At 62.3% G+C, this 54,368-nt stretch carries 59 protein-coding genes (1 of these 59 running past the window's edge); 24 read left to right on the forward strand and 35 right to left on the reverse strand.

Annotation, left to right across the window (positions count from 1 at the left end):
• Positions 1-273: 273 nt before the first annotated feature.
• The 3 genes from C4N04_RS24605 to C4N04_RS24615 form a co-directional block, all read right to left on the reverse strand.
• Positions 274-1,053, reverse strand: a complete 780-nt coding sequence (locus tag C4N04_RS24605; RefSeq protein WP_077994759.1) for a VOC family protein — start codon at positions 1,051-1,053, stop codon at positions 274-276.
• A 50-nt stretch (positions 1,054-1,103) separates the two neighbouring features.
• On the reverse strand, positions 1,104-1,571 hold the full coding sequence (locus C4N04_RS24610; protein WP_009985829.1) for a DUF1579 domain-containing protein: 468 nt from the start codon (positions 1,569-1,571) through the stop codon (positions 1,104-1,106).
• Between the two features lie 91 nt (positions 1,572-1,662).
• Positions 1,663-2,391 (reverse strand): thioredoxin family protein, encoded by a 729-nt coding sequence (locus tag C4N04_RS24615; protein ID WP_077994758.1) that lies wholly within the window; start codon positions 2,389-2,391, stop codon positions 1,663-1,665.
• Between the two features lie 89 nt (positions 2,392-2,480).
• On the opposite strand from C4N04_RS24615, the gene C4N04_RS24620 reads away from it, so the two are divergent.
• Positions 2,481-2,993, forward strand: a complete 513-nt coding sequence (locus tag C4N04_RS24620; RefSeq protein ID WP_077994853.1) for a MarR family transcriptional regulator — start codon at positions 2,481-2,483, stop codon at positions 2,991-2,993.
• Positions 2,994-3,268: 275 nt separating this feature from the next.
• Here the strand turns inward: C4N04_RS24620 and C4N04_RS24625 are convergent, their stop codons facing one another.
• A complete protein-coding gene (locus C4N04_RS24625) occupies positions 3,269-3,691 on the reverse strand; it encodes an organic hydroperoxide resistance protein (RefSeq protein WP_009996695.1) in 423 nt (140 codons plus the stop codon).
• A 236-nt stretch (positions 3,692-3,927) separates the two neighbouring features.
• Between C4N04_RS24625 and C4N04_RS24630 the strand changes: the two genes are divergently transcribed.
• Positions 3,928-4,416: a MarR family transcriptional regulator gene (locus C4N04_RS24630; protein ID WP_077994757.1), complete on the forward strand. Its 489-nt coding sequence runs from the start codon at positions 3,928-3,930 to the stop codon at positions 4,414-4,416.
• 26 nt (positions 4,417-4,442) lie between these two features.
• Here the strand turns inward: C4N04_RS24630 and C4N04_RS24635 are convergent, their stop codons facing one another.
• The 10 genes from C4N04_RS24635 to C4N04_RS24680 all read right to left on the reverse strand — a co-directional run bounded on the left by C4N04_RS24635 (position 4,443) and on the right by C4N04_RS24680 (position 12,595).
• Positions 4,443-4,676 carry a hypothetical protein gene (locus tag C4N04_RS24635; protein WP_009996691.1) on the reverse strand — a complete coding sequence of 78 codons (234 nt, stop codon included), beginning with the start codon at positions 4,674-4,676 and terminating at the stop codon, positions 4,443-4,445.
• A 97-nt stretch (positions 4,677-4,773) separates the two neighbouring features.
• Positions 4,774-5,010, reverse strand: coding sequence for a 30S ribosomal protein S21 (gene rpsU, locus C4N04_RS24640; protein ID WP_009996690.1), 237 nt, complete (start codon positions 5,008-5,010; stop codon positions 4,774-4,776).
• Positions 5,011-5,063: 53 nt separating this feature from the next.
• Positions 5,064-5,348: a hypothetical protein gene (locus C4N04_RS24645; protein WP_039623135.1), complete on the reverse strand. Its 285-nt coding sequence runs from the start codon at positions 5,346-5,348 to the stop codon at positions 5,064-5,066.
• 236 nt (positions 5,349-5,584) lie between these two features.
• Positions 5,585-5,794 (reverse strand): cold-shock protein, encoded by a 210-nt coding sequence (locus C4N04_RS24650; protein ID WP_004676036.1) that lies wholly within the window; start codon positions 5,792-5,794, stop codon positions 5,585-5,587.
• A 238-nt stretch (positions 5,795-6,032) separates the two neighbouring features.
• Positions 6,033-6,767, reverse strand: coding sequence for a L,D-transpeptidase (locus tag C4N04_RS24655; RefSeq protein ID WP_009996687.1), 735 nt, complete (start codon positions 6,765-6,767; stop codon positions 6,033-6,035).
• A gap of 137 nt (positions 6,768-6,904) precedes the next feature.
• Positions 6,905-7,711 carry a L,D-transpeptidase gene (locus C4N04_RS24660; protein ID WP_106797244.1) on the reverse strand — a complete coding sequence of 269 codons (807 nt, stop codon included), beginning with the start codon at positions 7,709-7,711 and terminating at the stop codon, positions 6,905-6,907.
• A gap of 147 nt (positions 7,712-7,858) precedes the next feature.
• A complete protein-coding gene (locus C4N04_RS24665; protein WP_106797245.1) occupies positions 7,859-8,782 on the reverse strand; it encodes an alpha/beta fold hydrolase in 924 nt (307 codons plus the stop codon).
• Between the two features lie 122 nt (positions 8,783-8,904).
• Positions 8,905-10,530: a cisplatin damage response ATP-dependent DNA ligase gene (locus tag C4N04_RS24670; RefSeq protein WP_106797246.1), complete on the reverse strand. Its 1,626-nt coding sequence runs from the start codon at positions 10,528-10,530 to the stop codon at positions 8,905-8,907.
• Positions 10,531-10,731: 201 nt separating this feature from the next.
• Positions 10,732-11,742 (reverse strand): ligase-associated DNA damage response exonuclease, encoded by a 1,011-nt coding sequence (locus C4N04_RS24675; RefSeq protein WP_106797247.1) that lies wholly within the window; start codon positions 11,740-11,742, stop codon positions 10,732-10,734.
• Positions 11,743-11,791: 49 nt separating this feature from the next.
• Entirely contained in the window at positions 11,792-12,595 is an 804-nt protein-coding gene (locus tag C4N04_RS24680; RefSeq protein ID WP_077994852.1) for an alpha/beta hydrolase, read from the reverse strand.
• Between the two features lie 120 nt (positions 12,596-12,715).
• Between C4N04_RS24680 and C4N04_RS24685 the strand changes: the two genes are divergently transcribed.
• On the forward strand, positions 12,716-13,687 hold the full coding sequence (locus tag C4N04_RS24685) for a glycerophosphodiester phosphodiesterase family protein (RefSeq protein WP_106797248.1): 972 nt from the start codon (positions 12,716-12,718) through the stop codon (positions 13,685-13,687).
• Between the two features lie 18 nt (positions 13,688-13,705).
• Here the strand turns inward: C4N04_RS24685 and C4N04_RS24690 are convergent, their stop codons facing one another.
• On the reverse strand, positions 13,706-15,496 hold the full coding sequence (locus C4N04_RS24690; RefSeq protein WP_106797249.1) for a PAS domain-containing methyl-accepting chemotaxis protein: 1,791 nt from the start codon (positions 15,494-15,496) through the stop codon (positions 13,706-13,708).
• 184 nt (positions 15,497-15,680) lie between these two features.
• Between C4N04_RS24690 and C4N04_RS31630 the strand changes: the two genes are divergently transcribed.
• Both C4N04_RS31630 and C4N04_RS24695 read left to right on the forward strand, forming a co-directional pair.
• Positions 15,681-15,986: a hypothetical protein gene (locus C4N04_RS31630; protein ID WP_158775589.1), complete on the forward strand. Its 306-nt coding sequence runs from the start codon at positions 15,681-15,683 to the stop codon at positions 15,984-15,986.
• Positions 15,983-16,705, forward strand: a complete 723-nt coding sequence (locus tag C4N04_RS24695) for a LuxR family transcriptional regulator (protein WP_106797250.1) — start codon at positions 15,983-15,985, stop codon at positions 16,703-16,705. Before C4N04_RS31630 ends, C4N04_RS24695 begins: the two co-directional genes overlap by 4 nt.
• A 33-nt stretch (positions 16,706-16,738) precedes the next feature.
• On the opposite strand, the gene C4N04_RS24700 is transcribed toward C4N04_RS24695, so the two are convergent.
• Positions 16,739-19,036 carry an EAL domain-containing protein gene (locus C4N04_RS24700; RefSeq protein ID WP_106797251.1) on the reverse strand — a complete coding sequence of 766 codons (2,298 nt, stop codon included), beginning with the start codon at positions 19,034-19,036 and terminating at the stop codon, positions 16,739-16,741.
• A gap of 231 nt (positions 19,037-19,267) precedes the next feature.
• On the opposite strand from C4N04_RS24700, the gene C4N04_RS24705 reads away from it, so the two are divergent.
• Positions 19,268-20,635, forward strand: a complete 1,368-nt coding sequence (locus C4N04_RS24705) for a TIGR03808 family TAT-translocated repetitive protein (RefSeq protein WP_106797252.1) — start codon at positions 19,268-19,270, stop codon at positions 20,633-20,635.
• Positions 20,636-20,708: 73 nt separating this feature from the next.
• Here C4N04_RS24705 and C4N04_RS24710 read toward each other — a convergent pair whose 3' ends face one another.
• Positions 20,709-21,173 (reverse strand): YbhB/YbcL family Raf kinase inhibitor-like protein, encoded by a 465-nt coding sequence (locus C4N04_RS24710; RefSeq protein WP_106797253.1) that lies wholly within the window; start codon positions 21,171-21,173, stop codon positions 20,709-20,711.
• Between the two features lie 19 nt (positions 21,174-21,192).
• The gene (locus C4N04_RS24715) at positions 21,193-21,432 is read right to left on the reverse strand and encodes a hypothetical protein (protein ID WP_106797254.1); all 240 of its coding nucleotides are present in this window, start codon (positions 21,430-21,432) and stop codon (positions 21,193-21,195) included.
• A 202-nt stretch (positions 21,433-21,634) separates the two neighbouring features.
• On the opposite strand from C4N04_RS24715, the gene C4N04_RS24720 reads away from it, so the two are divergent.
• On the forward strand, positions 21,635-22,300 hold the full coding sequence (locus C4N04_RS24720; RefSeq protein ID WP_086156449.1) for a glutathione S-transferase family protein: 666 nt from the start codon (positions 21,635-21,637) through the stop codon (positions 22,298-22,300).
• 80 nt (positions 22,301-22,380) lie between these two features.
• Here C4N04_RS24720 and C4N04_RS24725 read toward each other — a convergent pair whose 3' ends face one another.
• Together C4N04_RS24725 and C4N04_RS24730 are read right to left on the reverse strand one after the other, a co-directional pair.
• A complete protein-coding gene (locus C4N04_RS24725; RefSeq protein ID WP_096764022.1) occupies positions 22,381-23,385 on the reverse strand; it encodes an inorganic phosphate transporter in 1,005 nt (334 codons plus the stop codon).
• Complete coding sequence (locus C4N04_RS24730; RefSeq protein ID WP_077994748.1) at positions 23,385-24,029, reverse strand: DUF47 domain-containing protein; 645 nt, start codon at positions 24,027-24,029, stop codon at positions 23,385-23,387. The genes C4N04_RS24725 and C4N04_RS24730 overlap by 1 nt, the downstream gene beginning before the upstream one ends.
• 96 nt (positions 24,030-24,125) lie before the next feature.
• Between C4N04_RS24730 and C4N04_RS24735 the strand changes: the two genes are divergently transcribed.
• On the forward strand, positions 24,126-24,677 hold the full coding sequence (locus C4N04_RS24735; protein WP_077994747.1) for an NUDIX hydrolase: 552 nt from the start codon (positions 24,126-24,128) through the stop codon (positions 24,675-24,677).
• A 19-nt stretch (positions 24,678-24,696) separates the two neighbouring features.
• Here the strand turns inward: C4N04_RS24735 and C4N04_RS24740 are convergent, their stop codons facing one another.
• Entirely contained in the window at positions 24,697-25,593 is an 897-nt protein-coding gene (locus C4N04_RS24740; RefSeq protein ID WP_096764019.1) for a LysR substrate-binding domain-containing protein, read from the reverse strand.
• A gap of 112 nt (positions 25,594-25,705) precedes the next feature.
• Here C4N04_RS24740 and C4N04_RS24745 point away from each other — a divergent pair, with 112 nt between their 5' ends.
• From C4N04_RS24745 to C4N04_RS24760, 4 genes are all read left to right on the forward strand, one after another.
• Positions 25,706-25,903, forward strand: a complete 198-nt coding sequence (locus C4N04_RS24745) for a hypothetical protein (RefSeq protein WP_096764018.1) — start codon at positions 25,706-25,708, stop codon at positions 25,901-25,903.
• 39 nt (positions 25,904-25,942) lie between these two features.
• Positions 25,943-26,308: an MmcQ/YjbR family DNA-binding protein gene (locus C4N04_RS24750; RefSeq protein WP_096764017.1), complete on the forward strand. Its 366-nt coding sequence runs from the start codon at positions 25,943-25,945 to the stop codon at positions 26,306-26,308.
• A gap of 203 nt (positions 26,309-26,511) precedes the next feature.
• Positions 26,512-27,351: an SDR family NAD(P)-dependent oxidoreductase gene (locus C4N04_RS24755; RefSeq protein ID WP_106797255.1), complete on the forward strand. Its 840-nt coding sequence runs from the start codon at positions 26,512-26,514 to the stop codon at positions 27,349-27,351.
• Positions 27,352-27,577: 226 nt separating this feature from the next.
• Positions 27,578-28,132: a DUF2087 domain-containing protein gene (locus tag C4N04_RS24760; RefSeq protein WP_106797256.1), complete on the forward strand. Its 555-nt coding sequence runs from the start codon at positions 27,578-27,580 to the stop codon at positions 28,130-28,132.
• A 211-nt stretch (positions 28,133-28,343) separates the two neighbouring features.
• On the opposite strand, the gene C4N04_RS24765 is transcribed toward C4N04_RS24760, so the two are convergent.
• Both C4N04_RS24765 and C4N04_RS24770 read right to left on the reverse strand, forming a co-directional pair.
• Complete coding sequence (locus tag C4N04_RS24765; RefSeq protein WP_009996648.1) at positions 28,344-28,964, reverse strand: glutathione S-transferase; 621 nt, start codon at positions 28,962-28,964, stop codon at positions 28,344-28,346.
• Between the two features lie 290 nt (positions 28,965-29,254).
• On the reverse strand, positions 29,255-29,611 hold the full coding sequence (locus tag C4N04_RS24770; protein ID WP_096764040.1) for a DUF4406 domain-containing protein: 357 nt from the start codon (positions 29,609-29,611) through the stop codon (positions 29,255-29,257).
• Positions 29,612-29,739: 128 nt separating this feature from the next.
• On the opposite strand from C4N04_RS24770, the gene C4N04_RS24775 reads away from it, so the two are divergent.
• Positions 29,740-30,495, forward strand: coding sequence for a DeoR/GlpR family DNA-binding transcription regulator (locus tag C4N04_RS24775; RefSeq protein WP_096770858.1), 756 nt, complete (start codon positions 29,740-29,742; stop codon positions 30,493-30,495).
• Here the strand turns inward: C4N04_RS24775 and C4N04_RS24780 are convergent, their stop codons facing one another.
• Together C4N04_RS24780 and C4N04_RS24785 are read right to left on the reverse strand one after the other, a co-directional pair.
• A complete protein-coding gene (locus C4N04_RS24780) occupies positions 30,496-31,503 on the reverse strand; it encodes an asparaginase (protein WP_096764013.1) in 1,008 nt (335 codons plus the stop codon). It lies immediately after the preceding gene.
• Between the two features lie 188 nt (positions 31,504-31,691).
• Positions 31,692-32,030: a hypothetical protein gene (locus C4N04_RS24785; RefSeq protein ID WP_010055075.1), complete on the reverse strand. Its 339-nt coding sequence runs from the start codon at positions 32,028-32,030 to the stop codon at positions 31,692-31,694.
• 683 nt (positions 32,031-32,713) lie between these two features.
• On the opposite strand from C4N04_RS24785, the gene C4N04_RS24795 reads away from it, so the two are divergent.
• A complete protein-coding gene (locus C4N04_RS24795) occupies positions 32,714-33,949 on the forward strand; it encodes an MFS transporter (protein WP_106797257.1) in 1,236 nt (411 codons plus the stop codon).
• A gap of 28 nt (positions 33,950-33,977) precedes the next feature.
• Here C4N04_RS24795 and C4N04_RS24800 read toward each other — a convergent pair whose 3' ends face one another.
• Positions 33,978-34,601, reverse strand: coding sequence for a metalloregulator ArsR/SmtB family transcription factor (locus C4N04_RS24800; RefSeq protein WP_106797331.1), 624 nt, complete (start codon positions 34,599-34,601; stop codon positions 33,978-33,980).
• A 102-nt stretch (positions 34,602-34,703) separates the two neighbouring features.
• Between C4N04_RS24800 and C4N04_RS24805 the strand changes: the two genes are divergently transcribed.
• On the forward strand, positions 34,704-36,131 hold the full coding sequence (locus C4N04_RS24805) for an MFS transporter (RefSeq protein ID WP_077994736.1): 1,428 nt from the start codon (positions 34,704-34,706) through the stop codon (positions 36,129-36,131).
• 48 nt (positions 36,132-36,179) lie between these two features.
• Here the strand turns inward: C4N04_RS24805 and C4N04_RS24810 are convergent, their stop codons facing one another.
• The 5 genes from C4N04_RS24810 to C4N04_RS24830 form a co-directional block, all read right to left on the reverse strand.
• The gene (locus C4N04_RS24810) at positions 36,180-36,959 is read right to left on the reverse strand and encodes a class I SAM-dependent methyltransferase (RefSeq protein WP_077994735.1); all 780 of its coding nucleotides are present in this window, start codon (positions 36,957-36,959) and stop codon (positions 36,180-36,182) included.
• Positions 36,960-37,120: 161 nt separating this feature from the next.
• Positions 37,121-38,116: an NAD(P)H-quinone oxidoreductase gene (locus C4N04_RS24815; RefSeq protein ID WP_077994734.1), complete on the reverse strand. Its 996-nt coding sequence runs from the start codon at positions 38,114-38,116 to the stop codon at positions 37,121-37,123.
• Positions 38,117-38,194: 78 nt separating this feature from the next.
• Positions 38,195-40,012, reverse strand: a complete 1,818-nt coding sequence (locus C4N04_RS24820; protein WP_245425655.1) for an EAL domain-containing protein — start codon at positions 40,010-40,012, stop codon at positions 38,195-38,197.
• Positions 40,013-40,171: 159 nt separating this feature from the next.
• Entirely contained in the window at positions 40,172-40,414 is a 243-nt protein-coding gene (locus tag C4N04_RS24825) for a type II toxin-antitoxin system ParD family antitoxin (RefSeq protein ID WP_077994732.1), read from the reverse strand.
• A 199-nt stretch (positions 40,415-40,613) separates the two neighbouring features.
• A complete protein-coding gene (locus C4N04_RS24830; protein WP_106797259.1) occupies positions 40,614-41,192 on the reverse strand; it encodes an HdeD family acid-resistance protein in 579 nt (192 codons plus the stop codon).
• A 150-nt stretch (positions 41,193-41,342) separates the two neighbouring features.
• On the opposite strand from C4N04_RS24830, the gene betI reads away from it, so the two are divergent.
• From betI to C4N04_RS24850, 4 genes are all read left to right on the forward strand, one after another.
• Positions 41,343-42,017 carry a transcriptional regulator BetI gene (gene betI, locus C4N04_RS24835; protein WP_106797332.1) on the forward strand — a complete coding sequence of 225 codons (675 nt, stop codon included), beginning with the start codon at positions 41,343-41,345 and terminating at the stop codon, positions 42,015-42,017.
• A gap of 5 nt (positions 42,018-42,022) precedes the next feature.
• Positions 42,023-43,486: a betaine-aldehyde dehydrogenase gene (betB, locus tag C4N04_RS24840; protein WP_106797260.1), complete on the forward strand. Its 1,464-nt coding sequence runs from the start codon at positions 42,023-42,025 to the stop codon at positions 43,484-43,486.
• 209 nt (positions 43,487-43,695) lie between these two features.
• Positions 43,696-45,345, forward strand: a complete 1,650-nt coding sequence (gene betA / locus C4N04_RS24845) for a choline dehydrogenase (protein ID WP_038687584.1) — start codon at positions 43,696-43,698, stop codon at positions 45,343-45,345.
• Between the two features lie 80 nt (positions 45,346-45,425).
• A complete protein-coding gene (locus C4N04_RS24850; protein ID WP_096770853.1) occupies positions 45,426-45,863 on the forward strand; it encodes a VOC family protein in 438 nt (145 codons plus the stop codon).
• 15 nt (positions 45,864-45,878) lie between these two features.
• Here the strand turns inward: C4N04_RS24850 and C4N04_RS24855 are convergent, their stop codons facing one another.
• The 4 genes from C4N04_RS24855 to C4N04_RS24870 form a co-directional block, all read right to left on the reverse strand.
• Positions 45,879-46,286, reverse strand: a complete 408-nt coding sequence (locus C4N04_RS24855) for a transcriptional regulator (protein WP_039618543.1) — start codon at positions 46,284-46,286, stop codon at positions 45,879-45,881.
• Between the two features lie 67 nt (positions 46,287-46,353).
• On the reverse strand, positions 46,354-46,827 hold the full coding sequence (locus C4N04_RS24860; RefSeq protein WP_106797261.1) for a DUF6644 family protein: 474 nt from the start codon (positions 46,825-46,827) through the stop codon (positions 46,354-46,356).
• Positions 46,828-46,833: 6 nt separating this feature from the next.
• Positions 46,834-47,220 (reverse strand): DUF6152 family protein, encoded by a 387-nt coding sequence (locus C4N04_RS24865; protein ID WP_038687577.1) that lies wholly within the window; start codon positions 47,218-47,220, stop codon positions 46,834-46,836.
• Positions 47,221-47,326: 106 nt separating this feature from the next.
• Positions 47,327-47,773: an Rrf2 family transcriptional regulator gene (locus tag C4N04_RS24870; protein WP_010034604.1), complete on the reverse strand. Its 447-nt coding sequence runs from the start codon at positions 47,771-47,773 to the stop codon at positions 47,327-47,329.
• A 419-nt stretch (positions 47,774-48,192) separates the two neighbouring features.
• Here C4N04_RS24870 and C4N04_RS24875 point away from each other — a divergent pair, with 419 nt between their 5' ends.
• The 5 genes from C4N04_RS24875 to C4N04_RS24895 form a co-directional block, all read left to right on the forward strand.
• Complete coding sequence (locus tag C4N04_RS24875; protein ID WP_106797262.1) at positions 48,193-48,951, forward strand: phosphoadenylyl-sulfate reductase; 759 nt, start codon at positions 48,193-48,195, stop codon at positions 48,949-48,951.
• Between the two features lie 114 nt (positions 48,952-49,065).
• The gene (gene cysD / locus C4N04_RS24880; protein ID WP_038687572.1) at positions 49,066-50,019 is read left to right on the forward strand and encodes a sulfate adenylyltransferase subunit CysD; all 954 of its coding nucleotides are present in this window, start codon (positions 49,066-49,068) and stop codon (positions 50,017-50,019) included.
• Between the two features lies 1 nt (position 50,020).
• Positions 50,021-51,517, forward strand: a complete 1,497-nt coding sequence (gene cysN, locus C4N04_RS24885) for a sulfate adenylyltransferase subunit CysN (protein WP_106797263.1) — start codon at positions 50,021-50,023, stop codon at positions 51,515-51,517.
• 421 nt (positions 51,518-51,938) lie between these two features.
• On the forward strand, positions 51,939-52,580 hold the full coding sequence (locus C4N04_RS24890; protein WP_077994711.1) for a redoxin family protein: 642 nt from the start codon (positions 51,939-51,941) through the stop codon (positions 52,578-52,580).
• Positions 52,581-52,682: 102 nt separating this feature from the next.
• Positions 52,683-54,368 carry the 5' portion of a PBP1A family penicillin-binding protein gene (locus C4N04_RS24895; protein ID WP_106797264.1) on the forward strand. Its footprint extends 612 nt past the window's final position, so only the first 1,686 of its 2,298 coding nucleotides appear in the window; it begins with the start codon at positions 52,683-52,685; the stop codon falls past the right edge of the window.

Below are 54,368 nucleotides of genomic sequence, written 5' to 3' on the forward strand. Positions count from 1 at the left end.
CCGCTGCCGCCTGCCTGCGGCAACAACGCATCAACAAAGCTGAATTGACCCGTCTGCTTCACCGCCATCCAAATCATCTCCGTTCAAAAACAACGGAATCATATTCTCAGCATTTTGCAACAGTCCCCGCTGGGGAGAAGAGACTCGCTGTTAGGTCGCAGGGTGGCTCGTAGGCGGAGAGGAAAAGCCGCGACACCCCTTCTCCCCAGCGGGGAGAAGGTGCCGGCAGGCGGATGAGGGGGCCGGGGGCACGACCCCAAACGCAGCCCAAACCTACCGCTTCGGCGCCACCAGGCAGAAGAAGGCGCCCTGCGGGTCGGTGGCCTGGATGATCCAGCTGCCGCCCGGGACCTCCATCGGTCCGTTGACGACCTTGCCGCCGCCCGAGGTGACGCGTTCGATCGCGGCATCGAGGGCGGGCACGATGAAATAGTAGCACCAGAAGGTCATCGGCATGTTGTCGGGCTTGGTCATCATGCCGCCGGTCTGCCGGCCGTTATGGGCGAAGATGTAGTAGACGCCCATCGGGCCCATGTCCATTTCGCTGTCCTTGGTCCAGCCGAACTGCTTGGAATAGAAGGCCAGTGCCTCTTCGCCATTTCCGGCATAGAGTTCGCGCCAGCCGATATTGCCGGGCGCGTCGAAGGCCAGTTCCGGCGGGGATTTGTCCATCGGCGCCGGCGTCATGATGCAGAGCACCGCGCCATGCGGATCGGCGACGACGGCGAAGCGGCCGACGCTCGGGATGTCTTCCGGCGGACGGCGCACCGCGCCGCCATTGGCGGCGAAATCCTTTGCCGACTGATCGACATCGTCGACGCCGACATAACCCGTCCAATTCGGCGGAATACCCGTGCCTTCGAGTTCGGCCGGAAACTCCATCAGGCCGGCAACGCCGATGCCGTTCGCCTCGAAGATCGTATAGGTCGGCATGCCCTCGACCTTCATCTCGGAGGTGGTCCAGCCGACGACAGAACTGTAGAATTTCGCGGCGGCTGACGTGTCGGGGGTCATCAGCTCGCACCAGATGAACTTTCCATGCGTCTTGGACATAGAACTCTCCCTTTTCTGACGCCTCTGCGATGCTTGCGGCGCCGTGATTTTCAGATCTTGCGGGTGTAATGGACTTCCATGAACTGCTTCCAGGAGCCGTCGGCCTGCCTGGCGCTGGAGGTGAAGGTGCGGTGATCGGCGTTGATGAAGGTGATCTGCTCGCGGTAATCGGCCAGGCCCTCGCCATTGAAGTCGGGTCCTGTCGTATAGAGGTCGAGCACGTTGCCGGAGGCATCGACCTCGCCTTCATAGACCCACATGTAGTCCATCATCGAGCCGATCCAGCTGCCGACATACTTGCCTTTGTCGGCGTTGTAGCCGAGCGTCAGGATCGTAGTGGCCTGCTTGCCGTCGGGCATGCGGCCGTGCCCTTCGGCGACGAACCAGATGCCGTGCAGCGAGCGGACGGTCTCCGTCCAGTCGTCGCCGCCGCCCATCTCGGGTGCGGTGACGCTCCACTCGCCGACCAGTCTTTCCAGGAAGGAATGTTCCTTCAGCACTTCAGCCGTCTTCATCATCCTCTTCTCCCTTCAGGTGATGGCGACGCCTGTTCTTAGAGCATGGCGTCGTCCGGAAACCGCCCCACGGATTTCGGCATCATGTGCCTGCTCAGTGACAGCAGGATGGCGCCGTTTGAGCATCCTCATATTCGTCATGGCGGCGCACGAAATTCATCGTGCCCTGCTCGTTGCGGCCCTTCGGCGCGCGGTCGAGGATCATCAGGGTGCCGATCAGTTCCTCCGGCCCGCGGGCATAACTCGAATAGGTATGGAAGACCTCGCCCTTGTCGTTGCGGTAGAAGGCGCTGAGGCCCGGCAGTTCGTCATGGGCCTCAGCCGGCTCGATAGCAGTGAAATTGTAGAAGACCTTGTCTTTGGCAAGGTCCTCCGGGCTGAAAGAAACGTGATAATCGAAATTGAAATCGCTGCCGAAGGATGAGACCCAGGGAAATTTCCAGCCCATCCGCCTTTTGTAGGCGGCGATCTTTTCAAGCGGCGCGCGCGAGACGGCGACCCAGGTGACGTCGTGATGGTTGAGATGCGGCAGGGCGCCGTCGACATGATCGGCGAGGAAGGAGCAGCCGGGGCAGCCGGCCTCCCAGTCCGGACCAAGCATGAAATGATAGATCAGTAGCTGGCTGCGACCGTCGAAGAGATCGGCGAGCGACCTCTTTCCCTCTGGCGTATCGAAGGCATAGTCCTTGTCGACCCTCACCCAGGGCAGCGCCAGGCGGGCGGCGTTGACGCTGTCACGCAGCCTCGTCGCCTCCTTTTCCTTCAAGAGCAGGGCGCGACGGGCCGCGAGCCATTGCTCGCGGGAAACAACTTCGTTCTGCATCGGATGCGCCCTCCTCCGGCGCTTGCCGGTGAAGCCGGCAACATCTCCTTCTCCTTGACTAAATAGATTGATATCAATATAAAATGGCCATGTCAAATTCGGTTGAAATTCCTTTCTCTACAACGCTTCTGGTGCGCGACACCTGCCTCTGCCTGCATGCACAGCGAGCGGCGCGCGCGCTCGCCCGGCTGTTCGACGACGCGCTGCGGCCCACCGGGCTGACCAACGGGCAGTTTTCGCTGATGATGTCGCTGAACCGGCCGGAGCCGCCGCCAATGGGGCCGGTCGCAGCCCTGCTCGCCATGGACCAGACGACGCTGACGGCGGCCTTGAAGCCGCTGCAGCGCAAGGGCTGGGTGATGGTGATGGAAAATCCGAGGGACAGGCGCGGCCGGCTGCTTGCGCTCACCGGCGAAGGCAAGGCGGCGCTGGCAAACGCGCTGCCGATCTGGAAAGAGACGCATGCGATGCTTGACGGCAGATTGCCGGACGGCGGCTCCGCGCGGCTGCGGCAGGAGTTGCTGGCGGTGTCAGGGAGTGGTGAGGCGCCGAAGCCGGCCGCTCGCCAGTCCCGCAAAAACGAACGGACAACGGCCGGGTAGAGCGAGCCGAACCTCGCCTTCGATCCACGAGAAATCGCGTCGTTCACGCCATGCAACCGGAGTCGGCGCGCGTGGGTGCTCGGGTCGAGCCCGAGCACGACGGAGGTTGGGGGTAGGTATTGGCTGGAGGCGAGAGGCCTCCCCTTGCTCCGTCGTCCTCGGGCTTGACCCGAGGACCCATGCGATGATCGCTGCGTTCACGTCAGCATCAAGACAAGCAGCGGCCCCGACCGAAGCCGAAGGCCATCCCGTCAGTTTTGCTGAACGCGCCTGGATCAGGCAACCGTGACCGGAACCTCGGTCGAGGTGCGCATGGCGTGGCTGTAGGGGCAGACGATATGGGCTGCGGCGGCGAGCTTTTCGGCTGTTTCGCGGTCGAGGCCGGGAATATTGACGGTCAGGGCCACTTCGATGCCGAAGCCGGTGCCGTCTTCGCGCGGGCCGATGCCGACCTTGGCGGAAACCGTCGTTTCCTCGGAAATCTTGACCTTCTGCTGGCCCGCGACAAATTTCAGGGCACCGAGGAAGCAGGCGGAATATCCGGCGGCGAAAAGCTGCTCGGGATTGGTGCCGGTCGCGCCGTCGCCGCCGAGTTCCTTGGGAACGGTCAGCGTCACGTCCAGGACGCCGTTATCGGAAACGGCGCGGCCGGCGCGGCCGCCGGTGGCAGAGGCTTGGGTCGTATAGAGAATAGGCATGACAATCTCCTTTGGTTGGTCCTTCGATCGGGGTTGGATTTTTAATATCGCACAATTAACTTGTACGGAAGTGAATTTTGCAAATTGCATTTCGGCGTCGAAAGGAAGACAATCGCAGCCTTAGGGCAGGACGATTTTAGGCTGGTCCGGCCCAAAATCTGAATCCTGCTCTACGTTAAAGTGAGAGCGTGATGTCATGAGAAAACCGCTCACACTTTTCGGCATCATGCTCGGGGGTGGTGGAGATGAAAGCGCAAACGGCAAAGACGATGGAGATACCGGAAGAGGAGAAGCGGCTGGAAAAGCAGCTGTGCTTCGCGGTCTACGCGACGGCGCATGCCTTCACCCGTGCCTACAAGCCGATCCTCGACAGGGTCGGCCTCACCTATCCGCAATATCTGGTGATGCTGGTGCTGTGGGAGCGCAGCGAGCTGCCGGTGAAGACCATCGGCGAGCAGCTGGATCTCGATTCCGGCACGCTGTCGCCGCTGTTGAAGCGACTGGAACAGGGCGGGCTGATCAAGCGCATCCGCGACCTGCGCGACGAGCGGCAGGTGATCGTGTCACTGACGCCGAAGGGCCAGGCGATGAAGGGAGAGGTCGATACGATCATGACGGCGATCGGGCAAGCTGCCGGCTGCACGCTGGAGGAGCTGGGGCAGATGCGCGACATGCTGCATCGGCTGCGCGGCAATCTCGGCCGGGCCGGCGCCGCCGGCGGCTGAAGCCTCCTGTCGGGCCTTTCGCCGAATTACGGCCGCCGCTGAGCGGATTTGGCCGGTGACCGGCGCTTCTTTGCCGGCGCCGCTTCCGCTCCGGCTTCGGCCGCCTGCTGCAGGCGCAACGCCTTCAGCTTTTCCGTCTTCTTGTCGCGGGCCGAGGCTTCGGCCGCGATGATGGCGCGCGCCGTCTGATCGGTCGCTTCCGCCTTGTCGCGGGGCGACAGCTTGGCGGGATTGAAGAATTCTTCCTTGGTGGCGGTCATATGCCCCTTTCTCAGGTGCTGGCGATTTTGAGCCACGGCCGGGCCGCGATCCCGCGGCCGGGCCGTTGTTCACGTTGGCCGCGATCCCGCGGCCGGGTTAGCGGGCGCGAAGAACCTTTTTCGGTGCCGGCAGCAGGCCTTCACGCTGCATCTTCTTGCGGGCAAGCTTGCGCTGGCGGCGAATGGCCTCGGCCTTTTCACGGGCGCGTTTCTCGGAGGGCTTCTCGAAGGCGCTGCGAGCTTTCATTTCCCGGAACAGGCCTTCCCGCTGCATCTTTTTCTTCAGCACGCGCAGTGCCTGATCGACGTTGTTATCCCTGACGAGTACCTGCAAAGTGATATCCTTTCTTCGGCGGCAAGGCCGCACGGTCCATAGTGAAAGCGGCTTTACTTCCCGATCCTGATGCTCGAAAGCTTCAACCAGGGTTCGGCGCCGCCGGCTTTGGCCACCACCTCTGGGGCGGCCCGGGACAACGATTTCCCGGTGTCAATGTCGGCCTCGGTGATGCGGCGTTCAAAATTCTCCGCGTCGAATTGGACGCGATATTGCACATGTCCATGATCGTTGGGAAGGACGCCGGCGATCCGGCACCGCTTTTCGGCTTCCGCGGTGCGGGTAAGGCCGGATTTCAACACGATCATGTCGCCGATTTTGTAGTTTGGTCTGCCCATTCGGCGCACCTTCAACCCTTCGGCTGTTTGTTCGATTGGCCAATCGAAGGCCACAGTGAAAACAAAAAGGCCGGGCGGACCCGACCTCTTCCCGTCACTCTGCCCTTCCGCCGGCAAGTTGATCAGCGCGCTGCCAGTACATCCGTGGTCAGCTCGCTGGCACATTCTTGCCAGTCAAAATGCTACAGCAGCTGCAGCTCGTCTGAAAGACGCGGCCGCTGCAGGCGAATGACAAATCATGCGGCCTGAAGGTTGTCGGCCGCGTTCTTGCCCGAGCGCTTGTCGCGAACGAGGTCGTAACGGACCTTCTGACCTTCGGTGAGCTCGCGCATGCCAGCGCGTTCGACTGCCGAAATGTGAACGAAAACGTCCGTGGAACCATCATCGGGCTGGATGAAGCCAAAACCCTTGGTGCCGTTGAACCACTTGACCACGCCTGAATTCATAACGATTTCCTTTCAACCGTTGGAGTGAAGCCGGGGAACGTTGTCCCACGAGCAATATCGATGCTGAGAGGAGATCTGACGAAGCGCGATCGCGCAGCACAAGCAATATTCGATAGGCACCATGTAGGCTTTTTACCGAATTAAGCAATGCTATTTTGAAAATAAAACTTTTCCGGGCAGAGCAACGACGCCCGGAATAGCAGGCAGAGGCGGCCGGCTGGCGACCGCCCCGTCGGAATCACTGCCAGACGACGATCGGCGCCTTCGTCGGAACGCGATCATAGAGATCGATAATATCCTGGTTCAACAGCCTGACGCAGCCCGAGGAGACGGCCTTGCCGATCGAGCGCCAGTCGGGGTTCCCGTGCAGGCGGTAGAGCGTGTCCTCGCCGTTCGAGAAGATATAAAGCGCACGGGCGCCGAGCGGGTTCTTCAGCCCGGGCTCCATGCCGCCGTTCTCGATCGAATATTTGACCAGTTCCGGCTGGCGGGCGACCATCTCGTTCGGCGGCTTCCAGCGCGGCCATTTCTGTCGCCACTGGATGACGCCCGACCCCTGCCAGGCAAAACCTTCGCGGCCGATGCCGACGCCGTAACGCATCGCCATGCCATCGGCTTGGACGAGATAGAGGAAACGCGACGGCGTGTCGACGACGATGGTGCCGGGCGGCTGACCGGTTGGATCGAGAACGCGCTGGCGATAGTAGCGGGGATCGATCTCTTCGTAGGGAACGGCGGGAATGAGGAAGCCGCCGTCCTCGACTGGGCCGTACATGACGGCAAGCTCAGGCCCGCTCGGCACGCTCGAGGCTCCCGGCGACTGGAACAGGCGCATCGGCGAGCGGTAGATGATCGACGTGTCGCCCGATCTTACGGTGTTGGCGGAAGAGGCGCAGCCGGTGAGCGCGGAGGCGGCGGTCAGTGCCGAAAGGGAGAGAAAGCTGCGGCGGGAAAGATGTCTATCGGAACTCATGACGCGGGACTGATTTCCTGTTGATGCGGGAATCCATTACGACATCATGAAATCTATCGGCTTGCGCCAAATAAACCATAGCTTCACGCAGACGTGTTCCTGATGGAGCCGACGATATGAAGAGCGCTGTTGCAGCGCTACATCACAACGATCTCGGCCTTGGCAGGCAGGCGGTCGTAGAGATCGACGACATCCTGGTTCAGCATGCGCACGCAGCCCGACGAGGTGGCCTTGCCGATCGACTGCCAGTCGGGCGTGCCGTGGATGCGATAGAGCGTATCCTGGCCGTCTTTGAAAATATACATGGCGCGGGCGCCGAGCGGGTTCTGCAGTCCGGGATTCATGCCGCCGTTTTCGACCGAAAAGGCGCGAACCTCGGGCTGGCGGGAGACCATTTGGACCGGCGGCGTCCAGCGCGGCCACTTCTGCTTCCACTGGATGACGCCGCGGCCCGACCAGGCGTAACCGTCGCGGCCGAGGCCGACGCCATAACGCATCGCCTTGCCATTGCCCTCGACGAAATAGAGGAAACGCGCCTTGGTGTCGACGACGACCGTGCCCGGGCGTTCGGTCGTCTGATAATCGACCTCCTGGCGCAGGAATTGCGGCTGCACGCGGCTGACCGGAATTGACGGCAGCGTGAAATCCTCGTCGCGCAGCTCGCCATACATCGCCGCATGCACTGGATTGGTGACCGGCAGGCCGTAGGTCTGGTGGAACTGGGTCTTGTAGAGTTCGCGCGTCTGCGGCACCGGCTGATCGGGGATCGGCCGCACGCGGCCGGGATCGACGCCGGGCGGCTGATAGAAGACCGGCGAGGTTTCCTGGACGAAGCGGGCGGGCGAATCGGCGGCGACATCGGGAATGAGGATGTTGCAGCCACTGAGCGAGGCAGCGACTATCACGAGCCCGGCAATCGGGAAGACCCGGCGCAGAAAATTCATCGAACCACCCTTATCAACGATCGGCGAGACAGCGATATCTGCCGCGACGATGGCATCCGCGGCTGGCGCGAGGCTGGTGTCGGGGAGGAAAAATCAGGAAGACTTGAACCCGCCCTCTGGCTGCGGGTTCCTGGGCGCGCCGAAAAATCAGGCCGCCACGCCGTGGAAGAAGCGGATGCTCTGGGCGATCTCGGCCGGCAATGCCGAGGTGTGGTTGCCGGCGACGGTTTCGGTTTCGATGTGGGTGCCGGCGGCGCGGGCGCGGCGGGCGAGCAGGTCGGCGCGGTCGTTGAAATGCGCCTCCTCCGTGCCATGGAGGACCCGGACGGGACATTTGAAGCTGTGGGCGTAGCAGAGCGCCGAACGCACCTCGAATTCATGCCTGTTGCTGTCGTCGAAGCGGATGTCCTGGGGATAGCGGCTGAAGAAGCGGAAGGCGTTCGGATTGCCCGAAATCGGCGCGGCGGCACGGAATTTGTGGGTGCTCATCGCCGTCAGCATGGTCAGCGTGCCGCCGATGCTGTGGCCGGCGACAAACAGGCGCTGGGGATCGACGCCCGGCAGATGCGCCAGACGCTCGGCAGCGGCGAGAACGTCGTCGACCTCGTCGTAAAATCCTGAGAAATTGCCCCTCTGGCCGTTTTCGCCGCGCAGCGACGGCATCATCACGACATAGCCGGCATCCATATAGGGCTTCATCAGCTGCCAGTGGCCGATGCCCATGGCGTTGCCGCCATGCAGGAAAAGCACTGCAGGCTTGGCCGTGCGCTCGCGCTTGTATTTCGAAACCCAGGCCGCCAGCTCCAGCTCGCCGCCATAGCCGGAACGGTAGAAGATCTTCTCAGCGTCGGCAGGCGCGGCCAGCGGTTCGTATTTGTCGGGCGCCGGCCCCTTCTGCAGCAGCTTCGTGCGAAAACGGCGGCGAACCTCGGCATAGTCGTGCCTGGCAAGGCGTGGTTCTTCCGGGACATCGAAGGCGGCCGCCATGCGCGGCAACACCAGCGCTCCGGCGAGACCCGCCAGCACGGCACGGCGTTGGCGGAAAAAGGAATTTCGTTCATGCGAGCTCATGACGCAGCACCCAAAATCATTTCCCCGGCCGACAAGATGTGCACCGGAAAACGCGCTGCCGCCAATACACATCCTGTTGAAAATATCGCCCTGCGTCATTGTTGCGCAGGCGGCGGCCCGACTCAGCCGGGTTTGGCGTCGATCATGGCGATCAGCGTGCGCAGCCGGTCGGCCTCGTAGGGCGGCTTGTCAGGACGAAGGCGGGCGATGCGGGGGAAGCGCATGGCGACGCCTGATTTGTGCCGGGTCGAGCGGTTGATGCCCTCGAAGGCGACCTCGACGACGAAGCCGAAATCCCGGTCGGCCCGCACGGCCCGCACCGGGCCGAACCGCTCCGTCGTATTGTTGCGCACGAACTTGTCGAGCAGCTCGAGTTCGGCATCGGTGAAGCCGAAATAGGCCTTTCCCACAGGCACCAGTTGCTCGCCGTCCTCGTCGTCGGCCCAGACGCCGAAGGTGAAGTCGGAATAGTAGCTCGAGCGTTTGCCGTGGCCGCGCTGGGCGTACATCAGCACCGCATCGACGTTATAGGGATTGCGCTTCCACTTGAACCAGGGACCCTTAATGCGACCGGCCTGGTAGATGCTGTCGCGGCGCTTGATCATCACCCCCTCGATAACGGGATCGGGCGGCGCGGCGCGCAAAGCGTCGAGCTCTTCCCAGGATGTGAAAGGCACGAGCGGCGACAGATCGAAACGATCATGGGGCGCGCGATCGATGATCTCAGCCAGGCGATCGCGGCGATCGACATAGGTGCGGCCGCGAATGTCCTCCTCGCCGTCAAACAGCAGGTCATAGGCGCGGATGAAGGCGGGGTAGTCGTCGAGCATTCTCGCCGTCACCGTCTTGCGGTTCAGCCGCTGCTGCAGGTCGGAGAATGTGCGGGTCGGGCTGTTGGAGCGGGCGGTGCCGCCGACCAAGAGCTCGCCGTCGACAACGCCGGAAAAATCGATCGCCTCGAGAATGTCGGGAAAGGCGCCCGAAATGTCGTCGCCGGAGCGGGAATAGATCTTGCGCCGGTCGCCGGAGCGGGAAAGCTGGACGCGGATGCCGTCCCATTTCCATTCTGCGGCATAGTCGGCCGGGTCGAGGGCGGTAAGATCGCCCTCCTCCACTGCATTGGCGAGCATGACGGAGTGGAAGATCGCCGGCGTCGCCAGCGCCGGTTTCTCGCCGCCGCCCGCCAGCCACGCGAACAATGTCTCGTAAGGCGGCTGCAGGCCGTGCCAGAGGGTTTCGATCTCGGTAACGTCCTTGCCGCCGAGGTCGGCGAGCGCCTGTTTGGCAAGACGGGCGGAGACGCCGATGCGCATGGCGCCGGTCGCCAGTTTGATGAAGGCGAAGCGGCCGGAGGAATCCAGCCGGTCGAGCAGGTCGCGGACATAGCCGCGCACTTCGGTGCGCCCGAGCCCGTTCATGCGGGTGACGACCTCGCCGAGGCGCGGCTGGGAAAGGGCCGAGCGGTCGATATCCCGCTCATTGTCCCAGACCAGCGAGATGGTTTCGGCGAGATCGCCGACATAATCATAGGAATAGCGGAACAGCACCTCGTCCATGCGCTCCAGCACCAGCTCGCGCAGCATGGCCGGCTTGACGTTGCGCACCTCCAGCGTGCCGGCAATGGCGGCCAGGCCATAGCCGCGGTCTGGATCGGGCGTATCGCGGAAATAGTCGGTCAGCAGCTTGAGTTTGCCGTTGCGGCTGGGCGTCAGCACCAGGCGGTCGAGGAGGTCGGCGAAGGCTTTCATGCGGGCCTCCGGGCTTGGGAAGAAGACCCCTCCCCAACCCCTCCCCACAAGGGGGAGGGACTAACTCGTGGCGCTGCCCTGCCCTTTTTCGACTTCAGCGTTCCCGGGGGTGATTTTGCAGTGGGATGGCGCGGCAGATCTAGCCCCTCCCCCTTGTGGGGAGGGGTTGGGGAGGGGTTTTGATCCACCACACCGCTCATCTCAATCCGCCTCGTCTTCATAGCCCACGAGATGCAGCGGTTTCGCCTTGATGCCCTGCAATTGGCACCAGCGCACCAGCGCCTCCTCGCGGCCGTGGGTTACCCAGACCTCGGCCGGGTGCAGCTCACGGATCGTTTCTGTCAGCTCCGGCCAGTCGCAATGGTCGGAGATGACGAGCGGCAATTCGACGCCGAGCTGTTTGGCGCGCTGGCGCACCAGCATCCAGCCGGAGGCGAAGGCCGGCAGCGGTTCGTTGAAGCGGCGCGCCCATCGATCGGCGAAGGCCGAGGACGGGCCGATGACGACGGCGCCCTTGAAGGCGGATCTGTCGCGGCTTTCGATGGTCGCCGGCAGCAGCTCGCCGAGATCGATGCCCTCGCCGACATAATAGTCGCAGAGTTTTTCCATGGCGCCGTGAATATAGATCGGCTCGGCATAACCGGCGTCGCGCAGCAGGCGGATGATGCGCTGGGCCTTGCCCAGCGCATAGGCGCCGACCAGATGCGTGCGCTCCGGAAATTGCCTGAGCGAGGCCAGCAGCTTGCCGGTTTCGTCCATCGGATCGGGATGGTGGAAGACCGGCAGGCCGAAGGTCGCCTCGGTGATGAAAACATCGCAGGCAACCGGCTCGTAGGCCGCACAGGTCGGGTCGGGGCGTCGCTTGTAATCGCCGGAGACGACGATGCGGGTGCCGTTCCTCTCGATGGCGATCTGGGCCGAGCCGAGCACATGGCCGGCGGGATGAAAGCTCACCTTGACGCCGTTGATCAGCAGTTCCTCGCCGAAACGGGCAATCTGCTCGCTGGCGCAGAAGCCGTCGCCGTAGCGCAAACGCATGATGTCGAGCGTCTGGCGGGTGGCGAGCACGTTCACGTGACCGGGCCGGGCGTGATCGGAATGGCCGTGGGTGACGAGCGCCCGTTCCACCGGCCGCACAGGATCGAGATAAAATCCGCCTTCCGGGCAATAGAGCCCTTCCGGGGCGGGATAAAGCAGGGCGTCAGCTCTCATGCAGCAAGAGATAGCGGCAAATGGACGCGAGGCCAGAGGGAGCGATTCATCAAGGAAGCCCGTCGAGGAAGGACAGCACTGCGGCGTTGAACTCGGCCGGCCGCTGCAGCGGCGCAAAGTGGCTGACGCCCCTGAGATAGATCATCTGAGCGTCTGGAATGCTGCGGGCGAGATATTCGGCATGCTCGGGCTTGATGAACTCGTCGTGTTCGCCGAGCACGATCGCAACCGGCACGCCGATGCGGCCGAGGTCTTCGGCCTGATAATTCGGCTCCGTGCGCATCATCAGGCTCACCGCCTCGACGAAGCCATTGAAATCGTCCGGCGTGGCGGACAATGCCGCATAATCCTTGGCGTGACGGCTGAAGCATCGGTCGATGACCGGCGTCGGATTAAATTCCAGCGTGCCGCTCGGATCCATGTTGCAGGCGAAGAAGAACACGCCCTCGACACGCGACGGCGCCGCTGCGGCGAGGATCAGGGCGATGCAGGCGCCGTCGCTCCAGCCGACGAATGCCGCCTGTTCCAGAGAGAGTTCGTCCATGACCGCAAGGACGTCGGCGGCCATCAGCTCATAGGTATAGGGACGGGCATCGCGCGTGCTGCGGCCATGACCGCGGCTGTCGATCAGCACGACGCGGCGGCCACCTTGGAGCAGCGCCGGGACCTGATAGCCCCAGTTGCCGCTATGACCGAGGCCGCCGTGCAGCAGGATGACGGCCGGCCCGGCGCCGTAGCTCGCATACCAGATGCGGGCGCCCTCGCGCCCGACATGGCCTTCGACTGCGGCCGGCGGCAAGGGGGCAGCGCCTTGGGCTTCGAAATGGATGAGCTCGTCGTCGTGTCGTTCCATGGCGATGACAGTCCTTTCGGGTTTATAGGCGGCCAGCATAGAAAAGCCGGAAAACAGCCCAAGAACAACCGGAATCGCTTTCTAGCTGTTGCGTCCTTCGATGCAATCAGGGGGAGCAACATGGGCAGGAGGCTTTTCTATTGCGCCGGCGCAATCGCGCTCGCCGCGGCCGGGATCTACCTCAACAATACCAGCCTTTTGGCGGAGCACCGTTCGGGTAAGCCGGTGCTGCTCGCCCATCGCGGCATCGCCCAACGCTTCGACGAGACCGATTTGAAGAATGACACCTGCACGGCGAGCCGCATGCTGCCGCCGAAACATGATTATCTCGAAAATACCATCCCCTCGATGCAGGCGGGCTTTGCGGCCGGCGCCGATATCGTCGAGATTGACGTGCACCCGACGACGGACGGGCAATTCGCCGTCTTTCACGACTGGACGCTCGACTGCCGCACCGACGGCCACGGTGTCACTCGCGAGCATTCGATGGAGGAGATGCGGAAGCTCGACATCGGCTATGGCTACACCGCCGATGGCGGCAAGACCTTTCCGTTCCGCGGCCGCGGCATCGGCATGATGCCGACGCTGGCGCAAGTGCTGTCGACCTTTCCGGATCGGCGTTTCCTCATCAACGTCAAGAGCCGCGATCCGTCCGAGGGCGAAAAGCTCGCCGTCGTGCTCAACGGGCTTTCCACCGGGCGACGGGCCGAGATCATCGTCTACGGCGGCGACGAACCGATCGACGTCATCCGCCGGCGCGTGCCCGATATCAAGACCGCCTCGCGCCAGAGCCTGAAGGGCTGCCTCACCGGCTATATCGGCTATGGCTGGACCAGCCTGCTACCGGATGCCTGCAAGCAGCGGATGATGCTGGTGCCGATCAATATCGCGCCCTGGCTCTGGGGCTGGCCGGACCGTTTCCTCAACCGGATGGCGGATGCCGGCACCGAAGTTTTCGTGCTCGGCCCTTATCGAGGCGGTGAATTTTCCACCGGTATCGACGACCCCGCGCAGTTGGCGCGACTGCCGCAAAACTATGCGGAAGGCATTTGGACGAATGAGATCGAGACGATCGGACGGCTCCTGGAATGAGGCGGAGCGCCACTCGCCTCAGAACTCCTCCCAGTCGCCGCCGGCGACTGCCGCGTTGCCATGGAAGGCTGCGCCCACTTTTGCAGCCATTGCCCGCGGCGCCGATGCGACGGGCCTGGAAGCGGCAGTTGCCACGGCGGGGCGCTGCTGGCGTGAGGCTGGGCCGCCGATATTGAACTGGCCCAGCAGCTGGAAAAGCGCGTCGGCTTCCTTGGCGAGGCTATGTGCGGCAGCCGTCGATTCCTCGACCATAGCGGCGTTCTGCTGCGTGCCCTGGTCCATGGTGTTGACCGCGGTGTTGATTTCCTTCAACCCCGTCGCCTGCTCCTTTGAACTCTCGACGATCGCAAGAACATTGCTGTTGACCTGCTGAACCTGGGCGACGATCTCTTCGAGAGCCTTGCCGGTTTCGCCGACCAGCGTCACTCCGCTCTTCACATGCTCGTTGGAGGCCCCGATCAGCTCCTTGATCTCCTTTGCCGCCTTGGCCGATCTCTGAGCAAGCTCGCGAACCTCTTGCGCGACCACCGCAAACCCCTTGCCGGCATCGCCCGCGCGCGCCGCCTCGACGCCCGCGTTCAGCGCCAGGAGATTGGTCTGGAAGGCGATTTCGTCGATGACGCCGATGATGTTGCCGATCTCTGCGGACGATGTCTCGATCTTGCCCATCGCATCGACGGCGCTGCGGACCACCGCGCCGGAACGCTCGGCATTCTCGCGAGTTCTTCGAACCAGCTGGCCGGCTTCCTGGGCGCGGTTGCTCGAATCAGAGACCGTTGTGGTGATCTCTTCAAGGGCGGCTGCGGTTTCCTCGACGGAAGCCGCCTGCTGTTCCGTACGCTTCGACAAATCGTCGGAGGCTGAACGAACCTGCTGGGCGCTGGCAGCAATGCCCGTTGCGTTTTGAGCCACGACCTGCATCGCTGTGCGCAGCTTGGTGGCCGCTGCATTAAAATCGGTGCGGAGCCTTTCCAGTGTCGGAATGAATGGCGTTGCGACCTCCTGGGTCAAATCGCCGCCGGCCAGGCCCATCAAAGACGCCGCCAGCTGATCGACATTGTTGACGCGGGCAGTAACGTCAGTCGCGAATTTGACGACCTTGAACACCTTACCGTTCATGTCGAGGATCGGATTATAGGTGGCCTGGATGTAGATCCTCTTGCCGCCCTTGCCGATGCGCAGGAACTCATCCGCCACGAATTCACCCGCTGCCAGGCGCTCCCAGAACCGCCGATAATCCTCGCTGTTTGCATAGGCGCTCTCGCAGAACATGGAATGGTGGCGGCCCTGGATATCGGCAAGCTGATAGCCGAGCGCCGACAGGAAATTCTCGTTCGCCGTCAGAATCTCTCCTTTCGGCGTGAATTCGATAACAGCCTGGGCGCGCGACAGCGCGTTTAACTTGCCGGCATCTTCGGCGCTCTGCAGTTTCTGCTTGGTGATATCGGTCGCGAATTTCACCACTTTATACGGCTTTCCGCCACTGAAGACGGGATTGTAGGAAGCTTCAATCCAGATTTCCCTGCCGCCCTTGCCGATGCGCTTGTATTGGCGCTGATCAAACTCGCCTCGGCTGAGCTTTGCCCAAAACTCGCGATAGTCGGCCGACGAGGCTTCTGCCGGCTCGACGAACATCCGGTGGTGCTGGCCGACAATCTCTGACAATTCGTAACCGAGCGCGGCGCAGAAATTGGCGTTGGCCGTCAGAATCTTGCCGGTGAGGTCAAATTCGATGATGGCCTGTGACCTGCTCATCGCCGCCAGTACGGCCTTGGCATCCGAACCGAAGCCGAATCCTAGTGTCTTCATGCTGTTCCCCTTAACTCAGCTCTTAAGCGAATGACTGCCGCGACCCCACCGGACTTGCGTTGGATGAGCGATCTGGGAATAGAATCCGGTAAATTCTTTAAGTTTCCATTAACCCCACCTTCGCCCAACAGGAGCCCCCGCGCCCCGGCACAAAGGCAGAAGAATTACAAATAAAATCAGTTATTTGAACAAAGATTTTCGGAGGGTCGGCTTCGGCACAGCATGTGCCGGCGGGGATTCCGAGCGTGAAGACAGCGTTTTTTCACCTTTGCCTGCCCCGAAAATTCTAAGAACGGTTTACTCTTTGTTAAGCAATCATCCGCCCCTTATCTTCGTATTTCCGGCGGTGAAGGGCCTTTCTGTTTTCCCGCTGCAAGTGCATATTTTCATCGTCCTTCGAGCGTGCAGAATCAGTTTCCGATACGGGCGAATTGCTGGACACGTCAGCCGCGAAGCGCTGGATACGATTGTTGATCGGAAAAAGACATGAAGCTCGAGGATGAGTTCAATCGAATTGAAGAAGTCGCCGCAGGCTTCAAGACGCATTACGAAGTCTTCAAATATATGAAGGGTCTCACTCAGGATCTGGGAATGACTGCATTCCTGATCATGACGCTGCCCACGGTCGAGTTCGTTGAAATCGGCGCGACGAAGATCATTACCAACTGGCCGGCGGAGATGGTCGATTATTATGACGCCCATAACCTGATGGTCGACAGCCCTGTCATCCGCCGGATGCTGAGATCGACCAGTCCCTTCAACTATGATGTCGAGGCGATCAACACCGATCGCGGAGGGGGCAAGAAGTCCACGGTCATCGATTTGTTCAGGCGGTACGGCATGGAAAAGGGAGCCTATTTTCCCCTTCACGATGCTGCCGGTGGACGCGGTGCGATGTCGATTTCGGGATCCCGGAATTTCAGCATGATCGAAATGGCGAAGATCCTGTTTATCGCCACACTCATCTATGATCGGCTCTCACAGCTGACATTGAACGAGAAACACAAGCCGATTGCCTTTACGTCGAGTGAGCTGGAGTGCCTGAGGCTGACGGCTGGAGGCAGGAAGAGCAGCGAAATCGCAAAGCTTCTCCATCTGTCGGAAAATGCGGTCAACAATCATATCGGCAGCGTGATCAAGAAGCTCGGATGCACGACGAGAACACAGGCGGTCGTCAGCGCTCTGCGTCTCAATATCATTCGGGTTTAGATCGCGGCGATCAGCAGGCTTATGAAATGACGTTCAGAGGTCCCGCGCCCGCAGCAATGCCGGGATCTCTTCCGGAGAGACGGGCTTGGAAAAGCGATAACCCTGCGCCTCCTCGCAATGCGCCTGCCGCAGGAAATCCATCTGGGCATCGGTTTCGACGCCTTCGGCAAGCACCGAAAGCTTCAGCGTCTGCGCCAGCGAAATCACCGCCGAGGCGATGGCGACGGCGGTCTTGTCGCCCGGCAGCGCCTCGACCAGCGAACGATCCATCTTCAGCCGGTCGAAGGGGAAGGTCTTCAGCGCCGCAAGGCTGGAATAGCCGGAGCCGAAATCGTCGATCGACAGGCGCACACCGAGCGCCCGCAGCGATGCCATCATCGCAAGCGCGCGTTCGGCATCCTGCATCACCACGCTTTCGGTGACCTCGAGCTCCAGCCAATGGGATTGCAGGCCGTGGCGCTCCAGCGCCTCGGCGACATGGCTTGCGAAATCCGGATCGGCGAATTGCTTGGCCGAGACGTTGACGGCGATCGTCAGCGGCGTCAGGCCCAAATCCTGCCAGGCGCGCGCCTGGCGGCAGGCCTCGTTCAGCACCCAGAGCCCGAGGGGAACGATGAGGCCGGTCTCTTCGGCGAGCGGGATGAAATTGACCGGCGGCACCCTGCCCTTGGCCGGATGGTTCCAGCGGACCAGCGCCTCGATGCCGGTGATGCGGCCGGTGGCGACATCGACCTGCGGCTGATATTCGAGGAACAGCTGATCGCCTGTTATCGCCTGGTGGAGCTCCTCCTGCTCGCCGAGCGGCATGCCGACCGGTGTGCCGGCGCCATCGTGATGCTGCAGCGTATTGCGGCCGAGCTGCTTGGCCCGGTACATGGCGCGATCGGCATTGGCGAGGAGCTCTTCGGCGGTTGCGCCGTCGACGGGGAAGGCGGCAACGCCGATACTCGAGGTGATGGCGATGTCACCGCTCTCGCCGCGCATCGGCCGGTTGATCGCCTTCTGCAATTCGCGCAGGCGCCGCGCGATGCCGGCGTCGTGGCTCGACTGGTGGACGAGCACCACGAGGAATTCGTCGCCGCCGAGCCGCACCACCATATCCGAGGCGCGGACGCTGTTGGCCATGCGGGTGGCGATCTCCTTCAGCACTTCGTCGCCGGCGGCGTGGCCGCGGCCGTCATTGACGTCCTTGAAATTGTCGAGATCGATATAGGCGACGGTGACCTTGCGATTGTTGCGCCGGGCCTGATCGAGGATGCTGGCCAGCCTTTCCTTCAGGAAGGCGCGGTTCGGCAGGCCGGTCAAATCATCATGATGAGCCATGAAATGGATGCGGTCATCGACGCGCTTGCGCTCGATGGCGATGCCGGCGATGTGCGTGGCGAGCGCCACCAGCTTCATCTCATGCTCGCTGGGACGGCGGACTTCCCTGGAATAGAGGGCGAAGGTGCCGAGCACATTATTCTCAGAGGTGGCGATCGGCGTCGACCAGCAGGAGCGGAAGCCGAAGGGGGCAATCAGCGCGCGGAAATCCTCCCAGAGCGGATCGCTCATCACGTCTTCGACGATCACGGTCTGGCCGCGCCAGGCGGCCGTGCCGCAGGAGCCGACCTTGGGGCCGATGGTGACGCCGTCGATCAGGCGGCTGTAGCCGCCGGGCAGATTGGGAGCTGCCCCGTGATAGAGCCTGGTGCCCTCGCTGTCGAGCAGCAGCACCGATCCGTCGATGCCGGTCAGCTGCGCCTCGATCATCAGCACCAGCGCTTCGAGGATCATCGGCAACGGCTCGTTGCGGGCGATCATTTCGAGCAGTTTCGCCTGGCCGCGATGGAGATCTTCCTGGAGCTTGCGTTCGGTGATATCGCGGGAAACACCGATCAACCCGATGATTTCGCCGCGATCGTTGCGCAGCGGAATCTTCGACGTCAGCCGGCAGACCGGCCTGGGGCTGCCGGGAAGAACGACCGTTTCCTCCATGTCGATCCGGGCCTGGCCGGTCGCCATGATCTGCTGCTCGATATCGAAATGACGGCGCGCCACCTCGAAATCGAACAGGTCGAAATCGCGCTTGCCGGTGATCTCATCGGCACTCCCGAAGCCAAGGTTGCTGGCGGTGACGGCATTGGCGAAGACGAAGCGGCTGTCACGATCCTTGACGTAGAGGAAATCCGGCAGTTCGTGGATGATCGCTCTCAGGCGCAGGTTCTCGACGCCTTCGGACAGGTGGTGGGCGGTCGACGCCATCATTGCCTCGGTCGCGGCAACGAAGCGCCGCGTTTCGGCCGTCAGGGCCTCGGCCGATTCCCATCGCCTGGCACTTGGTTCGTGCATTACCCCATTCTCCCCGGCCCCGCAGTCGTCATTTCCCTTCAAAGTAGTCCTGAAGTCCTTCGGCTTGCTTAAGTGAAAGAGTGAACAACACGCCAAAATAAGCGGCGAGATCCTGCCCGCAACCTCGGCGGCAACCGTAATTTCGCGCGCCGGGGAAAGGTGTGTGCCAAAAGAAGACAGGCGGGATGGCACGTTTCCTGCTAGAGGCGGGCCATGACAGGAGCGCCCGGAATGCCTTCACGCCGCGACATGCTTCTCTTTCTCGCCGCCTCGGCGGTTGCGGGCGGGACGTCGCGCGCGTTTGCCTCGCCGCTGACGGCTGTTGCCCAGCCCGATTTGCGCGGTGCGATCGATGCGGTGGAATATCGCGCCATTCCCGAAAGCGGCGACCGCAAGGCCCGCAACCTGGAGCAGATGATCAAACAGGCGGCGGCCGAGAACGTGCCGGTCTTCCTGCCGCCCGGCACCTACCGGATCTCCAATCTCACGTTGCCCGACAATACCCGCATCACGGGCGTGCCCGGCGCCTCACGGATCGTCTACACAGGCGAAGGCCACCTCTTCGCGGCCGAGAATGTGCGGCGCATCGAGCTTTCCAATCTCGTCATCGACGGCGGCAACCGCTGGCTCGGGGATTATGCCGGCGGGCTCGTGCAATTTACCGGCGTCGACGAGGTGCTGATTGACAATTGCGAAATCGGCGGCAGCCGCAAGCACGGCCTGCAGCTGGAGCGCTGCGGCGGACGGATCGAGCGCAGCCGCATCTCAGGTGCGGCCCAAGCCGGGCTCTACGCGGTGGATTCCGCCAATCTTTCGGTCACCGGAAATACGATCGCCGATTGCGGCAATGGCGGCATTCTCGTGCATCGCTGGAAGAAGGCGGAAGACAGCACGGTCATTTCCGGCAACCGGATTTCCAACATCCGCGCCAATGACGGCGGCACCGGCCAGAACGGCAACGGCATCAACATCTTCCGCGCCGACGGGGTGATGGTGGTGAACAACCATATTTCCGACTGCGCCTTTACGGCGATCCGCGCCAATTCGGCCTCGAACATCCAGATCAGCAGCAACCAGTGCCGGCGCTCCGGCGAGACGGCGATCTATGTCGAATTCGCCTTCGAGGGTGCTGTGGTCTCCGCCAATCTGATCGACGGGGCGGCCAATGGCATCTCGATCGCCAATTTCGACGAAGGCGGCAGGCTCGCGAGCGTCACCGGCAACGTCGTGCGCAACCTGACGCTAAAGGGCCCCTACCAGCACGAGGTCGGCTTCGGCATCGGCATTGCAGCGGAGGCCGATACGCTGGTGTCGGCCAATGTGATCGAGGGCGCGCCGCGCTGGGGACTGCAGATCGGCTGGGGCGCTTATCTGCGCAATGTCGTCGTCAGCGGCAATGTCGTGCGCAAGGCCCCGGTCGGCTGCGCCGTCTCGGTCGCCGATGGCGCCGGCACCGCCGTCATCACCGACAACGTCTTTCAGGAAATCACCGACGGCGCGGTTCTCGGCTTCGAGTGGGAGAAAAAAGTCTCCGGCGAGCTGGCGAACGGCGGCTCGCCCTATGCGCAGCTCACCGTCGAGCGAAACCGCATGTCCTGACGGACGGGGCGGCTTTCAACCGCCGGCGCCTCTGCCGGCGGTAAGACCTCACGCACTTGAATTCATATCGTCGTCACTGCGTCTGATAGGTGCCGGTGATGGTCGCCTCCGCCAAGGCATGTTTCTTTGCCTCCGTCCACATGGCGCTGATGCCGGCGGCATCGGGTGTCAGAAGCTTCGGCACGTCGAGGGCGGCGAGGCGGAAGATATAATGATGCGGGCGATCGCCGGCCGGCGGTTGCGGGCCGTCGTAGCGGGCATTGCCGAAATCGTTCTTGTAGAAGCGCGGCGCCTGTTCGGGTGCGGTGTCGACGCTTTCGGCGAGCTCAGTCCACTGCGCCGGGATATTGGCGATACCGCAGTGGCGGAAGGTGCCACGAGGGGCATCCGGATCCTCGACCACCAGAGCAAAGCTCCTGGTCTCGTCGGGGGCGCCGCTCCAGGCAAGCGGCGGAAAGAGATTCTCGCCCGCGCGCGCATATTTCTTAGGGATTGGCTGATCCTGCGCGAAGGCTTTGCTGATCAATGTCAAAGTCATGACATTCTCCTTTGTCTCCTCAGGGACGGCCTCTTCCCTTCTTATGCTCGCTTTCCTGGTTGCGGCCGCGCATGATCGCGCGATCGTCGTTTCCGGTATCCGGATCCGGCTTCAGATCGCCTCCCTTCCGATACGCCTGCCTCGCCTGTGGATTGCGCTGCAGATCTGCTGCGGCATCGAAATCCTCACCGGCATTTGCCGTCTTCTCGCGTTTTTCGATGACGCGAAGCTGCTGTTCATGCGTCTTCTTCCCCGTCATGACATTCCTCCTTGCTGAGAACGCACTCCTGCTTTCGACGCCTTGACGGCGCCAGCCTCTGAGGCTCGAACCCGCTGGCCTACGCATTGTTCCGCCAGCCCTGAGCGTATCAAAAGCTTTCATCGTCCCATCAGTGGCGGAGGCTTTTCCGCGGCAGGTCCAGTGATTACGATTTCTCCCGACACATTGAGGGGATATGGTCATGCTGACAATCTATGGGGTCTATCGATCGCGCGCCTCGCGCGTTTACTGGGTGGCGGAAGAGCTCGGGCTCGAGTTCCGCTCGGTGCCGGTGCTGCAGGCCAGGCGGCTCGCCGATCCGCTCGCCGCGGAAGCGCCGCTCAACACGCACTCGGCCGATTTCACCGCCGTCAACCCAATGGCGCAGATCCCCAGCATTCGCGACGGCGACCTCGTCATGCACGAATCACTGGCGATCACTCTCTACCTCGCTCGCAAACACGGCGGGCCGCTTTCCGGACAAACCGTCGAGGAAGACGGATTGCTGACGATGTGGACGGTCTGGGCGGCCTCCCAGGTCGAGCCGCATTCGGTCAGGATCGTGCTGACCTATGATAACGGCCTCGAAAACAGCGCCGAGGGCAAGGAAACCATCGCGGCCGCATGTTATGGCCTGCGCCGGCCGCTCGCGGCGCTCGAAGGCCAGCTTTCAGGCCGGCAATGGATCGTCGGCGACCGCTTCACTGTCGCTGACCTCAACCTCGCCGAGGTGCTGCGTTATGCCCAGAGCGAGGCGGAGCTTTTCGATGCGCATCCGAACATCAAGGCGTGGATCGAGCGCTGCCAGTCCCGCCCCGCCTACAAGGCAATGCAGGCGGCCCGCAGCAAGGAACCGGTCGAGGTCTGAGGGCGACGGTAGAATTCAGCGTACCGTGCGCTCGGGCACGATCCGGAATTCAGGCCGGCACGGGCTGACATCACCACCTTCTATTGCAGCAGCGATGCCAGACCGTAGAAGGCTGCAGACACCGCTGCAGCCGCCGGCATCGTGACGATCCAGGCGATCACGATGTTGCCAGCCAACCCCCAGCGCACGGCTGAAACACGGCGTGCAGCGCCCACTCCGATGATTGCGCCGGTGATGGTGTGCGTGGTCGAGACGGGAATGCCGAGCCAAGTCGCCCCGAACAGCGTCAATGCTCCGCCCGTCTCGGCGCAGAACCCCTGCATCGGATTGAGCCGCGTGATCTTCGACCCCATGGTATGAACGATCCGCCAACCGCCAAAGAGCGTTCCGAGCGCCATCGCCGCTTGGCAGGAAATGACAACCCAGAACGGCACGTAGAAGGTCGAGCCGAGATATCCCTGGCTGAACAGGAGCACTGCGATGATGCCCATCGTCTTCTGCGCATCGTTTCCGCCGTGGCCGAGCGAATAGAGCGATGCTGAAACGAACTGCATCACGCGAAAGGTCCGGTCGACCGCAAAGGGCGTCTGCCGAATGAACGACCACGAGACGGTGAGCACCAGCAGCAGCGCCAGGAAGAAGCCGATGGCCGGGGAAAGGAAAATCGCGCCGACCGTCTTGAGAAGCCCGCTCCAGACAATCGCGCTGAAGCCCACCTTGGCCAAACCGGCGCCCACCAGTCCGCCGATAAGCGCATGCGACGAGCTGGACGGAATTCCGAAGATCCAGGTGAGGATGTTCCAGATGATCGCCCCCATCAGCGCGGAGAAGATCACTTGCGGCGATACGATCGCTGGGTCGATGATGCCGGTCCCCAGCGTCTCGGCCACATGCAAGCCGAAAAACAGGAAGGCGATGAAGTTGAAGAATGCCGCCCAGGCGACTGCATATTGTGGTCGAAGCACGCGGGTCGACACGATGGTGGCGATGGAATTGGCGGCATCGTGGAGGCCGTTGAGAAAGTCGAAGAAAAGGGCGACAAGAACCAGGCCGGCGAGCAGCGGGAAAGCGAGAGACGCATCCATCAGACGTTCTCGATGAGGATGCCGCTGATCTCATTGGCGACATCCTCGAAGCGGTCGACGACTTTCTCCAGCTCCGCGTAGATTTCGCTGCCGATCAGGTAGGCCATCGCATTGCCGGCGGCGCCATGATGCAAGAACAGCTCCTTCAGTCCTTGGTCATAGAGTTCGTCGGAACGGCCTTCCACCCGCGTAACCTCTTCCGCAATGGCGGAAAGACGCTGCGCATTGGCGCCCACCCTGTTGAGAAGCGGTATCGCTTCGGCGATCAACTTCGCAGCCTTGACGATTTCGCCGCCCATCTGCTGCATGAGCGGATCGAAGCTCGACTGCTCGAACAGGCGGATAGTCTTGACCGTCTTATGCATCATGTCGATTGCATCATCCATCGACTGGATCAGGTCCTTGATGTCGCCACGGTCAAAAGGTGTGATGAAGCTTCGACGGACGGCGAGGAGAACCTCGCGGGTGACGTCGTCGGCTTCGCTTTCCAAGACAACGATGCGTTTGCAGTTTTTCTCGACGTCATTGCCTTTCAAAAGTTCGTCCAAGGCGTGCGCCGCAGCAACGACGGTTCTCGAGTGGGTGGAAAACATTTCGAAGAACTTATCTTCCCGTGGCATCAGCCTGCGAAAAATGCTCATCATGCCAGCGGACCTTCCTCGTGCGGCTGATTGTCATAAATCTGTCATAAACACGCCCGGACTGGTGAAGCAACAGGCAAATTCGGCACACTCATCGCCATGAAGTCCGCAAAAAAACGCAGCAAGCCCCGACCGGACAAGTCTCAGCCATTGCTACGGCAGCTTGCCGCCGTCCCGGCCAAGTTGTTCTCCGGCGCCTTTCGCCAACAGTACGGCGCGCTCTGCTTCCGCCACGCCAAAGGTGGTGCCGGGATTGAGATTCTGGTGATTACATCGCGCGAAAGCGCGCGCTGGGTTATTCCGAAGGGATGGCCGATGAAAGGCAAAAAGCCTTTCGAAGCGGCGGCAATCGAAGCCTGGGAGGAGGCCGGCGTGAGCGGAGCGGTGAGGAAGAAACCGGTCGGCCACTATACCTATCTAAAAGAATTGGACGATGGCGACGTCGTCCCCTGCATCGTCGACGTGTTCCAGGTTGAGGTCACCGAGATCAGCGACGGCTTCAAGGAGCACGGCCAGCGGGTTCTGGCATGGGTCAGCCCCGATGAGGCGGCAAGACGTGTTCGCGAGATCGAACTCAAATCGCTGCTCGTGGACTTCAAGGTTCGCGGTCGCAAGAAGGCCGCCCGTAACAAATTAAACCCGGAAGGATGAGGCAAAGGCCGATTACAGGCTATCGGAACAGCGTCAGCGTGCCGGCCATTTCCTGACGGATCCAGGCCTTGAAATCCCTGACCTTCTTGGGCTCACGCGCACCCTCGGCGGTGATGAAATAATGGCCGAAGCCGGTCTTTGCGCGGATGCCGAACGGGGCCGCCAGCCGACCTTCGGCAAGCGCAAAGTGGGCGAGGGTCTGCCAGGCAAGCATGACGCCCTGGCCGGCGATCGCCGCATCGAGGCAGAGCGAGGCGTCGTTGAAGACATGGCGCGTCGCAAGCGTCGCGCCCGACAGTCCCGCTTCCCGCATCCAGACTTCCCAGCTGAACATGGCGCGGCCATCGATGATGGCAGGCAATGTCAGGATATCGGCGGGCTCTTTCAATGTCGCCGCCATCTCGGGCGAGCAGACCGGAAAGACCTCCTGTTGCAGCAGCAGCTCGGCCTTCACGTCAGGCCATCTGCCAGTACCGACGCGGATGCCGATATCGACATCGCCGAGAGCGGGTTTGACGAGATTGGTCGTCGCATCCAGCCGCAGCTTAATGTCGGGATGGCGCTCGGCGAAGCGGTCGAGCCGGCAGACGAGCCAGCGGGCGGCAAAGACCGGGGCGACCGAGATGGTCAGGATCGTATCGTCCTTGCGGCTGGCGATCGACACCGCCGCCGAAAGTCGGGCGAAACCCTCGTCGAGTGCTGAAAGCACCGGCCGGCCGGCTTCGGTGACGACCATGCCGCGGGCCGTGCGCTCGAAGATCACTTGCCCCAGTTGCGCTTCGGCCTTGATCACCTGCTGGCTGACGGCGCCCACCGAGACGCCAAGCTCTTCGGCGGCCGCCTGCAGCGAGCCGAGACGGCCGACAGCCTCCAGCGCCCTGAGGCCGTTGAGATGGACCGCGTTGAGGTTCTTCATATAGTTTTTCTATAGCAGCGCCGCGGTAAACTCAATTGAAAATCCGCCCAAGTAAGCCGAGATTACAGCATACGATCATGACCCAGCAGCGCTGGAGAAAGCGAGGCCTGCCGTGTCTTTGCTGAAGTTTTTCTTGAAGCCTATTGCTGCTATCAGCGGAACGCGGCCTGCCAATACCCCGACCTGGCAGGAGGATCCGCTGCGCCATCCAGAGATCCAACGCATGTCGCTGCGCGAAATCGCCGATTTGCCGCTCGGCGCGGAGATCCGCTTTCACCCGGAGGAGACCGTGCTGGCGAAATGCGCGTGAAAATATGCTAGGCTCCGCCCGAGGAAAAAGGGCGGGACAATGGCGGACGAAGTTGACCTTATCTTCGAGCGCTTGAAGCGGCTGGCGGCGGAAGCCGGCCTGCCCGAGGTCGAGGAGAGCACCTCCTATGGCAATCCGGCGCTGAAAGTTGCCGGCAAAAGTTTTGTGGCGGTGAAAAGCCCCGAGACGATCGTCATTTCGATTTCGCTCGACGACAAGGATCACCTCCTGGAAATGGCACCGGAGATCTACTTCCAGACCGATCATTATGTCGGTTGGCCGTATCTGCCGCTGCGCGCCGCCCTGATCGGCGACGAGGAATTGCGGCTGCGGCTGATCGGCGCCTGGCTGTTCCGGGCGCCGAAGAAGTTGGCCGATCGCTTCGGGCGTCCGCCGCAGTCATAGGCGAGCGCGCCGAATGGCGGGCGCCGCAACCGCGGGCGTGGGGGCGCTGATCTTTTTAAGCAAAAAATGCAGGCAGCGCGAATCTGAAAGATCGCGCCTTGCTTCAGGCAACGGCGTCTCGAAAAAAGCGATCGCGCAGGGTAATCCTCTCTGTCAATATACGCATCTCCGCATCGATCGACAGTCCATCCAGGAGGCCCAGCATGAACGCCGACGTCGCCTTAGTCACCGGCGCAAGTCGCGGCATTGGCCGCGGCATCGCCCTTGCTTTGCTTGCCGAAGGCTTCACGGTGCATGTGACCGCCAAGACGCGTTTCGAGGCAGAGGCACAGCAAGCCGGAGCGGCGGGCTCACTCGAGGGGCTCGAGCTCGAAGCGGCAAAACTGCCGGGACGCATCGTCGTCCACCGATGCGATCATGGCAAAGACGCCGACACCGAGCATGTGGCTGACGCTATACGGGCGGGCGGCAGGCTCGATATTCTGGTGAACAATGCCTGGCCGGGTTACGAGAACATGGTCGAAGACGGGGATTTCACCTGGCCCCAGCCGTTCTGGCAGCAGCCGGCCTGGCGATGGGAGGCGATGATCGGCACTGCGCTGAGAGGCGCTTTCATGATGTCGCGGACGGTGGCTCCGCTGATGATCTCGGCGCGACGTGGCATGATCGTCAACATCTCCTTCTGGGCAGCCCAGCTCTACGAGGGCAATGCGATCTACGGCATCGCCAAGGCTGCCGCCGACAAAATGGCCGCGGATTTCGCGCATGAGCTGCGTTCTCACAATGTCGCGGCGATCGCTCTCTATCCGGGGCTGGTCCGTACCGAAGCCGTTCTTGAGAATGCCGAATATTTCGACATGAGCAATTCGGAATCGCCTCAGTTCATCGGCCATGTCATAGCAGGATTGTGGCGAGACCCGGCGCTGATGTTGAAATCCGGGACGGTCTCGGTTGCGGCCGCGTTGGCGCGGGAATATGGCATCGCCGACGTCGACGGCTACCGGCCGGTTCCCCTCTCCGCCGGAGACTTTGCCCGGGACTGAGTTTGCTTCGGCTGGCCATCAGGCGGAGCTGCCGAAGCTGAAAGCCGTTGAAATATCGGGATCGCAATGATATCGCTGCATCGGGTCAGCAGTTCACCCGGGCATCGCCGTTCTCCGGAACACGCTAAACCTGACAATGACGAAGATATGGACACCGATCCCGTGCCATGTCGGAAGGGCGATCACCGATAATCCATCCCGGAACGGCACGACCAAAGGATAGGTCATGTCCAGAAAACCCATTCCGCTCACGGTGGGCGACACGTCGGCATTTGCCAAGTCGCTGCGCCTGCAGCTCGCCGCACATGAGGGGCTTCCCTCTCACCTCCAGTTCTTGAACATGATGGCGAGGGCCGCCGGTCACGGCAACTTCCAGAGCCTGCGTGCAAAAACCGGCTCCGGGAGCGAGAAAGAACCACCCACACCGGCACGTGTTGCCGATGCGGCGATCGATCGCAAGCATATCGAGCGCGTTCAACGCAGTTTTGACGAGGAGCTTCGGCTCATGCGCTGGCCCTCGCGGCGCATGGACCAGGTCACGGCGCTTTGGCTTCTTTGGTCGCGCATTCCCTCCGCAAGGGAAATGTCAGAAAGGGAGGTCAACGCTCTTCTCCGCGACAGGCACCTGTTTGGAGATCACGCTTTGCTGCGCCGGGAGCTCTGCGAACTCGGCCTGATGAGCCGGACGCGCGACGGCAGCATTTACAGGCGGGTCGAGCGGCCGATGCCGATACAGGCGGCGACGATCCTGCGTCAGCATTCCTCACGCCAGGCAGATTGATCGCCATTGCTGAGGCGCCTTTTCGGGAGCTCACCGTCGTCTAAAGCGCGTCTCGATCTTTAGATTCGCCGCGCTTTAAGTCTAGTTTTTTGCCCGTCACCAGCTGCAGTTTTGCGTGACATGCATCGGGCGCCTCATTCTGCGCCGCTGCCAGCCTGCCACTGGCCAAGCGAAGGGCGATTGCCGAAGCGCATATAGTGCTAGGCATCCGTCAGCCGCGATCGTAGACGAGCGCGCGCTGAACGGCAGGGCGCTGCAGCATGCGGGCGTGGTGGTCGGTGATTTTTGCGAAGCGGGCGGGGTCGACGCCGTCACCCGGCAGCCATTCGGTCATGACGAAGAGATAGGGATCGGCGAGCGAATAAGTCTCGCCCATCACCCAGGGGCCGTTGAACATCGTCTCTTCGATCAGGGTGAAGCAATCGGCCATATTCCCGGGTACCTTTGCCTTCATCGCCTCGATTGCTGAGGGATCGTCGGCCCAGCGGGGCCCGCGTCGGCGATGGGCATGGTTCACATGCACGGTCGAGCAGAGATAGCTGTTGAAGGACTGCAGCCGCGCCATCTCGAAGACATCGCCGAGCGGCGCCAGTTTGGCGGCCGGCGCGCTTTCAGCGATGAAGCCGAGGATCGCCGGCGTTTCGGTCAGCACGCCGCGCTCGGTCACCAGCGCCGGCACGCGTCCTTTGGGGTTGATCTTCAGATAATCCGGCGAACGCTGCTCGCCATTGGCGAAGCTGAGCTTCTTCGTTTCGAAGGCAAGGCCGGATTCTTCCAGGGCGATCAGGCTTGCAAGCGCGCAGGTTCCCGAGGCGTAATACAATGTCAGCATGGTTCTCGTCTCCCTTTCGGGAAGTGGTATAGCGCAGGGATGAGTGCGCCGGAACCGGGGATGGCGTTTTGCTTTGCGTCGAGCCGCCCCTCATCCGCCTGCCGGCACCTTCTCCCCGTTCTGACGGGGAGAAGGGAACATGCCGCACCCTCTCACCCCCCACAAACCCCTCGCAGGGCACGTCCCCTCTCCCCGTTTCCGCGGGGGTCCGAAGGACGGGTCGAGACCAGTGGCTCGACCCCGGCAAGGGTTAGGGTGAGGGGCAGTCCACAGTCACGAACTCTCGCCCCTCAGCCGCAGCCCGGCACATCCTCCAGCCTGTGCCAGACCGGGATGCCGCGTTCCCTCGCGATGCGCACGTCGTTGTCGGCGCCCTTGGAATCGCCCGGCAGGCGCAGCACGCCTTCGCAGAGCTGCAGCAGCCGGCCGGCGACCGGGTGGAAGATTTCCTCGTAGAGCGCGTCGCCGACCGATTTGCCGCCGGCGGCATGCCAGACCGGCAGCGCCACCCATTCACCGATCATCGGCACATGGCCTGCGGCAAACAGCTTGTGCGAGGGTTCCTCCAGCCGCCTCAGGTTGGCGGCCATCTTTTCCGGGTCGTCGCCGGTTCCAGACCGGTAGGGTCCGGCAATCAAAATCAGCATCTTCCACTCCATCGCTGAGCACTCCCGGCCTCATGCACGGGACTTCCCGAAAATGCACGATAATTCTTGAATGTCGAGTCATTTCGTGCAAGATCACGCTATCTCGTTCAATTTCGTGCGGAGAGACGATGCTGACCACGCAACGTAAAGCCCTGATCCTCGACATATTGCGACGTGACGGCCAAGTGATCGCCAAGCGCGTCGCCGAGGATTTTTCGCTTTCGGAGGACACGATCCGGCGCGACTTGAGGGAAATGGCGGCGGAGGGGCTGCTGAAACGCGTGCATGGTGGGGCGATGCCGCTTTCGCCTGACCTGCCCGATTTCACCGCGCGCCGCAGTGTCTCGTCCGAGATCAAGGCGCGGCTCGGGGCGGCGGCGGCGGCGATGGTCAAGCCGGGGCAGATGATCTTTCTCGACGGCGGCACGACGACGGCGGAGATCGCCCGGCATCTGCCGCGCGACATGGCGCTGACGGTTGCGACCCACAGCCCGACGATCGCCGCCGAGCTGGAGCACCATCCGACGGCGGAGGTGATCCTTGCCGGCGGCCGGCTCTACAAACATTCGATGGTGGCGACGGGGGCAGCGGCGATGGCGGCGATCTCGCAGCTGCGCCCCGATCTGTTCTTCCTCGGCGTCACCGCGGCCCATCCCGTGCACGGGCTTTCAACCGGCGATTTCGAGGAAGCGGCGATCAAGCGGCACATCGCCCGCTGCGCGGCCGAAACGCATGTGCTGCTGACCGAGGAGAAATTCGACCTCGTCTCGCCCTGCCCGGTGCTCGGCATTTCCGAGGTGGCCGGGCTGATCGTGCCCATGGAGATGACGGCCGAACGGCTGCAGCCCTATCGCGATCTCAACGGCACGATCACCGTGGCATAGTCACTCAGCCAAAGCCGCGGTAACGCTGATATCGCCGACATGGATGCCGTTCCAGTTGCGCATCGAGGTTGCCGCGAAGGCCGTGAGGGCGGCATGCACCGTCTCTTCCGTCTCGAAGAAGCGGGCGAGTGTCGCCGCCACCATGGCTTCGGCAGCACGGGTGGCGCCGTCCTCGCATTTCAGCGCGATGGCGATGCCCTTCTCCGGGATCGCGGCGCAGAAGACGCCCTCGGCGCCGGTTTTGACGAAGATGCGGCCGGGAGCGATCTGCATCAGTTTCGTGCAGGCGCGGCCGGAGCCGGCGACATAGAAGGGCTCGGCCATGCAGGCCGCGATCAGGCGGCGGGATGCCTTGGCGCGCAAAGGCTGCAGGCCGATGCCGGTCGCCATTTTGGCAAAGCCGTGAGCAAGGCTGCGCAAAGGCACGGCATAGGTCGGGATAGAGCAACCGTCGGTGCCGCAGCTTTCGGCGCCAAGCACGGCGCCGGTCAGGCTTTCCATCGCTGCGCGGATCTCGACCTGCAGCGGGTGCTGATAGCCGACATAGGCTTTCGGATCGATACCCCGGTGGCAGCAGGTACAGATGAAACCGGCATGTTTGCCGGAGCAATTGTTGTGCAGCGCGGTCGGCGCCTCCAGCGTGCGGGCCTGGTGGATCAGGACCTTCTGGTTCATCGACCAATGGGCGCCGCATTCCAGCGCGTCGGCATTGCGGCCGGCGCGCGCCAGCATGGAAGCGGCAAGCGCCACATGCTCGTCCTCGCCATTATGGGAGGCGCAGGCGAGCGCCAGTTCCTTGTCGCCGAAACCATAGGCGTCGGCCGCACCGCTTTCGACGAGCGGCAACGCCTGCATCGCCTTGCAGGCCGAACGCGGGAAGACGGCGGCTTCGATATCGCCGAGTGAAAAGACCAGGCTGCCATCGCCATCGACAACCGCCACGGCGCCGCGATGGCGGCTTTCGACGAGCAGGCCACGGGTGACTTCGACGACGACTGGATTGGTCATGGGCTCTCATCCTGGTGCTGGCGGGATGCGGCAGGCATAACGCGTCAGGGCGCGAAAGCCAACGGGTTTAGCCAACCCCTCCGTCATGCTCGGCCTTGAGCCGAGCATCCATACCGCATCCACCAACAGCAGCGGCATGGATCCGGGGTCAAGCCGAAGGACGACGGTGGATGGAGAGCAGTCCGCGCCTATTCTCTTTCAACAACGATTTTCCTGAGGACACCGCCACTGTCGGGAACCTCGACTTCGATGGCTTTGCTCTTACGTCCGGACGGCGCTTTGCCGCAAACCGCGATTGCAGCCCTCATGAGACCTCTGTCGGTCAGGCGTTCTCTGTCGGTCGGGATGACTGGCTTAAACGTATCTGTGGCTTTTTTCGCCGATTCCCATGTCATCTGGAAACCACATCCGTTCATCACGAGATTCCGGAAGAAGTGCTGAACGAGCGGCCGACCATCGGGGGCTGTGTGCGTGCAACCTGCAACGGCGAAAGAAAGCGCGACAACGCCAAGAATGCGAAATTTCATCGTCCCATCCAAATGATCAACCCCGGCGAGCACTAAAGGCAGAAAATTGGTAGAGTCAATCGGCCAGAGCACGGCGCGCATTACGCCGAAGGGCCCACATACACTCGGTCATCCCAGGCCTTGATCGATGCGGTGTGGATGCTCGGCTCAAGGCCGAGCATGACGGAGGGTGGGGTGGCTTGTGGAGCAGAACCGCAATGCCGGGCGGAGGATGCGCATGCTGCCAATTCGGCCTCGACCGCCGTCATCCCAGATCTTGCGCCTGGCTCCAGCCGGATTGATGTCCGCGCCGCATGTAAATGCAAGCCTTGAGGTTGGACGCGTAGCGACGCTATCTTGCAACCAAAATCACATTCGAAGAAAGTGTTTTGCAATCAGGTCTATCCATTTCAGCTTCAATATTGTGAATATTTTTCACGCTCGTCTCTCTCGGTCTGGCGTGCCGGTTGGCGCGCTGGCCCAAAAGGACAAGCGTTGAAATCATCCTCGGAGCGCTTCTGGGGTTGGTCTTGATGTCGATTGCTTCAGTTCTGACCGGTTTCCTCGGAAGCGTTCTTCCCCCGGGGCAAATCGATTTCTGGCTCTCCAGTTTGACGGCGCAGATCTGACGCAGCAATCATCACAGGAATTGACTGAAACGATCGCAAACTATCGTTTCTCTGATGCATCGGACGCGGCTAAAGATGGTGCATCAGGAACCGCCCCGAAAGTCATCCACTCTTTCCTTGATTCTGCGCGACAACAGGATCCGCATTCCCACCGTGACGCTCGTCGCGCTCGCCTTCACCTATGCCTCGACCGTGCCTTACCAGTCGATCATCGGCATCAATGAACTGGGCTTGAGCAACGGCACCTATTCGGCGCTGGTGTTCTTCTCGGCGATCGTCAACGTCACGACCAGCCTGACGCTGGGGATCTGGTCGGACCGGCTGAAGGAGCGGCGGCCGCTGGTGCTGGGGCTTTCGGTCGCCGGCATGCTCGGCTTCGGATCGATCGCGATCATCCACAGCCCGGCGATCTTCATCGTCTCGACGCTGTTGCTGGTGCCGATGAGCAATTCCACCTATTCGTTGCTTTTCGCCAGCCTGCGGGCCAGGACCAACCAGATCGAGCGCGGCGAGGCAGCCGCGGTCACGGCAACGGTGCGGGCGCTGTTTTCCGGCTCCTGGGCGCTGGCGCCGGGGCTGATCGGCCTCTATCTCGTCAATTCGCCGTCGATGACGCCGGCCTATGGGATCGCGGCCTTCGCAAGCCTCGTCTGCTTCTGCCTGTATTTCTTCTTCGCGCCGGGCAACGGTACGGCCGGCTCCGCCCCCGATCCCGTCGGATTCCTGGCTTCGCTGAAACGGATCTTCATGCCCTATGTGCTCTCGCGCGTCATCGTCATGTCGCTGCTCTTCGGGCTGCAGCGGCTGAACGGCATGCTCTCGCCGCTGATCATCACCAATGCGGCCGGCGGAACAGTGGTCGATGTCGGCTTCATGGCCGGTCTGACGGCCCTTCTCGAAATGCCGTTCACGATGATATGGGGTTTTGCCCAACGGCGCTTCCGCACCGTGCATGTGCTTGCCTTCGGAGCGCTGATCTATTGCGCCTATCTGATGCTGCTCGGCTTCGCCTCGGCGCGCTGGCACATCTATGCGCTGCTCCTTCTCAACGCCTGCGGAGCGGCGGCGATCCTCAGCGTGCCGATCACCTATCTGCAGGATCTGATCGCCGACCGGCCGGGGCTCGGAACCTCATTACTCTCGCTTAATACCTTCATCGGCACCGGCATCAGCGCCGCAATTTTCGCCTTCGGCACATCGGTCACCGATTATTCCGGCACCGCCTTCGTCGGCGCTGCCGCGGGCTTGGCATCGATCGGCGCCTTGCTTTATCTCGAAAGCAGCAGACGGCAGGTGCGGCAGCCGGCTTAAGGTGTGGGCCGCACGTCAGCGCGCCGCCTCAAAGCGGCGTGATGCGATAGGCGCAGCGGCGGGCGCCGGCGAGGATGTGTTCGCTGCGCTCGACCTCGGCGCCGAGGGCGGCGCGGAAGGTTTCGAGTTCGGAGCGGCAGAAGCCGGCGCAGGCGGATGCGGCCGCGTAGATCGGGCAGTGGTTTTCGACCAGCATGAAAGAGCCATCGGCCTCCCGCCAGCTGTCGGCCATATAGCCCTCGCGGGTGCGTATGGCGGCAAGGCCTTCGACGCGGGCGGCAAGGTCGCCGGCAGTCTCCAGCTCTTGGCGATAGCGCTTCAGCGTCTCGGCCTCGCGGGCTGAGATGACGGTGTCGAGCGCTGTAGCCCCGAGCTGGTCAACGAGCGTGGCGAGCAGGTTTGTCGTCAGTTCGGCATGGCCGTCGGGAAAGCGGCGATTGCCGGCCGCGGTCAGATGCCAGAGCTGACGTGGGCGGCCCCGGCCGGCGGCGGCGACGGTCACCGGCTCCACCAACCCCTCCTCCGCCATCCTGGCCAGTTGCTGGCGGGCCGCTTCGCCCGAGATGCCGAGCGCATCGCCGATTGCGGAGGCAAGCTGGGGACCGTCGGTCTTTATCAGGATCAGAATCCGGTTGGCTGGGGATTGGCGCATATTTACCAAGTCAAGTCTTGCTTTAATCAGGGCGGCATGTAATTTTCCAATTTATAACTTGGAAAATTATTTCCCGCCAGCAAAAACGTCGAGGATCGCCCCATGTCCGAAATCGACCAGACCATTGCTATTCCGAATACCAGCTCCGTCCTCCGCCTCTTCCTTCCCGAGCACCTGGCCGCAACGCTGATGCTGGCCGGCGGCGTGACGCTTTATGCGGTCGAGAGCTACATCACAGCGACCATCGCGCCTTCGATCGTGCGCGACATCGGCGGTCTTGCCCTGCTTTCGTGGGTGACAAGCCTGTTCGTCGCCGCCGCCGTGCTCGGCTCGATCTTCGTCGCCATGCGCCCGCGAGGGATTACGCTGCGCGGCGTCTATGTGATCGCCGCCCTCGTTTTCGGCGTGGGCAGCCTCATCGCTGCAATTGCCCCGTCAATGCCGGTGGTCCTGGTCGGACGCGCGCTTCAGGGTCTCGGGACGGGCGCGCTTGCGGCCCTCGGTTATGCCTTCATCCGCTTCGTCTATCCCGAGCCGCTGTGGCCGAAGGCCACGACGCTTTACGCGGCGATCTGGGGCATCTCGACCGTCATCGGCCCGACGCTCGGCGGCTTCTTTTCCTCCGGCAGCAGCTGGCGCTACGCCTTCATCGTGCTGGTGCCGCTCGGCATCCTGATGGCGGCGCTGGCGCCGCGACTCTTGCCCGATGTCGAGGACGACCGCGATCACGTGAAGACGCCGGTTGCACAGATCGGGCTGCTGCTTGCCGCCGTGCTGATGATCAGCGCCGCCGGTGCGATCGAGGCGACAGCCATGAAAACGGCGTTGATCGCCAGTTCGGTCGTTGCGGTGGTAGCCATGCTGCTCATCGAGGCGCGAAGCCGCAACCGGCTGCTGCCTTCCGGCGCCGTCAGCCTCTCCAAGCCGATTTCCCGCGTCTATCTGGCGATGCTCGCCATGACCGTCGTGCTCGTCAGCGACGTCTTCATTCCCTATTTCCTGCAGGTCCTGCATGGGGTGACGCCGCTGATCTCGGGCTATCTGGTGGCGCTGGTCGCCCTCGGCTGGACCTTAGCCGCCTTCCTCAGCAGCTCATTGACCGGCCGGCGGGCGCACGCGGCGATCATTGCCGGCGCGCTGATCGAGGCGGCGGCAACCGCTTCGCTGGCCATCTTCCTCGCCAAAGACAATCCGCAGGCTCTTTTGCCGCTGATCGTGCCGGCGGCGGTCGCCATGTTCATGATGGGCTTCGGCATCGGCCTCGGCTGGGCGCATCTCGTCGCCATGGTGCTGAAGCTCGTCGCCAGAAACGAACAGGACAAGGCATCTTCGGCGATCCCGACGATGAGCTCGCTCGGCGGCGCTTTCGGCGCAGCCTTTTCCGGCGTCATCGCCAATGGAGCCGGCCTCGTCGAACCGGGCGGCATATCCGGCGCGCTGTCGGCGGCGCACTGGCTCTATGTCGCCATGGCAGTGCCCGGCATCGTCGCGATCGCCGCAGCAATGACGCTGAGGGACAACCGGAATTGAAAAGGCGCCTCAGGGTTCGAGGCGCCTCTGTAACGAAGGTTAAAGCTTTCAGGCGACGTTGCGCTCCGGTTCCGGCGCCTGCTGGACGGCCTGCTGCTTCACGCCGAGATAGAGGATGGAGTCGCGACTGATGCCATAGGTCTCGCAGACCTCGGGCGTGAGGAATTCGGTGACCGGGATTTGCTGGACAGCCAAACCGGCGCGCTGGATCACATCGACAAAGCCGGACCTTGAGAAGAGACGCACGTGGTCGTCCTGGCCGAAATGCGCCCAGCGGCCTTCCGGCGTCGTCACCTCGGGATTTTCATAGGTGTCCTCGATCGACAGGCAGATCGGCGCCATCAGGATGGCGACGCTGTCCTGCTTGAGAACACGCCGGATTTCGGCGGTGGCACGCACTGGATCGTCGACGTGTTCGAGCACGTGGGAACAAAGCACGAAGTCGAAGCTCTCATCGGCGTAGGGCAGGTTGTGGATATCCGCCTTGTCGTCTGCCTCGGGCAAATACATATCGCAGCTACGGTAGAAGATATGCGGGTGGCTTTTGAGCCAGAAGGTCAAGGCGCGGCCGGGCGCAATGTCCAGGAAGCGGACAGCCTGCGCCTGGTTGAGGCGCTGGAATACCGGCGTCAGGAACAGCGCGAAGAGCCTGTCGCGATCGGTCGAATGACAATTGGGGCAGCTATAGGCCTGATGGTTGATCGTCTCGAATTCATGCAGGCCATAGGGAAAGCCGTGCTCGACCGCTTTGTCGACGTAGTAGCGTGGAAGCGGTACAAAATGCGGAATTCTGCTGCGGCAGATGGGGCACGCGTGGAATAGAGCCATTGTATCCTCATAGGGACCGTACAACGCGCAAGCAACGCCACGTCAAGATGCGCAGTTTCGGGGCCAGGTTTCGATCAGACAACTGTTCAACGATCCCGGAGACTCACGAAACGCCCAGGATCAGCTTCACCTTGCGTACGAATGCTGGTCCGAAGCTGACCTCAGACGGTGAGCACCACCTTGCCGATATGGCTGCCTTCCTCGATCAGGCGGTGTGCCTCGACGACTGCTTCGAAGGCAAAGACCTTGTGGATGACCGGGGCGATGGCGCCCGTTTCCAAGAGCGGCCAGACTTGCGAGAGGAGGTCGTCGCGGATGGCGCGTTTTTCCTCGGCCGTGCGCGGACGCATGGTGGAGCCGGTCACCGTCAGCCGCTTGACCATGATCGGCGACAGATTGACCCTTTCGGCAACGGCGCCGCCGAGGAAGGCGATGATCGACAGGCAGCCGTCTTTGGCGAGCGAGGCGAGGTTGCGCTCGAAATAGGCGGCGCCGATCATGTCGAGGATGATGTCGACGCCCTGGCCGGTCTCGGCCTTGATCACCTCGGCGAAATCCTCGCTGCGGTAGTTGATCGCCCGTTTGGCGCCGAGCTTTTCGCAGGCCTCGCATTTCTCGCTCGAGCCGGCCGTCGCATAGACCTCGGCGCCGAAGGCGCGGGCAAGCTGGATCGCCGTCGTGCCGATGCCGCTGGTGCCGCCATGGATCAGCACCGTCTCGCCTTCGGTCAGCCCGGCCATCTGGAAAAGATTGGCCCAGACGGTGAAGAAGGTTTCGGGAAGGGCGGCCGCTTTCACGGCATCATAACCCTTGGGAAAGGGCAGGATCTGGCCTGCCGGCAACAGGCAATATTCGGCATAGGCGCCGCCATTGGCAAGGCCGCAGACCTTGTCGCCGACGGCGTGATCGCTGACACCGGGCCCGACGGCGACGATTTCGCCTGCAAGCTCCAGGCCGAGGATCGGGCTCGCGTCCTTCGGCGGGGGGTAGCTGCCCTGGCGCTGGGCAATATCGGGGCGGTTGACGCCGATCGCCTCGGCGCGCACCAGCACCTGCCCCTCTTGCGGCATCGGCAGCGGGCGGCTGCCGATCACCATCACCTCCGGCCCGCCGAAGGAGTTGAGATCGACGAAACGCATTTCTCGAGGCAATGGCATGGTGCGATCCTCCCTGATCCAAAACAGGGGAATTAAATCAGCACCGCCGGCTTGGGAAGGTCGGAAACGGCAAGGGCGTCAATTCGCCTCGCCCAGAACGTGGAAGGCGAGGCCCTCCTCGCTCTCCTTGGCGGCCGACTTGATGACGGCGATCTCGGCGCTGACACGGTTGATATCGTCGATGACGAGGCCTTCCGCCAGTTCGATCACGCCGATCGAGCAGCGCATCAGCGGGAACAGGGCTTCGGCGCCGCTGCGGTCGTGACCGAGGATGCGGCCGGCGGCGCGGTGCTCGTCGGAATAGAAGTCGAGCACGTCGTCGTGGAAATCGCTGATCAGCCGGTCGAGGATCTCCGTCAACTCCTCCTTGATCCAGCCGACGACGCCGATGAAGAAATCGTCGCCGCCGACATGGCCGAGAAAATGCCGCTCGGCGAAGAAATAGCGGCGCATCAGCGCGGCAAACAGCGAGATCGCGTGGTCGCCGAGATGGAAGCCATAGGCATCGTTGAACGGCTTGAAATTGTCGAAATCGCAATAGCAGAAATGGCGGACCTCATCGCCGTCGCGGCCGGACTGGCGCATGAAATCGCGGATGGCGCGATTGCCCGGCAGGCCGGTCAATGGGTTCTGGTCCTGGGCCGTCTTCAACTGCTTCTCGTTGATGACCTTGATCAGCGAGGCGGCGGAGACGACGCCGGCATAACGCATATTGTCGGTCAGGATCAGGCAGTTGCTGCCCTCCATATTGGCGAAGATCGCCATCAGATGCTCGGCATCGCTGTCGAGGCCGACGATCGGCGCCATCTCGACGAAATGCGAAATGCTGCGCTCATACATCTTGTTCTTCAGGAGATCGCGGCCGAAGGGCTGATAGATATATTCCTTGAGGTGATGCTCGTGGATGATGCCGCGCGGCTCGTCATTGGCGTTGAGCACGGGGAAGAAAGCCTGGCGCGGATTGCGGCGGAAAAGCTCGAAGACGCTGTCGATGCTGTCGTTCTCGTAAACCGTCGGCAGCAACTCGATCTGCCTGCGGATGAGGATCTCATCGAGCGACTGGCTGGCGCGCTTGCTTTTTCCGAGCTCCTGCAGGTGCGGGAAGGACGGCGCCAGTTCGGACATATGCGTCGTCGGACGCGAGATGAACCAGCCCTGGACGAGATCGACGCCATATTCGCGGCACGCAATGAATTCGGCTTCGGTCTCGATGCCCTCGGCGATGACGCGAGTGCCGAGCACATGGGCGATATTGACGATGCTTTTCAGCAGGTGACGTTTGCGCGGGCTGCGATCGATATCGGCGACGAAATGACGGTCGATCTTCAGATAACCGACGGGATGATCGCAGAGCAGTTTCATCTCGCCGTGACCGACACCGAAATCGTCGATCGCCAGCTTGAAGCCGGCCTTGCGCAGCTTCGACACCAGAGCTGAAAATTCCGGCACGCTTGTGTTGTCGAAACGCTCGGAGAATTCGAAACAGACCGAAGACGGCGGGATATTCGCGCTCCTCAGATGCTGCAGCAGGCTTTCGACCAGCCGCTCGCCATCGGGGATCAGCCGGACATCGAGATTGAGGAACAGCGTCGCGGTGGAGAAATTCGGCAGCGTCGCAAATTTGGCGAGTGCGCGGCTCGCCAGCATCTGTTCGAGCGCCAGCAGCTGGCCGGCCCGATGGGCTTCATCAAGAATATCGGCCGGCGTATCGTAGCCGATGCGATCCTGGCCGCGCATCAGGGATTCGTAGCCGAACACCGTGCCTGTGCCGGCCTCGACAATCGGCTGAAAAGCGTTCTCGACGACGAGCTTGGCAAGGGTGACGATCTGATCGCTGGCATAACGGCGCAGGACGCCAGGTTCGACGGCAGCAGTCAGGGATGTGCCGGTTTTCATCTCGGCCGATCTCCACTGTGACTTGTTCTTCTTGAGCCAGGACCATGCCGCAGAAGGATCAATGAACCCTTTCGCCAATATGAAAGTTTTGTGAAAGACGCAGGGCATCGCCACGCGTTCCGCGTTTAATCGGATTTTCCAACGCAATCAGACGCTTGTTCAGGCGGAGCGACGGCGCTGCGCCTCATGATCTGCGAACATGTCGGCGACACATCTTCCGCCGGAGGCACCGCTCTCGTCATCGAGGAGTTCGGCCTTGATTTCGCCGAGCTTGCGGGCGGCATCCCAGAGGCGCAGCGCCTCGCGGACGACCTCGCTGCTTGAGGCATAACCGCCATTATCGACAGCGGCGCGGATGCCCGCGGCCTGTTGCGGAGAGAGGGAAACGGTTACCATCGGCATGAACTTCCTCCCTATATCGATCAGGCAGAACCCTGCCTATCGGGATGCACGACCATTTTTGCCATTCTCGGCGATCTCGCCGATCCTTAAACCGATACCGATCTAAGGAATTATGCGGTGGTGCATTCGCACATCGGATGATCCCAGTAGTTAGGATCGGCCGGTAATCCTTCAAGTCTAATCCCCAGGCATCTGCTTGTCAAAAAGCCGGGTCACCCTTCTCCACCGTTTCAATCCGGATGCCGAGGCCGAAGGCGATCATCGTCGAGCCCTGGACGATGAGATCGGCGGCAAGGAAAAGCCCGAGGATCCAGAGGCTGTTGACCGGCCAGCCGAGCACTATGACGAAACCGGCAAGGGCGGTTATGACGCCGCTGACGACGATCCATGCCCAGCCTTTGGCCGGCTTCATGCGCCTGCCGACCCAGGTGCGGAAGACGCCGGCGATGAGAAGGGCGAGCGACAGAAACAGCGTCAGCGCCGCCGAGGTCAGGATCGGATTGACGAAGGCCGCGATACCGGCCAGCACGTAAAGGAGGCCGCTCAGCGCCCAGAACAGCACGTGGTCCCAGCCGCGCACCTGGAAGGCGTGGACGAGATAGATGATGCCGCCGAGCAGCATCAGCATGCCGACATAATAGACCGAGACGACGGTGGCGAGCATCAGATTGCCGAGCGCGATCAGACCACAGACCAACAGCAGAACGCCGAGGCCAACGAACCAGACCCATTTCGACCGCAGCTGGGATGTCGGGGTTCCCTCAAAGACATCGGCCATGATGCACCTCCTGAATCCAGATATGTTGCAGCAGGTTTTCAGGGAAAGATCGGCGCTCGCCAAACCGATAAAGATTTTTGTTGATTGATCAGTCAATCAAAAATAATCTGGCGCCGTGTTCATGGGAGATGCCGTTTGCCGAAGGTCGGAATGGAGCCTCTGCGCCGCAAGGCGCTTGTCGATGCGGCGCTGCGGGTGATCGGCGACCACGGCTCGCTTGCCGTCACCATGTCCGATATCGCCCGCCAAGCCGGCGTGTCGCCAGCCCTTGCGCATCATTATTTCGGCAGCAAGGAGCAATTGCTGATCGAGACGATCCGCTCGCTGCTGCGGCAATTGCGCAGCGATACGGTGGCGGCGCTGCGCGCCGCCGAGACAGCGCGCGCCCGGCTTTCGGCGGTCATCCGCGTCAGCTTTCACGCCGACCAGTTCGCGCCGGAGACGATTGCCGCGTGGCTTGCCTTTTACGCCGAAGCGCAGCGCTCGGAGGAGACGCGGCGCTTCCTGGTGATCTATGCCCGACGGCTTCGCTCCAACCTGCTTGCCGATCTCAAGACGCTCCTGCCGGCCGATGCCGCAGAACGCGTCGCCGAGGGCGCTGCGGCGATGATCGACGGGCTCTATATCAGGCAGAGTCTGAAATCGGCGCCGATCGGCATCGAAGCCTCGATCGCGCTGACGGAGGATTATCTGAATGCGCTTCTGGCCGGCGCCTCCCCTTCTCCCCAGCGGGTGAAGGCCGAGACTGCCGCCCCCTCATCCGGCCCTGCGGGCCACCTTCTCCCCCAGGGGAGAAGGAACGACCACATCGAACCCCATGGATAAATGACATGAAAGCCCAGCCGAACGCCTCGCACTTCATCGACGGCGAATATGTCGAGGATAGCGACGGCGCCGTCATCGAGAGCCTTTATCCTGCGACCGGCGAGGTGATCGCCCGCCTGCATGCGGCCACGCCCGCAATCGTCGAGAAGGCGATTGCCGCGGCCAAGCGCGCTCAGACGGAATGGGCAGCGATGAGCCCGATGGCGCGCGGCCGCATCCTCAAGCGCGCTGCCGACATCATGCGCGAGCGCAATCGCGAGCTCTCCGAACTGGAAACGCTCGATACCGGCAAGCCGATCCAGGAAACGATCGTCGCCGATCCGACCTCGGGCGCCGACGCCTTCGAATTCTTCGGCGGCGTCGCACCGGCCGGGCTCAACGGTTCGCATATCCCGCTCGGCCAGGATTTCGCCTATACCAAGCGGGTGCCGCTCGGCGTCTGCGTCGGCATCGGCGCCTGGAACTATCCGCAGCAGATCGCCTGCTGGAAGGCTGCCCCGGCGCTCATCTCAGGCAATGCCATGGTCTTCAAGCCCTCGGAAAACACGCCGCTTGGCGCCTTGAAGATCGCCGAGATCCTGCATGAGGCGGGGTTGCCGAAGGGGCTCTTCAATGTCATCCAGGGCGACCGCGACACCGGGCCGATGCTCGTCAATCACCCCGATGTCGCCAAGGTGTCACTGACCGGATCGGTGCCGACAGGGCGCCGGGTGGCGGCGGCTGCGGCCGGCAATCTCAAGCATGTGACGATGGAGCTCGGCGGCAAGTCGCCGCTCATCGTCTTCGACGACGCGGATCTCGATTCGGCGGTCGGCGGCGCTATGCTCGGCAATTTCTATTCGACCGGCCAGGTCTGCTCGAACGGCACGCGCGTCTTCGTGCAGAAGGGGATCAAGGCGGAGTTCCTGAAGCGGCTGAAGGCGCGCACCGAGGCGATGCTGATCGGCGACCCGATGGATGAGGCGACGCAGATCGGGCCGATGGCCTCCTGGGCCCAGCGCGAAAAGGTGATCGCCTATATCGAGAAGGGCAAGGCCGAGGGCGCCACCCTGATTGCCGGCGGCGGCATTCCGAACAATGTCTCCGGCGAAGGCTATTACGTGCAGCCGACCGTCTTTGCTGACGTGACCGACGAGATGACCATCGCCCGGGAAGAGATCTTCGGACCCGTGATGTCGGTGCTCGATTTCGACGATGAGGACGAGGTCATCAGCCGCGCCAATGCCAGCGAATTCGGCCTGTCGGGCGGCGTCTTCACCGCCGACCTCACCCGCGCCCACCGCGTCGTCGATCGGCTGGAGGCGGGCACGCTCTGGATCAACACCTATAATCTCTGCCCTGTCGAAATCCCCTTCGGCGGCTCGAAACAATCCGGCTTCGGCCGCGAGAATTCACTGGCGGCGCTGGAGCATTATTCCGAGCTGAAGACGGTCTACGTCGGCATGGGGCCGGTGGTGGCGCCTTATTGAGTAACAAGCTCCGGCCTGCCCCTCACCCTAACCCTCTCCCCGCACGCGGGGAGAGGGGACGTGCCAGACGAAAGGCCTGCGGGGAACGGACAGGTTGCGGCAAGATCCCTTCTCCCCGTCAGAACGGGGAGAAGGTGGCGGCAGCCGGATGAGGGGCAGGCGCGGCAAACAAGCAGCCGGCCGAAGGGCAAATCGAGAAAGACAGGACCATGCAAGCAGATTTCGTCATCATCGGCTCGGGCTCGGCGGGATCCGCCCTCGCCTATCGCCTCTCCGAGGACGGCAAGAACAGCGTCCTCGTCATCGAGGCGGGCGGCAGCGATTTCGGGCCGTTCATCCAGATGCCGGCAGCGCTTGCCTGGCCGATGAGCATGAAGCGCTACAATTGGGGTTATCTCTCCGAGCCGGAGCCGAACCTTAACAACCGACGCATCACCGCGCCGCGCGGCAAGGTGATCGGCGGCTCCTCCTCGATCAACGGCATGGTCTATGTGCGCGGCCATGCGGAAGACTTCAACCGCTGGGAGGAGCTCGGCGCCAGCGGCTGGGCCTATGCCGACGTTCTCCCCTATTTCAAGCGGATGGAGCATTCGCATGGCGGCGAGGAGGGCTGGCGCGGCACCGACGGGCCGCTGCATGTCCAGCGCGGCGGCTTCACCAATCCGCTGTTTCGCGCCTTCATCGAGGCCGGCAAGCAGGCGGGCTTCGAGACGACCGAGGATTATAACGGCAGCAAGCAGGAAGGCTTCGGGCTGATGGAGCAGACCATCTTTGCCGGCCGTCGCTGGTCTGCCGCCAATGCCTATCTGAAACCGGCGCTGAAGCGGAAAAATGTCGGGATCGTCTACGGTGTGGCGCGGAAAATCGTCATTGAGGACGGCCGGGCAACCGGTGTCGAGATCGAGCGCGGCGGCAAGGTGGAGGTGGTGAAGGCCAATCGCGAGGTGATCGTTTCGGCCTCCTCCTTCAATTCGCCGAAGCTCTTGATGCTGTCGGGCATCGGCCCCGGCCAGCATCTCACGGACATGGGCATTGCGGTGAAGGCCGACCGGCCAGGTGTCGGCGCCAACCTGCAGGACCATATGGAATTCTACTTCCAGCAGGTCAGCACCAAGCCGGTGTCGCTTTACTCCTGGCTGCCGTGGTTCTGGCAGGGGGTGGCCGGCGCCCAATGGCTGCTGTCGAAGGGCGGGCTCGGCGCTTCCAACCAGTTCGAGGCCTGCGCCTTCCTGCGTTCCGCACCCGGGCTGAAGCAGCCCGACATCCAGTATCATTTCCTGCCGGTGGCCATCAGCTATGACGGCAAGGCAGCCGCCAAAAGCCATGGTTTCCAGGTGCATGTCGGCTACAACCTGTCGAAATCGCGCGGCAGCGTGACGCTGCGTTCGCCCGATCCGAAGGCCGAGCCGGTGCTGCGCTTCAACTATATGAGCCATCCGGAAGACTGGGAGAAATTCCGCCATTGCGTGCGGCTGACCCGCGAGATCTTCGGGCAGACGGCCTTCGACGCTTATCGCGGCCCGGAGATCCAGCCGGGCGAAGGCGTGCAGAGCGACGAGGAGATCGACGCCTTCCTGCGCGAACATCTGGAAAGCGCCTATCACCCCTGCGGCACCTGCAAGATGGGCGCCAAGGACGATCCGATGGCGGTGGTCGATCCGCAAACCCGGGTGATCGGCGTCGAGGCCTTGCGCGTCGCCGACAGCTCGATCTTCCCGCACGTCACCTACGGCAACCTGAACGGTCCCTCGATCATGACCGGCGAGAAGGCCGCCGACCACATCCTCGGCAAGCAGCCGCTGGCGCGCTCGAACCAGGAGCCCTGGGTCAATCCAAGGGCGGCGGTCAGCGATCGGTGACGGCGGAGGCCTGATCAAGCGTCCGTTGTCAAGCCAGGCGGCACCTTGTAGCCTGGGACGGCAGCTGGGAGGTTGGAAACATGGCGCTCAAGCGGATGGACAATGTCGGAATCGTCGTCGAAGACCTCGCGGCGGCGATTGATTTCTTTCGCGAACTCGGCCTCGAACTCGAAGGACAGGGCACGATCGACGGCGAATGGGCCGGACGAGTGACCGGACTTGTCGATCAGCATGTCGAGATCGCCATGATGCGCACACCGGATGGACACAGCCGGCTCGAGCTCTCCCGCTTCCTCAGGCCGGATGTCATCGCAGATCACCGCAGCGCCCCGGTCAACGCGCTGGGCTACCTCCGCGCCATGTTCACCGTCGACGATATCGACGACACCCTCGAAAGGCTCCGCAGGCGCGGCGCGCAGCTCGTCGGCGAGGTCGTCCAGTATAAGGACGCGTATCGGCTCTGCTATATCCGTGGTCCTGAGGGGCTTCTCATCGGACTCGCCCAGGAACTCGGCTGAGCGCAATGGGGTCTGTCAGAGTGAGAGAAATACTGATGCAGGCATGAGAAATCGCTCGCTCAGCGCGCGCGCCTGCCTGAGATTGATTTGCCGTTTCCCACTGAGGATCTCAGAGACGACGGACTGAGCGCCGACTTCCGGCACCTCGGACTGGCTGAGGCCCCGCTCCTCCATAATATAACGAAGTGCATCGGCTCCGGTCACCGGAGGCATCGGCCGGTTCTGCTCGTCATAGGCCTCAACAAGGTCCGCCATACGAGAAGCAAGCAAGGCCAAAGGATGATCATCATCGTCGCCCACTTCAGCGAGAATCTCATCAAGCTGCTCCACCAGACGATCATACTCAGCCTCGTTGATCGGCATGGCAAGAAGAGGAGCCACATGCGTCCAGTGCTCGCTTACAAGTTTTACAAGTGCGCTCATCGGCCTAACCCCTTCCATGCTCCTTCAGCCTATTGATATAAACTCATTTCGCAATCGACGAAATCTTTCACAGAAATCCGATCCACCGTCCGGCCAACAGGGCGGCGATCCAGGTTGCGGCCGACAGGGCTGCGGAGAAGCGCAGGCCGGGCCGGATCAGGCCGGTTGTCATGAGCGTCTTCCACGCTGGCCCGAAATGGACCGCAAGGAGGTTGAGGAGGCCGAGCCCGATCAGGACGAGCTTGGTGAGAAAGGCGGGATTGGCGGCATATTCGACAGCCCGCACGCTGAAGAGACAGAAGCCGGTGACGACGGCCGCGGCAAGGCCGATGCCCGCCGCGCCCGACAGAAACGGCGCGATGATCTCCGCCGGCACCTTGCGGAAGAAGCCGGCGAGCCTCAGATCGAGCGGCAGGATGGCGCCGACGAGAAGGCCGATCGAAAGGATATGGCCGGCATTGACGAACATGTAAAGCATTGCGGAGCGCCGGAGCGCAACCGCGGGCGCCGTGGCCGACAGCCATTCGAGGACGGCGATCACGACAGGTCAGTTCGTCCGGATGCGGTCGGGATAAATATCGTAGCGCTTGTCGCCGATGGTGATGCGCACGGCCTTCATCCGCTTCTCGCTGCGATCCTGCGAACGGTTTCCGAGAGCGATCACCTGATCGCCGGGCTTGGCGACGCCCTCGACGAAGCCGGAGCGTTCCGTCTGGCGCGGATTGCCGAGCTCGACACGCCAGACGCCGTCATCGGCTGTGGCAACGTCGAGCGTCGGATGCGGCCCGCCCATGGAAATCTTCTCGATGGTGCCGCGAAGCTCGATCTGATCCGCCTCGGCCCATGACCAGCCGTGATGGGCGGCAGCGCTCGTCGCCAGGGCAGCCGACAGACCAACGGCCGCCAGCAGATGCTTTGTCGAAATTGCAAACATGGATCTTCTCCCTACCCGAATGGACAGGCAGGTGGAGCATCGCAGCGGCGAGAAAAGGCATTTCACCAAATCTTGAAGAAGGGTCCCGCAGACTCTCGAGCGATGCTCAGGCGAGCAGGCGGGTGACTTCGGCGCCATGCCGCGGCCCGACGGCATCGGCGATGGTCGTCGAGAACAGCACCTTGCGGGTGGCGTCGGCGACCTTGGCGAAGACGTGGCGGATTTCGCAGGTCTGTTCGCCGTCGCAATCGTCGCATTTGCGGTAGGCGGTGATCGACAGGCACGGCAACGGAGCGATCGGGCCGTCGATGATGCGCAGGATCTCGCCGAAGGTGATGGTGTGGGCGGGTTTCAGCAGCAGATAACCGCCCTGCTTGCCGCGGCGGCTGACGACGATGCCGTGATGTTTCAGGTCGAGCAGGATTTGTTCGAGGAACTTCTTCGGGATCTTCTGCTGCGCGGCAATGTCGGAAATCATCACCGGTTCGTCGGCATCGGCATCCGCCAGAACCGTCAGCGCCCGCAGCGCATATTTCGCCTTTTGCGTAATCATCTCGGACCGTCGACACACACATGCGGCGCGAATTCCGCGCCGCTTCACAGGTACATCAGCCTCTATGGCACAGCCAGCATGAACGGAATTTGAACGCGCCGGAGAAAGCCTTGAGGAACAAGCGTTTTGGCCTTGTTTTTCGCCCTTAGCCAAGCTTATTCAATCTACGCCGAAACTGTGGCTTCCGCACCTTTTTCGCCATCACTTCAGATTTCGAATTGACAGGCTGCGTGTAACTCTACTATTTTTGTAGACATACTAGCTGTTCGCGGGGATTTTTATCCTCGGGCGGCTGTTTTTTTGCATTGCGGCAGCTTCGGAGAGATATTTGCTCCTCCGGCCGCAGCTTTCGAAATCCCTTTTTCTGTCCGATCCAGGATTGAACTGCGATACTCCGGTCAACAAAGGACAGGATTCTCATGACTGTTATCGATACGATTGCGGAAGAAGGGCCGATTGCGGAAGCCAAGGCGCTGAACGACAAGCTGGCGGGCCTCGACCTTGCCGGACGTCTGTCGCTGGTGGCATGCCTTGGCGGGCGCGTCGTGTTCACCACCTCGCTCGGCATCGAGGACCAGGTGATCAGCGCCGAGATCGGCACGCACCGCCTGCCGATCGACATCGCGACGCTCGAGACCGGCCGGCTGTTTGCCGAGACGCTGTCGCTGATCGAGGAGACGGAAGCCCAGTACGACATCCATATCCAGCGCTTCACCCCCGAAAAGGCCGATATCGACGCCTATGCAGCGAAATACGGCCTGAACGGCTTCTACGAAAGCGTTGAAGCCCGGCATGCCTGTTGCGGCGTGCGCAAGCTGAAGCCGCTTGCGCGCGCTCTCGAGGGTGCAACGATCTGGATCACCGGCCTCCGCCGCGGCCAATCGGCCAACCGCGCCGAGACGCCCTTTGCCGAATATGACGCCGAACGGCACCTGTTGAAGGTCAACCCGCTTGCCGATTGGGACCTGGAGGCAATCAAGTCCTTCGTTTCCGACAATGGCGTGCCGGTCAATCCGCTGCATGCCCGCGGCTATCCGTCGATCGGCTGCGAGCCGTGCACCCGGGCGATCAAGCCCGGCGAGCCGGAGCGCGCCGGCCGCTGGTGGTGGGAGCAGGACGAGAAGCGCGAATGCGGCCTGCATGTCGCCGAAGAGGCCTCGGTGATCGCCGCACAATAATCAACCCTCACGGCTTTCCCAATCAGGGCGCGGCGACCGCCGCAGCCTTTGGGGAAGCCAACATCAAGGAATTGTTTGCGGGCAGCCGCAAAGATCGACAGCCTGGAGTAAGACATGCCCGATAGCCGTCCGGATACGGAACTCAGCAATCCCCAGAGCGCCAAAGCGCCGCTCGACCCGCATCTGAAGGCGCTGGAAAACGAATCCATCCATATCTTCCGCGAGGTTGCGGCCGAATTCGAGCGTCCCGTCATGCTCTATTCGATCGGCAAGGATTCCTCGGTGCTGCTGCACCTGGCGCGCAAGGCCTTCTATCCCGGCCGCGTGCCCTTCCCGCTCCTGCATGTGAACACCGGCTGGAAGTTCCGCGAGATGATCGCCTTCCGCGACGAGACTGCCAGGAAGTACGATCTCGACCTGATCGAGCACATCAATCCGCGCGGTGCGGCCGAAAACATCACGCCCTTCACCCATGGTTCGGCCGCCTTTACCGACATCATGAAGACCGAGAGCCTGCGCCAGGCGCTCGATGCCGGCCAGTTCGACGCTGCCTTCGGTGGCGCGCGGCGCGACGAAGAGGCAAGCCGCGCCAAGGAGCGCATCTATTCCTTCCGCACGCCCGATCACCGCTGGGATCCTCGCAATCAGCGTCCGGAACTCTGGAACGTCTATAACGGCATGATCCGCAAGGGCGAGAGCGTGCGCGCCTTCCCGCTGTCGAACTGGACCGAGGTCGATATCTGGCGCTACATCCAGGCCGAGGACATTCCGCTGGTGCCGCTCTATTACGCCAAGAAGCGCAAGTTCGTGGAGCGCGACGGCATGATGATCCTGGCCGAGGATCCGCGCCTCGAACTCTTGCCCGGCGAAGTGCGCCAGGAAGGCATGATCCGCTTCCGCACGCTCGGCGACTTCCCGCTGACCGGCGCCATCCGCTCGCAGGCGACCACGCTGGAAGAGGTGATCGCCGAACTCGAAATAGCAACGGTGTCCGAACGCCAGGGCCGCGCCATCGACCGCGACCAGTCCGGCTCCATGGAAAAGAAGAAGCGTGAAGGATATTTCTGAGATGACCGCAGCCAACACCGCCGTCTCGGCCGCAACCGCCGTCAGCCTCCCCGCGGCCGAGCCGCAGAAGGCCCAGCGCGACTCGCGCCCGCTGCGCCTCATCACCTGCGGCAGCGTCGATGACGGCAAGTCGACGCTGATCGGCCGCCTGCTCTGGGACACCAAGGCGGTCAAGGAAGACCAGGCCGCCACGCTGCAGCGCGATTCCACCGGCAAGCAGAACGATCTCGGCCTGCCCGACTTCGCACTGCTGCTCGACGGTCTGCAGGCCGAGCGCGAACAGGGCATCACCATCGATGTCGCCTATCGCTATTTCTCGACCGACAAGCGCTCCTTCATCGTCGCCGACACGCCCGGCCACGAACAATATACCCGCAACATGGCGACCGGCGCCTCGACCGCCGACCTCGCCATCCTGCTGGTCGACGCACGCTTCGGCATTCTGGAACAGACGCGCCGTCACGCGACCATCGCTTCGCTGCTCGGCATCAAGCAGTTCGTGCTTGCGGTCAACAAGATCGACCTGACAGGCTACGACCGCGCCGGCTTCGACAAGATCAGCCATGAATTCCGGGAATTTGCCCTGTCGCTCGGCGTCAAGCAGATCACCGCCATTCCGATGTCGGCGCTGAAGGGCGAAAACGTCGTCTATTCCGGCCAGGCCGCCATGCCCTGGTACACAGGCCCGACGCTGGTGGAGACGCTGGAGCTGGCGACCGTGCGTTCGTCGCAGACGGTCGGCTTCCGCCTGTCGGTCCAGCGCGTCTCGCGCCCCGGCGAAAGCTTCCGCGGCTATCAGGGCACGGTTGCCGGCGGTTCGGTCAAGCCGGGCGACAGCGTCATGATCCTGCCGTCCGGCATGGTCGCCAATGTCTCCAAGATCGTCACCTTCGATCTCGTACGCAATGCCGCCGTCGCCGGCGACGCGATCACGCTGGTGCTCGACCGCCAGGTCGACGTGGCGCGCGGCGACATGATCGTCTCGATCGATGCCCAGCCGCAGGTCGGCCTCGCCTTCGACGCGCAGATCGTTGCACTGCAGCCCGAGGGCATCGAGCCCGGTAAACGCTACTGGCTGAAGAGCGGTTCGCGCCGCCAGCGCGTCCAGGTGCAGCCGTTAAGCCAACTGGAATTGAAGACCGGCACCTGGAACGCCGCCCAGCGGCTCTACATGAACGCGATCGGCAAAGTGCGGCTTTCCTTCGACGAAGCGGCGATCTTCGATCCCTATGAACAGAACCGCCAGTCCGGCTCCTTCATCCTGATCGATCCGGAGACCAACAACACGGTCGCCGGCGGCATGGTGACCGGCAAACGCACCGAACTCGGCGGCCTGCACACCGGCGACGCCCGCGTCATCCTCTCGCTGCCGGCCGATCTCGCCGAACAGATCATGGCCAGCGAACTCTTCGCCAGCCGCAGCCACGAGGCCGAGGTGCGACGCATGACGGCCGCCGAAGCCGCCGACCTGTGGTCGAGCGCTGCGAGCGATATCTGATAGGAGATTAGGGCTCCCTCCGCCCTCATCCTGAGGTGCCCCGAAGGGGGCCTCGAAGGACGAGGGCGGCCACCGGCGTCTCTTCGAGGACGATGGGGAGTGCTCATCACCCGCCCCCGTCCTTCGAGGCCACTTCGGGGCACCTCAGGTTGAGGGCTGATCGATGTGCCGTGTGGCTGCTCCCTCAACTTAAATTTTCTCTGCCGGCCTCTAGGGGCGCCCAAAAATATCTTTTGCAGAAAACGGACGTCTTCCGTTCACGATTCGCTGTCTGGCGCTTGCCCGCGGGCCGATGTGGGACCATTTTAGATCAGATCCTGGCGATGCGGTAAGACGAGAGGTCATGCCTTGCAACGCTCATTTCGACCTCGACTTGACGTGGCGCCTTTTCTCGACTGATCCCCGAGCGAGGAGGTTGTCCATGTCCACGCCCTATGTCGACCATCCGCTGCAACCGGGCGACCCGGTCCCGAACGTTGTGTTTGACGCGATCTCGCGCGAGGGGAAGATCGCACTTGATGATTTTCGTGGCCGCAGCCCCTTGTTGATCGGTTTGTTTCGAGGCCTGCATTGTCCGTTCTGCCGGCGCCATGTCGCGGCCATGGCCTACCTCAACCCGATGCTGCGTGAGAAAGGCGTTCAGTCCCTGGCTGTGGTAAACACCCCGGTCGAACGCGCGCGGCTCTATTTCCGCTACCATCCGATACCCGATCTTCTTGCGGCTTCCGACCCGATAAAGGCTTCGCACCGAGCCTTCGGCTTACCCGAGGTCGGGATCGACGCGGTCATGGCGATACGGATCGATCTTCCGGGCGAGTTGCCCGAGCCGATGAACCCGATGGCAATGGATGAATTTATCAACGAGAAGGAAGGCTATCCAATTACCGAGGCCGACCGGCAGATGATGACTGCCGACAAGGGACAGCTTGTCGGTCAGTTCCTCATCGACCGGGAGGGCATCGTACGCTGGAGCTTCACGGAAGTTCTGGAGCCTGGGGTGCAGACGTTCAAGGCACCGAATTCCCAGGAATTGATATCGGTAGCTTCCCAAGTCGCACTGTGACAACGAAATACTCCCACCGTCCGGTTGGGCCTTTTGCGGTAGAACACTCGGCATCACCCGTCTATAAAGGTGATGCTGCGTTGGCTTTTTTAGCGGTAACCGATGCCCCATTCTCCCGAATCCACAGGTGAAAGCGTTAGCGGTTCGAGTTCGGGTCGCAATCAGAACCTGGATCCGGCAGCGCCAGCGGCCACCTTGGATTCACCAGCAACCGCCCAAAGCGACGACCCGCAGCCGCCGCATGGATCCTTCGAGCAAACCAGGCAGGCTGCCAGAACTCTGTTGCGTGCGATACGCCAAGATCTGCAGGCAAATTCTGCCTTGGCGAAGGTCAAGGCGGCCGTATTGTCTTGGGGGGCGAAGCTGAGGAGGTCGGCGCGGCCTGGAACAGCGTCGGCGCCCCATAAATGGATGACGACAGCCTTGGTCAAAGCCGGGCGCGGCATTCGCGACCGGCGCTCAAAGCCGCGTGAAAGTCGACGGAGCGCATGGCTCATCGCGGGCTGGCGGAAATATGCGGTGGGGTTCGCGCTTCTTGTCTGCCTCCTCGTCGGAAGCGTGCTGGTGTGGGCACTGAAAGACGTGCCGTGGAGTGAAATCCGCGATGGAACGTTAAAGCCGGTCGTCGTTTTGGAAACCGCTGACGGTGCGCCGTTGGTAAGACAGGGGCCTTATCAGGGTCCATATGCGCGATATGACCAGTTCCCGCCGCATCTGATCGATGCCGTCCTTTCAATCGAGGATCGCCGGTTCATGGATCATTTCGGCATCGACCCCCGAGGCATCGCGAGGGCGCTTCTGCGGAACCTGGAAGCAGGCTCGGTGGTGGAGGGCGGCAGCACGATCACCCAGCAACTCATCAAGCTGCAATATCTCGACAGCGACCGAACCATAAAACGAAAGATCCAGGAAGTCGTCATCGCTTTCTGGCTGGAGTGGAAGCTCGGCAAGGAGGAAATCCTGACGCGCTATCTCAACAGCGTCTATCTCGGCGCCGGCGCCACCGGCATGCCTGCCGCCGCCCGCATCTATTTCAACAAGGACATCGGTGCCCTCAAGCTGCCGGAGTCGGCGATGCTGGCGGGATTGCTGCGGGCGCCGAGCCAATGGAATCCCATCGATAATTTCGAAGGCGCCCGGCAGCGCACCATGGTCGTTCTCGACGCGATGGCGGCCAATGGCAAGATCACCGCGCCACAGGCGTCGGAGGCCAAGACGAGCTTTGCCAAGCTGCACCCGACGACGCCGACGCCGCGCTCCGGAAGCTGGTTTGCCGACTGGATTTCGCCGCAAGCGAGCGAAATCGCCGGCGCCTCGCCAGGCTCGACCACGGTACGCACCACGCTGGTGCCGCAGTTGCAGCAGATCGCCGAACGGGTGGTGAAAAGAGCCCTGGACGGTGAGGGAAAGACGGTCGGAGCATCGCAGGCGGCGTTGGTTGCGATGACGCCGGACGGCGCGGTCGTTGCGATGGTTGGCGGGCGCGACTACAAGGCGAGCCAGTTCAACCGCGCCGTCACCGCGATGCGCCAGCCGGGTTCCACCTTCAAACTGTTCGTCTATTACGCAGCGTTGAAGGCTGGGCTCACTCTGTCTGACTCGGTTCTGGACGCGCCAATCGACATCAACGGCTGGTCGCCGGAAAATTCCGGTGGCGACTATCGCGGTTGGGTAACGCTTGCCGAGGCCTTCGCGCGATCGCTGAATGCCGCGTCGGTGACGCTTGCCGAAGAGGTCGGTCTCGACAATGTGATTGCCGCAGCCCGCGAACTCGGCATCGACGCGCCA

It is taken from the genome of Rhizobium sp. H4, from assembly GCF_003013335.1.
Taxonomy (GTDB): Bacteria; Pseudomonadota; Alphaproteobacteria; order Rhizobiales; family Rhizobiaceae; genus Rhizobium; species Rhizobium sophoriradicis.

Bases quoted from the DNA above. Each gene is read 5' to 3' on its own strand.
- C4N04_RS24605 (WP_077994759.1), bottom strand. From the start codon at position 1,053: ATGTCCAAGACGCATGGAAAGTTCATCTGGTGCGAGCTGATGACCCCC.
- C4N04_RS24610 (WP_009985829.1), bottom strand. From the start codon at position 1,571: ATGATGAAGACGGCTGAAGTGCTGAAGGAACATTCCTTCCTGGAAAGA.
- C4N04_RS24615 (WP_077994758.1), bottom strand. From the start codon at position 2,391: ATGCAGAACGAAGTTGTTTCCCGCGAGCAATGGCTCGCGGCCCGTCGC.
- C4N04_RS24620 (WP_077994853.1), top strand. From the start codon at position 2,481: ATGTCAAATTCGGTTGAAATTCCTTTCTCTACAACGCTTCTGGTGCGC.
- C4N04_RS24625 (WP_009996695.1), bottom strand. From the start codon at position 3,691: ATGCCTATTCTCTATACGACCCAAGCCTCTGCCACCGGCGGCCGCGCC.
- C4N04_RS24635 (WP_009996691.1), bottom strand. From the start codon at position 4,676: ATGACCGCCACCAAGGAAGAATTCTTCAATCCCGCCAAGCTGTCGCCC.
- C4N04_RS24645 (WP_039623135.1), bottom strand. From the start codon at position 5,348: ATGGGCAGACCAAACTACAAAATCGGCGACATGATCGTGTTGAAATCC.
- C4N04_RS24650 (WP_004676036.1), bottom strand. From the start codon at position 5,794: ATGAATTCAGGCGTGGTCAAGTGGTTCAACGGCACCAAGGGTTTTGGC.
- C4N04_RS24655 (WP_009996687.1), bottom strand. From the start codon at position 6,767: ATGAGTTCCGATAGACATCTTTCCCGCCGCAGCTTTCTCTCCCTTTCG.
- C4N04_RS24660 (WP_106797244.1), bottom strand. From the start codon at position 7,711: ATGAATTTTCTGCGCCGGGTCTTCCCGATTGCCGGGCTCGTGATAGTC.
- C4N04_RS24665 (WP_106797245.1), bottom strand. From the start codon at position 8,782: ATGAGCTCGCATGAACGAAATTCCTTTTTCCGCCAACGCCGTGCCGTG.
- C4N04_RS24670 (WP_106797246.1), bottom strand. From the start codon at position 10,530: ATGAAAGCCTTCGCCGACCTCCTCGACCGCCTGGTGCTGACGCCCAGC.
- C4N04_RS24675 (WP_106797247.1), bottom strand. From the start codon at position 11,742: ATGAGAGCTGACGCCCTGCTTTATCCCGCCCCGGAAGGGCTCTATTGC.
- C4N04_RS24680 (WP_077994852.1), bottom strand. From the start codon at position 12,595: ATGGAACGACACGACGACGAGCTCATCCATTTCGAAGCCCAAGGCGCT.
- C4N04_RS24685 (WP_106797248.1), top strand. From the start codon at position 12,716: ATGGGCAGGAGGCTTTTCTATTGCGCCGGCGCAATCGCGCTCGCCGCG.
- C4N04_RS24690 (WP_106797249.1), bottom strand. From the start codon at position 15,496: ATGAAGACACTAGGATTCGGCTTCGGTTCGGATGCCAAGGCCGTACTG.
- C4N04_RS24695 (WP_106797250.1), top strand. From the start codon at position 15,983: ATGAAGCTCGAGGATGAGTTCAATCGAATTGAAGAAGTCGCCGCAGGC.
- C4N04_RS24700 (WP_106797251.1), bottom strand. From the start codon at position 19,036: ATGCACGAACCAAGTGCCAGGCGATGGGAATCGGCCGAGGCCCTGACG.
- C4N04_RS24705 (WP_106797252.1), top strand. From the start codon at position 19,268: ATGCCTTCACGCCGCGACATGCTTCTCTTTCTCGCCGCCTCGGCGGTT.
- C4N04_RS24710 (WP_106797253.1), bottom strand. From the start codon at position 21,173: ATGACTTTGACATTGATCAGCAAAGCCTTCGCGCAGGATCAGCCAATC.
- C4N04_RS24715 (WP_106797254.1), bottom strand. From the start codon at position 21,432: ATGACGGGGAAGAAGACGCATGAACAGCAGCTTCGCGTCATCGAAAAA.
- C4N04_RS24720 (WP_086156449.1), top strand. From the start codon at position 21,635: ATGCTGACAATCTATGGGGTCTATCGATCGCGCGCCTCGCGCGTTTAC.
- C4N04_RS24725 (WP_096764022.1), bottom strand. From the start codon at position 23,385: ATGGATGCGTCTCTCGCTTTCCCGCTGCTCGCCGGCCTGGTTCTTGTC.
- C4N04_RS24730 (WP_077994748.1), bottom strand. From the start codon at position 24,029: ATGATGAGCATTTTTCGCAGGCTGATGCCACGGGAAGATAAGTTCTTC.
- C4N04_RS24735 (WP_077994747.1), top strand. From the start codon at position 24,126: ATGAAGTCCGCAAAAAAACGCAGCAAGCCCCGACCGGACAAGTCTCAG.
- C4N04_RS24740 (WP_096764019.1), bottom strand. From the start codon at position 25,593: ATGAAGAACCTCAACGCGGTCCATCTCAACGGCCTCAGGGCGCTGGAG.
- C4N04_RS24750 (WP_096764017.1), top strand. From the start codon at position 25,943: ATGGCGGACGAAGTTGACCTTATCTTCGAGCGCTTGAAGCGGCTGGCG.
- C4N04_RS24755 (WP_106797255.1), top strand. From the start codon at position 26,512: ATGAACGCCGACGTCGCCTTAGTCACCGGCGCAAGTCGCGGCATTGGC.
- C4N04_RS24760 (WP_106797256.1), top strand. From the start codon at position 27,578: ATGTCCAGAAAACCCATTCCGCTCACGGTGGGCGACACGTCGGCATTT.
- C4N04_RS24765 (WP_009996648.1), bottom strand. From the start codon at position 28,964: ATGCTGACATTGTATTACGCCTCGGGAACCTGCGCGCTTGCAAGCCTG.
- C4N04_RS24770 (WP_096764040.1), bottom strand. From the start codon at position 29,611: ATGCTGATTTTGATTGCCGGACCCTACCGGTCTGGAACCGGCGACGAC.
- C4N04_RS24775 (WP_096770858.1), top strand. From the start codon at position 29,740: ATGCTGACCACGCAACGTAAAGCCCTGATCCTCGACATATTGCGACGT.
- C4N04_RS24780 (WP_096764013.1), bottom strand. From the start codon at position 31,503: ATGACCAATCCAGTCGTCGTCGAAGTCACCCGTGGCCTGCTCGTCGAA.
- C4N04_RS24785 (WP_010055075.1), bottom strand. From the start codon at position 32,030: ATGAAATTTCGCATTCTTGGCGTTGTCGCGCTTTCTTTCGCCGTTGCA.
- C4N04_RS24795 (WP_106797257.1), top strand. From the start codon at position 32,714: ATGGTGCATCAGGAACCGCCCCGAAAGTCATCCACTCTTTCCTTGATT.
- C4N04_RS24800 (WP_106797331.1), bottom strand. From the start codon at position 34,601: ATGCGCCAATCCCCAGCCAACCGGATTCTGATCCTGATAAAGACCGAC.
- C4N04_RS24805 (WP_077994736.1), top strand. From the start codon at position 34,704: ATGTCCGAAATCGACCAGACCATTGCTATTCCGAATACCAGCTCCGTC.
- C4N04_RS24810 (WP_077994735.1), bottom strand. From the start codon at position 36,959: ATGGCTCTATTCCACGCGTGCCCCATCTGCCGCAGCAGAATTCCGCAT.
- C4N04_RS24815 (WP_077994734.1), bottom strand. From the start codon at position 38,116: ATGCCATTGCCTCGAGAAATGCGTTTCGTCGATCTCAACTCCTTCGGC.
- C4N04_RS24820 (WP_245425655.1), bottom strand. From the start codon at position 40,012: ATGAAAACCGGCACATCCCTGACTGCTGCCGTCGAACCTGGCGTCCTG.
- C4N04_RS24825 (WP_077994732.1), bottom strand. From the start codon at position 40,414: ATGCCGATGGTAACCGTTTCCCTCTCTCCGCAACAGGCCGCGGGCATC.
- C4N04_RS24830 (WP_106797259.1), bottom strand. From the start codon at position 41,192: ATGGCCGATGTCTTTGAGGGAACCCCGACATCCCAGCTGCGGTCGAAA.
- betI (WP_106797332.1), top strand. From the start codon at position 41,343: ATGGAGCCTCTGCGCCGCAAGGCGCTTGTCGATGCGGCGCTGCGGGTG.
- betB (WP_106797260.1), top strand. From the start codon at position 42,023: ATGAAAGCCCAGCCGAACGCCTCGCACTTCATCGACGGCGAATATGTC.
- betA (WP_038687584.1), top strand. From the start codon at position 43,696: ATGCAAGCAGATTTCGTCATCATCGGCTCGGGCTCGGCGGGATCCGCC.
- C4N04_RS24850 (WP_096770853.1), top strand. From the start codon at position 45,426: ATGGCGCTCAAGCGGATGGACAATGTCGGAATCGTCGTCGAAGACCTC.
- C4N04_RS24855 (WP_039618543.1), bottom strand. From the start codon at position 46,286: ATGAGCGCACTTGTAAAACTTGTAAGCGAGCACTGGACGCATGTGGCT.
- C4N04_RS24865 (WP_038687577.1), bottom strand. From the start codon at position 47,220: ATGTTTGCAATTTCGACAAAGCATCTGCTGGCGGCCGTTGGTCTGTCG.
- C4N04_RS24870 (WP_010034604.1), bottom strand. From the start codon at position 47,773: ATGATTACGCAAAAGGCGAAATATGCGCTGCGGGCGCTGACGGTTCTG.
- C4N04_RS24875 (WP_106797262.1), top strand. From the start codon at position 48,193: ATGACTGTTATCGATACGATTGCGGAAGAAGGGCCGATTGCGGAAGCC.
- cysD (WP_038687572.1), top strand. From the start codon at position 49,066: ATGCCCGATAGCCGTCCGGATACGGAACTCAGCAATCCCCAGAGCGCC.
- cysN (WP_106797263.1), top strand. From the start codon at position 50,021: ATGACCGCAGCCAACACCGCCGTCTCGGCCGCAACCGCCGTCAGCCTC.
- C4N04_RS24890 (WP_077994711.1), top strand. From the start codon at position 51,939: ATGTCCACGCCCTATGTCGACCATCCGCTGCAACCGGGCGACCCGGTC.